Raw genomic sequence first — 57671 nt, 5'->3', positions numbered from 1 at the left:
CACAAAAAGTTGAGCAACAATACTCACAAAAAGGAAACTAATAATGAGACAGTCGTTATTGATAAAAGTACTGCTCGCGCTGAGTGCTATTAGTGCGCTAAGTGCCTGCACGCACCGTGTTGAGGTGTCTGCTAAAGAGCCCATTACTATTAATTTAAATGTAAAGGTCGATCACGAAATTCGCGTAAAAGTAGATAAAGAACTCGACAATTTATTTAGTGACGACAGTGAGTTATTTTAAGGAGCTAGAACATGAATACGAAGAAAAAATTAAACATTATTACGTTAGTTAGTGCCGTATGTATGTCGTTCTCTGCGTGGGCTATTAGCCTTGATGACGCTAAAAACCAAGGTCTAGTAGGTGAAGATAGCTCTGGTTATTTAGGGCTTGTTGTACAAAACGCAGAAGCAAAAGCCGTTGTTGATGATATAAATGCAAAGCGTAAAGCGCAGTACTTAAAGTTGGCTAAAAAGAATAACTTGTCACTTTCACAAGTAGAAGCGCTTGCTGCCGCTAAAACAATTGAAAAAACCCAAAGTGGTCATTACGTTGAAGTAAATGGTAACTGGGTTAAAAAATAAGCGTTTGTTATTGTCTTGTTTTGCACAAACCAAAATAAAACCGAGCATTTAAGCGCTCGGTTTTTTACAGCCTTCAAGTAACTGCTGCCAAAAATCAATCCCCTTACGCCTTGCTAGATTTATATTATGCTCAGGAATAGATTCAGGCTCGTTATAACTATCAAGTGCTTCGCTCATACTTGCTTCGCGGATTAAGTGCAATGTAGGAAAGGGCGCTCTATTTGTGTAGTTTGCGGCATCAGTTTCATCACTGTCAGCAAATACGTAGTCAGGATGAAAATTAGCGATTTGATACTTACCTTCAAAGCCTTGCGCGACTAAAAGTGCATTAGCTAAATCGACCAAGTCTAAAAAGTCTTCAAAGTCACTAAAGCCGTTGTCAAACATGATAAGGGTTGTTTCGCGCTCTGGTTCACGGTCAAGCTCAACACATTGCTCAAGCATATCCATTACAGCATCATCCATACTCGTTGCTGAGCTTACTATGTAATGAATACAGTTATTTTCTACTTCTTTTCGAGCAAACGGGCAAAAGTTATATTTAACAATAACAGATGACACCCATTCACGGGTTTGGCTTATAGCTATGTTGGTCACGGTTTTGGCTCTAAATATTGATTAATAATGGTAAGTGTTTTTTGTATAGCACCTTGGTTTTTAGTTACGCATTGCGCAGCTTTAATACCTAAGGTTTGGCATGCTTTTGTGTTTTGGCTAAACGTTATAAGCTGCTTTGCGAGTTCGTCGTTACTATCAACCACTACAGCACCTTTGAGCTTTGTTAGCTCGGGATAAACATGGTCAAAATTGTATGTGTGTGGACCTGTTATTACACCTACCGAAAACGCAGCGGATTCTAGTGGGTTATGCCCACCTCTGCGAATTAAGCTGCCGCCAATAAAGCTCACATTTGCAGCGCCATATAAACACTGTAACTCACCAAGCGTATCAGCAAGGAGTACTTGCTCATTATTATAGTTATTTTGGCTACGGCGGCTAAAGCTAAGTGGGCTCTGTTTTAAAAGCTCAGCTACTTTATCAAATTGCTCTGGGTGACGTGGAGCTATTATAAGTAATGCATTAGGTTGCTTTTTTAATAACTCTTGGTGAGCTGCCAATACTAATTCATGTTCTACAGGATGTGTTGAGCCTGCCACCCATACAAAGCGTTCGTCATTGATGTGTTCAGTACTGCTATTTTTATTAATACTGTAAAGCTGTTTAAGGTTGAGTACTTTGGCTAATTGCTCATCACTTGGTGTTATATCAAATTTTATAGAGCCTGTTACATGGCTTTTTGAAGTTTCGAGACCAAGCTCTATAAAACGCTCTGCATCTGCCTTGTTATGACTCGCAAGTACTGTAATTGAGCGCATAATAATATGCGTTAACTTAGCGACCTTTTGATAGCCTTGCTGCGACTTTTCAGAGAGTCTTGCATTGATGACAAGTAGCGGTATATTTTTTTTGTGACTTATCGCCATTAAATTTGGCCATAGCTCGGTTTCTAAAATACATAATGCTTGTGGCTTTATACGCTTTAAAAATCGGGCTGTCGCAAACGGAAAATCGATTGGTAAGTAGCTACACGCTACAGTATTTTTAAACTGGTTAAGTATTTGATCTCTGCCTGTTGGAGTATTACAGGTTATAAGTATATTTAAGTTTGGATGCGCTTTTTGCAAAGCTTTAATAAGTGGCGTTGCGGCAAGTACCTCACCAACAGAAGCACAATGAAAAACTAAAGGTTTAGTTTTAAGCGTAAATAAAGACTTACTGACAAACCCAAAGCGCTCTTTAAAGTGTGCACGATAGCCTTGGTTTCTTTTACCTCGTAAAATATAGAGATAAAATACAATCAGTGGGCTAATAATAATTAATGCGAATGAGTAAAAAATGCGTGCCATACTGATCTTTCTTAAAGGGAAGTGGCGTTAGTTTACCGTGAAATAGCCGTTTTCTAAACAGACTCGTTATAAAATATGGTCTGGGTTCAGTTATAACCCGATAAAATGCACACAATTAAATAAAATTATGGAATAATGGATTTAATTTTTCCCTGCTATTTCAGTTCCTAGAGGAATTTTTCATGTCAATTATCGATTCAGTGGCAACTAGCTACGTTGAAACATTAAACCGTCATCAAGCATTATTTGAAACGATGGAAGCTTATCATCAAGAATCTATGCAACTGTTAGAAGCATGCCATAGTGCATTACAAGCTGGTGGCAAGATTGTTTGGTTTGGTAACGGCGGTAGTGCAGCCGATGCGCAGCATTTAGCAGCAGAATTTGTAGTGCGTTATAAGTTAGAACGTGGTCCGCTTGCTTCAATGGCATTGACCACCGACACCTCTATTTTAACAGCGCACAGCAACGATTATCACTTTGATACGGTGTTTGAGCGCCAAGTTCAAGCGTTATGTAAGCCAGAAGATTTAGTGATTGGTTTAACCACATCAGGTACTAGTAACAATATTAATTTAGCATTGGAAGCTGCAAATAAACTAGGCGCTTTTACTGTGGCATTAACTGGACGTGATGGCGGCAAAGTAAAAGATATTGCTAAGTTACCTATTATTATAAAAAATGACGAAACAGCACGTATTCAAGAAGCTCACATGTTTATAGGTCACTGGTTATGTGAAGCCATGGATATGGTTGTTGCGGAGCAGCAGTAATGGATTTATCGTTATTAAAAAACTTATCAGCGGCACGAATATTAGTTGTTGGCGATGTAATGCTAGACCGCTATTGGTATGGTGATACAGGTCGCATTTCGCCAGAAGCGCCAGTACCAGTTGTTAAAGTAAGTAAATTTGAAGACAAAGCGGGCGGTGCAGCTAACGTTGCAAAAAATATAGCGCGGTTAGATGCAAAAGTTGGCTTATTGGGTTTAATTGGTGAGGACGAAAGCGGGCAGATTTTAGAGACCATCCTAAAAGGTGAAAAAATAAGCTCACAATTGGTCAGTGTATGTGATTTACCGACTATTTCAAAAATGCGTGTTATTAGCCGCCATCAACAACTGGTTCGTCTTGATTTAGAAGAAACGTTTACAGAGCAACACAGCCAGCTTTTATTAAACCGCTTAGAGCTTGTACTTGATGAATACGACTTTATTGTGTTCTCTGATTACAGCAAAGGATCTTTGAGTTTAATTAAAGAGATGGTAAGCCTTGCTAAGGGCGCCGGAAAAACGGTTTTAATCGACCCTAAATCGCCAGATTTACATTTATATGAAGGTGCTGATTACATTACGCCTAATTTACATGAGTTTAAGTTAGCGGGTGGTCAAACCGATTCAGAAGCAGCTTTAGCAGCAAGTGCGCGTGATTTAATAAGCAAAAATGGCATTAAAGCCATGTTACTTACGCGTTCTGAGCAAGGTATGTCGCTTATTAGTGCAGATGAAAAGTTTGATTTTGCAGCGCAAGAGCTTGAAGTAAGCGATGTAACCGGGGCCGGTGATACGGTTATAGCTACACTCGCTGTTATGCTTGGTGCTGGCATGGAACCTAAAGATGCTGTCGAAATTGCTAATTTAGCCGCAGGTATCGTTGTGAGTAAGTTTGGGGCTGCAACTGTCTCGCCAGAAGAGCTAAGCCGCAAGCTTGGTCAGTATTTACATACTACGGGTGAGCATTACCAAACACCATTTGATGATGTACTTCAGCATATTGAATTTGCAAAACAAAACGGCGAAACTATTGTATTCACTAATGGCTGTTTTGATATTTTACATGCTGGGCATGTACGTTATTTAGCGCAAGCTAAAGCACGAGGCGATAGGCTCGTTGTTGGATTAAATAATGATGAATCTATTACGCGTTTAAAAGGGCCAGAACGCCCTATTAACCCGCTAGATGAGCGTGCAATGGTACTTAGTGCACTTTCATCAGTTGATTGGGTTATTCCGTTTGGTAGCCTAGATGAAAACGACACTCCAGCTAAATTAATTGAGCAAATAAGCCCTGATATTTTAGTTAAGGGTGGCGACTACACCGTAGAGCAAATAGCCGGTGCTGAACATGTGCTGCGCCATGGCGGAAAAGTTGAAGTGCTGGAGTTCTTAGATGGATGCTCAACATCAAAAGTAATTAGTAAAATTAAACAGTAATTACTGATTTAGTTTGCTTAAAAAATACAAAAAAGGGATGAAAACACTGTTTTCATCCCTTTTTTACATTTAATACGTTACTTTATTAACAGTAACGTATTAAAAGTTATATTCGTACTTGGCAAATGCTGATGTATCGTTTTCAGCGCCGTCATTGTTAGATGCAAAAGCACCTAAAGTGACGCGGCCGCCCATAGAAAGCATTCTGTAACGCATTTCTAGCTGCTTAGAGTCAAACCCTATTTTAGTAATGGTGTTACCTAAGTCAGGATTATTTGGGTAACTATCTCGGTTATCGCTATTGTAATCAACACTGCGCAATTTTACCTGCCAATCGTCTCCATTAGATAACTGACCTAATAGGGTTAAAACAACTGACTGTGCATCGTTATCATAAGTGGAGCCAATAGTGCGACCGTGGTAACGGTAACCCGATTTGTAATCTGAATGCTCATAGTAGCAATTTTCAACTATTGATTCAGCTTGGCATGAAACACCTGTATCTATGTACTCTACATTTATTAATAAGTTTTGATCATATACACGCTGTGTTGTCTGTACACCAAATAAGTAGGCTCTATCAGCGGGTTTAAATTGTGAACTGGCATCTTCTCCAATCGTACTGGCATATACAGCATAAGGTTGGTTGAAAAGTGTATCTGACCAGCGAATATCTATGCCTGCTAATTGATTACCTATTTTTGACTCTAATTGGCTATCACAACTATCGCTTCCATCAATACAGCTTGTTTGCCCTGTAACTACATCAATAAAGTCACCAGCAGATCCTGGTTGTCCGTCTCCTGCCCATTGTGCAGACCAGCTAACGGCAATTTCTAATTGTTGTATTGGGCGTATATTTAATCTACTGCTCCAAAGTAAAGCATCAGGAATTACACGTGTAGACTCAAGTTTAGCCATTTGTGCGGTAAAGCCCCATTGACCAATCCAGCTTAGCCACGGTGTTTCAAAAGCAGTACTTTTTTCTCTGGTTACACTTAGTGCAGGTAAAGGTTTCGCATTACCAGATATAATTAAGCTGTTATCAACACCAGATCCCCAAAATTGTTCAACAGCACCGGCTCTAAAAATCCAATTGCCTAAACGATAAGCTAAGTAACTATCGTCAAGTGAAGTGTCGTTACAATCTGTTAAAGCTTGCTGATCAGTAACTATATCGTCAGCCGTTTTTCCATCGGCTAAACATTTTTTACCGTCTTTTCTATAATTTACAGCGACTTTAGCAGCAAAGTTATCGCCTAAATAAGCGTAAGCTGCTGAAAGCTCTGTTTCTTGTGTATTTGTTGCACCAAAGCTTGTTGCTACAATTGGATCTGTAGCTGCAAAAGCTAATAATTGAAGACTATGCGAGCTACTATTTTCGGATTTATATCGATGTTTAACACGTAACAATGCATCTTGTAGACTTGGTGTTAATTGCTCAAGCGGCATACTATCAACATCGCTTATAAAACTTTTCCACATAAGTGGGTAAGTGGTTACAGGAGCTAAAATAACGCCGGCATCGGCTAATTGTTGAATGTCAGCTCTTAATCCGTAGTCATCTGGTTTTACCCATGGTTCAGCGTTAATCGATACGCTCATTGCGCAAAAAAGAGAAGAAAGAAGAAAAATTCTGTTTCGCAAAGTTCAGATCCTTGTGATTTAGATTGCGGCTAAGTTTATCAACCTCAGGCGTCTATTGCAGCAAATAATAGACAAAATAGGGGGTATTTAATGTATAAAAATGTAACCTGTCTATCGTAATAACGATGTGGTTGATATACTGCGGGTTAAATAGGAAATTGAGAATGCAATGAGCAACAAACGACTTTTATTTATTCCAGTATCATCACCAGAAGGCATTGGTGAGTATATGCGCTCGTTGCTGTTAGCTCAAAGTTTACAGGATGAACTTCACGCTTCTATCGATATTCATTTTATATTAAATAAGCATGCTGCTTATGCAAAAAGCTGCCCATTCGAAACGACACTACTTGATCATTCAGCGACCAAAGAGCTGGATTATGTGTGCGATGTCATTGAAAAATTTAAGCCTAACGTTGTTATTTTTGATTGTGCCGGACGAGCAGGGCATATGAAAGCGGCTAAAAAGGTAGGCGCAAAAGTAGTCTTTATTTCTCAACATGCTAAAAAACGAGCAAAAGGCTTAAAGCTTAATAGAATCAATTTGATTGATGTACATTGGGTTGTCCAGCCAGACTATTGTATAGAGCCATTAACTTGGGCTGAAAATGCTAAGTTAGATATATTTCCTTTAGTGCGTCCACGTAATGTGGGCCCATTTGTTGCTTTTGCATCCAATGAGCAAAAGCAACAGATGTTGAGCCGATATAGTTTAGAACTAAAAAATTATTTTATAGTTAATGCAGGATCTGGCGGTCACACACTAAATGGTCAAAATTGCGCCGATATTTACTTTGAAGCTGCGTTTAAAATTGCTAAACAAACGGGTTTGAGGGGCGTTGTTGTATTTGGCCAAAATTATAGTAAAACGATCCCAAGTTCTGATAGCATTCTTTGTATCAAAAGTTTGCAAAATACTGAGTTTTTAGCATTAATGAGCCAAGCTAGAGTCGCATTGCTAAGTGGTGGTGACACCTTATTACAAGCAATTGCCGTGCACACGCCTGCTGTTGCATGTGCAATATCTAAGGATCAAAATGCACGTTTAGACCACTGTATTAATACGGGGGTTGTATTAAAAGCAAATCTTAATATTGATGACATAGTGACTAAAGTAGAGAAAGTTATAGAGGTGGCTTTTTATAATGAGACAACTAGTAAATATGCTCAGCTTGAAAATATACACAGTTATGATGTTATTACTAATGGTGTGAAAAATATGCTTGATGGATCCTCTTTATGAATATCATTATTGTAATTGATTCACTAGTAGGTGGTGGTGCTGAAAAAGTAATGCTTACTTTGGCTGAAAAAATGGCGAAACTACAGCACAACGTCACTATATTATCTCTTGCGAGCAACGCTGAGTATGACATTCCTGATATAGTTAAAGTTGATAGCCTTTTTCCTGATAGAGCATCTAAAGTAGATAGATTCTGGCAGCGAAAAAACAGTATTTTGCGATTAGAAGCGTGGTTTGAAAAAAAACAAAGCGAGATTGGCAATATTGATCTAGTGCTTTCTAACCTTGATAGAAGTAATAACTTGCTCGCGCTTAGTAATATCAAAAATGTTCACTTTGTTATTCATAACTCCGTCAATGCAGAACTTGCCCGTCAAAAAAAGTTGGGTCCATTTTCATATTTATACCTTAAAAAAAGTAAGCAAAACTTAAATGGTAAATCACTTATTTGCGTATCAAAGGGTGTTGAAAAAGAAATAACACAAGGGGATTTAATTAACCCAAGTGCAATCGCGACTATTTATAACCCGTTCGATTTTGAAAAAATAAACCAACAAGCAAATGAGAAAAATAACGACATCCCAAATGAGCCTTACTTAATTCATGTAGGAAGGCTGGCCAAACAAAAACGCCACGATATATTATTTGCAGCATTTGCAAAGCTTGATAAAAAATACAAGTTAGTCCTTTTATGTAATAAACCTGCAAAAGCGTTAAAGCTTGCACAGCAATATGGCATAGATAAACAGTTAGTAGTGCCTGGATTTCAACAAAACCCGTACAACTGGATTCAGCATGCCAAAGCTTTGGTTTTGAGCTCTGATTTTGAAGGGCTGCCAACGGTATTAATTGAGGCTTTAGCAGTGGCTACTCCGGTAGTTAGTACTAATTGTACATTTGGACCAAGCGAGATATTAACAGGCGAGCTGAGTAAATATTTAGTACCCGTTCAACAAAGTGAAGCATTAGCCAATGCCGTTAAGCAGGTGCTAGCAGATAAGCCAAATGTAGAAAACGCAGATATTTTAAAACAAGTACAGGCAGAGCAGGTTGCTCTGCAGTATTTAGCATTGGCTAATTAACTTATATTAGGTTAACTGATATTGGCGAGCGCTTTGAGGTAGTTGCTGTGCAGAGTTTGCCAGTCACTCGCTTGCCAATTGAATGGCTTGTTTCGACCTTGTTCCTTTAAAAATGAGCGCTCAAGGCGTGCCATATTACTTTGTTGCCACTGTGGGTTAGGCGCTCTTATTTCACCTCTATCAAAGTCGATAATATACACATCACCAGTATCATTAAATAAAATGTTATTAATGTTTAAATCGGCGTGATACACACCTTTTGAATGAAATAGCGCGATTGTTTTAGCAATGCGCTCCAACTCATCTTCAGTCAATGGGCGTTCGATTAATATATCGAGTACACTTTTAGCGCCCTTAACAGCCTCGGTAATAATATCACCACGGTAAATTAATCCGCTGTGGGTTACTTTAGCTGCAACAGGGGTTGGTACGTTTAAACCAAGCTCTATAAGTTTACTCATTAAACTAAACTCTTTATACACACGGGTTTGTTCAAGCCCTGGGTATAAATATTGATCGCTTAGTAATTTACCGACTAAACCGCCACGCCAATAATGCCTCAGCACGGCTGTTAATTCGTCTTGTTTAAAAAACCATGCTGTTGCTCTGCCTTTTTTAGCGCCCACAATTTTATTTTGTTGTTGCCAATAATTTGCATCAAACCAATCGAGGGTAATTTGGCTTGTGTATTTAGGGTGGCTTAATACAGTGTGGTTGCCTTGCACGTGTTGTTTAAACATAGCTCTGTGTAATTGCTAAATAATGTGTCTATATTAGCGCGTTTTAAAGCACAGGATAAGTGCTTGCAATAGCGTGATTATAATTTAAGATCGGCTTTTGTATTTAATACCTAAGGGAATGTGTGACTCAAGCTCCTAATTATTCATCTATTTGTATATTAAGACTCTCTGCCATTGGTGACGTATGTCATGGTGTGAGTGCAGTACAAGCTATTCAAAAGGCACACCCGAATGCAAAAATCACCTGGGTAATTGGCAAAATAGAAGCCATGTTACTTGCTGACTTACCGGGTGTTGAGCTGGTGGTATTTGATAAAAAGCAAGGCAAAGCAGCGCTGAAAAGCTTAAAGCAACGCTTCAAAAACCAAAAATTTGATGTGTTACTTAATATGCAAGTTGCATTAAGGGCTGGGTTTGTAGCGCGTTGTATTCCGGCAAAAGTAAAAATTGGTTTTGACTGGGCACGTTCAAAAGAATTACACAGTTTATTTATTAATAAACGAATAGAGCCACAAGCTCAGGCGCATGTGCTTGAAGGCTTTAAAGGTTTTGCAAAAGCCATTGGTGTAGCTGATTATAAACCGAGTTGGGACATGCCATATACCGAGCAAGACCAAGCGGTTGCAGATGAGTTACTAACACCAGAATACCTAACTAATAAACTATTAGTAATATCGCCCGCAGCTAGTAAAGCACAGCGTAATTGGCTCGCTGATCGTTATGCAGCATTGGCTGATTATGCAAATGAGCAAGGCTTTAAAGTTGTATTGACGGGTGGTCCAACAGAGCTTGAAATTAACCTAGCAAATAGCATTATTGAGCACAGCAACACGCCTATTTTAAACTTGGTGGGTAAAACGAAACTCAAAGAGTTGTTGTGCGTGTTAAAACGTGCCTGCTTAGTGCTTGCGCCCGATACAGGCCCAGCGCATATGGCAGTAACAGTTGGTACGCCGGTTATTGGTTTATATGCACATTCAAACCCAGCACGCACAGGTCCTTACTTATACCAAGACTACGTGGTAGAGGTTTATCATCAAAACTTGTTTAAGCAAACAAGTAAAACGGCTGAGCAAGTCTCGTGGGGGACACGCGTAAAAGGCGATGATTTAATGAGCCAAATTACAGTTGATGATGTAAAAGCGATGTTTGACCATGTTGTACAAAAAGAGTCTTTGTAATGAATGCACAACAAAAAAATAAAGCGCTTTTTTTAGACCGAGATGGCGTGGTAAATGTTGATCATGGTTATGTGTATCAAAGCGATAAATTTGAATTTATTGACGGTGTTTTTAGCACTTGTAAAACATTTTATGATGCAGGCTATAAAATCATAATCGTCACTAATCAATCTGGAATTGGTCGAGGTTATTACACCGAAGCTGATTTTTTAGCACTGACCGAGTGGATGAAAGACCAGTTTAGTGCCCACAGCATTGCAGTTACCGATGTGTATTTTTGCCCTCATCACCCTAAAAAAGCGCACCCTGAATATTTGAAAGAGTGCAGTTGCAGAAAGCCTGCGCCAGGTATGTTATTACAAGGCATACAAGAGCATAACATCGACCCTGCTTGCAGTATTATGGTGGGCGATAAACTCAGTGATATGCAGGCTGCGAAAAAAGCGGGCATCACTACACGCGTTTTAGTGCGTTCAGGGCAAAGCTTTGACGAAAGCGCTAAGCAAGAAGCTGATTTAATTATCGATTCTATAAACAGTTTACCTGCACTTTTAAATACATAAATAAACTAAACAGATTAGCCTGTAAACTGGCAGGAATTCCTTCCAGTTTAGGGCGTTTGCGACGAACTGCAAACCGTGCATTTTCCCCATTAAACTTTTACAATACCCCCCATAATAAACAGTCGCTTAAATGTGGTTGTTTACCCGTTCAAATAGATGGAGAACCTAGATGAGAGCATCTGCTTTTTTTAGCCAGTTACAACAGCAAATTGAAGACGTAAAAACCGAAGGTTTGTATAAAAACGAACGTATTATTAAGTCCCAGCAGCAAGCTCAAATTGAAGTTGCATCAGGTAAAGTAATCAACTTTTGTGCTAATAACTACTTAGGTTTAGCTAATAGCCCAGAGTTAATTGAAGCGGCGCAAAATGGTTTAAATAATCATGGTTTTGGTGTGGCTTCAGTACGTTTTATTTGTGGCACGCAAGATATCCATAAAACACTAGAGCAAAAAATCAGTGCGTTTTTAGAAACAGAGGATACTATTTTATATTCTTCATGTTTTGACGCAAATACAGGTTTGTTTGAAACTATTTTAGGCGCAGAAGACGCTATTATTTCTGATTCATTAAATCATGCATCAATTATCGACGGTGTACGTTTATGTAAAGCTAAGCGTTTTCGTTATGCAAATAACGACATGGCTGATCTTGAGAAGCAACTTATTGCAGCAGATGAAGCCGGTGCTAAAACTAAACTAATTGCTACCGATGGCGTGTTTTCTATGGACGGCGTTATTTGTAATTTAGAAGCTGTGTGCGACTTAGCCGATAAATATGATGCGCTTGTAATGGTAGATGACTCTCACGCAGTTGGCTTTGTTGGCGAAAACGGTAAGGGTACACCTGAGTACTGTAATGTATTAGACCGTGTAGATATTATTACCGGTACATTAGGCAAAGCGCTAGGCGGTGCTTCAGGTGGTTATACATCAGGTAAAAAAGAAATTGTTGAATGGTTACGTCAGCGCTCACGCCCATACTTGTTCTCAAACTCATTAGCGCCTTCAATTGTTACTGCATCAATTAAAGTACTTGAAATGCTTGAAAATGGCGGCGAGCTGCGCGCTAAACTTTGGTCAAATGCTAAATATTTCCGTGAGCAAATGGAAGCTGCTGGTTTTACGTGTGCAGGTAAAGATCATGCAATCATCCCTGTAATGCTAGGAGATGCCAAAGTAGCCTCGTTAATGGCTGATAAATTACTTGCTGAAGGCATTTACGTCACCGGTTTTTCATTCCCAGTAGTACCAAAAGGGCAAGCCCGCATTCGTACACAAATTTCAGCGGCGCATAGCATTGAACAACTCGATACAGCTATCGATGCATTTACCCGTATTGGTAAAGAAATGGGCGTTATTTAATTTTATTTTAAACCGAAGCCTCGCTTCGGTTTTTTAGTTGAGTGTGGATTATGAAAGCATTATCTAAATTAAAAGCAGAACCGGGCATTTGGATGACAGATGCACCAAAGCCAGAAGTAGGTCATAACGACTTACTGATTAAAATTCGCAAAACAGCTATTTGTGGTACCGACGTACATATTTACAAGTGGGACGAATGGGCAAGTAAAACCATTCCAACGCCTATGGTTGTTGGTCATGAATATGTTGGTGAAGTCGTTGATATGGGCCAGGAAGTTCGTGGCTTTAAAGTAGGTGACCGCGTATCGGGTGAAGGTCATATTACGTGTGGGCATTGTCGTAACTGTCGTGCAGGGCGTGTACATTTATGCCGTAATACAACGGGTGTAGGTGTAAACCGTGAAGGTGCGTTTGCCGAATATTTAGTTATTCCTGCATTTAACGCATTTAAAATTCCAGATAATATTTCTGACGAACTCGCTTCTATTTTCGACCCATTTGGTAACGCAGTTCATACCGCACTATCGTTTGACTTAGTTGGCGAAGATGTACTTATCACTGGTGCAGGCCCAATTGGTATTATGGCAGCAGCCGTTGCAAAACATGTTGGTGCTCGCCACGTTGTAATTACCGACGTAAACGAATACCGCCTAGATTTAGCACGTAAAATGGGGGCTTCACGCGCTGTAAACGTTGCCAATGAAAAGCTTGAAGATGTAATGAAAGAGCTAGGTATGACAGAGGGTTTTGATATTGGCCTTGAAATGTCAGGTGTGCCAAGCGCGTTTAATTCAATGCTTAATAATATGAACCACGGCGGTAAAATTGCCATGCTAGGTATTCCACCATCTGATATGGCAGTTGACTGGAACCAAGTTATTTTTAAAGGTTTAGTGATTAAAGGTATTTACGGTCGCGAAATGTTCGAAACGTGGTACAAAATGGCAAGTTTGATTCAATCAGGCCTAGATTTAAACCCAATCATTACACATCAATATTCTGTGGATGACTTCCAAGCTGGCTTTGATATGATGATTTCAGGTCAGTCAGGTAAAGTGATTTTAAACTGGGATTAGTTCCTCACTAAATTACAAGAAGGGCGGCTCTAGGGCCTGTTGACCTTTCAGGATTAAAATTTGTTCAATTTAGGGGCTATTTAATCGCGGCGCGAGGTTTGTGACCTAGTGGGCTAAGTAAAAACCGAGCAACAAAGAGTAAATTGCCCCTAGGCAGAACCCTTCGGGCAGCGTATGTTTGGCATTTGTGCTACGTTATCGCCTATTTATGGGGAATAACCACACTACATAGGCTCAGCCTTGCCTAAATACCAAACATACTGCTGCAAATTTAACCTCGAAAGATAAACAGGCCCTAGCCGCCTTTTTTATACTATTAATTAAAGAGACTTCAATGGCATTTAAACATATTTCTATAGCGCAAACGTTAGAGCTTTTAGATAAAGAAGACGTGGTAATTGCAGATATTCGCGATCCTAATTCGTATCAAGCCGGTCGCATTCCAGGCTCAGAAGCACTTTCTAACGGTAATATCGCACAATTTATGATGGAAAAAGAATTCGATCAGCCAATTATTATTGTCTGCTACCACGGTATGAGCTCACAAGGCGCAGCTAGCTATCTAGTTGAGCAAGGTTTTGAAGACGTTTACAGTATGGATGGCGGCTTTACAGCTTGGGAAGCGGCTTATAGCGAGAAAGTTGAGCGATGATAGAACTTGGCAGTTTAAATAACCCGCGCGCCGCACAGGGCTTTATAGATTATTTAAAAAGCCAAGGCCTAGATGCAAAGATACACTCAGCAGATGGCAGGAATGTCATTATTAGTGTGCTTGAGGAGGACTTTCATCAAGTTCAGCCGCTATGGGCTGAATTTACACAAAACCCTAATCATGAACGCTATCAACAAGCGTCTTGGGATGTAGGTAGCACTCAATCGCCGCTTAAATATCAAGGGCAATCACTTAATTTAATGGCGCGATTTAAAGCGCTAAGCTGGCTTAATCAAACAGTTAGCATATTGAGTATTGTTATTTATGTTGCTTTTTTATTAGGTGGATTTAATGAAATTTATACCGCTCTGCAATTTAACCCATCACAACCACTTAGTTGGCTAACCCCTGCGCTCGTTCACTTTAGCGCGATGCATATAGTGTTTAATTTAATTTGGTGGATGTCGCTTGGTGATAATATCGAAAAGCAATGCGGAAAACTAAGCTTAATAGGTTTGTTTTTAGTGACTGCACTGATTAGTAATTGGGCACAATATTTAATGGTTGGTCCTAATTTTGGTGGGCTAAGCGGCGTGGTGTATGGATTGCTCGGTTTTTGTTGGATTCATAGCTTTTTAAATCCGAACAAACCTGCGCTGGTTAGTACGGCTATTGTTGGTTTTATGTTGATTTGGTTAGTGCTTGGGTTTGCAGATGTATTGTTTGTAGGTATGGCTAATTGGGCGCACTTAGGTGGGTTAGTTAGCGGTATGGCTTTTGCCTACACCGCCAAAATATTTAACGCAAAACGTTAAACACTAATGATATAAATATTTAGTGAACAAGACTTCACGGATGATCTCTTGTCCTGTTTCTTCTTTTAAAAGGCTCTTAAGTTTCTCTACACACTTTGCGCGTATTTCTTCACGACCAGTGAGGGATTTTACTTTTTCTTCTGGCTCTTTAGATAAAATCTCTACTAAAGCGTCACGCAGTAATGGTGTGTGGTGTTCGACTACGGCAATATCTGAAGTATCATTAAGCATTAAATCGACAGTGACACGCACATAGCCCATTTTTTTACTTGATGCACCTATATAATTAGTGATTATATCTGGCTCAAAGCCAAAATAACCGACGGTTGATTCCGCACGTGCCGTAAAGCTTATTACGCTTACCAAGAATGTAAAAAGACCTGCGTATACTATTTTTTTCATATTTTAAGCGTTTCCTAAAACCTGTTGTAAATAGTTTATACTTAATAATAGGTAATAAACAGCGCCAAACAATTATTTATATTAGGGTATGTTGATTTTTGCGGTATGAAAAATAAATAGCGTGAAGGAAAGGCATAATTGAACTCGCTAAAAAACGATACACCGAATCCTCATACCAAGATTAATGTTTATAGGCGTCATGGAATATCTTATCAAAAGTAATGTGCTTAAGCGGTCGAATTTATAATCAGCTTGATCATAGAAAAACGCTTGAAAGCAAATTATATAATATGTGCACAGGTATTCTATGGCGAGATCTGACTTCTTATTTTAGTGCATGGAGTGCCATATGGAGTCGGTTTAGCTTATGGTCTAAAAAAGATATTTTGAACGAATTGTTTCGCATATTATCTCGCGATACTGGTATGGATTAGGTCTTTATTTATGGCAGTATTGCCATGGCTCAGCAGTTTAATTGCGGTGTAAGAATCGCAGAGAATGAATCAATCGGAAAAGTCGAGGTGGGTCTACAAAAATTCACCTTGCAGTAGATAGCAGAGAGTTACCTGTTTACTATGAATTATCCTGTGTAAATACGCAGACACCTTCCATGCAGAGTCACTCGTAGCTAATTTCCCAGTAAACAGTGCAATACCAATCTGCTTATATATGGGGTCTATTTAACGTTAAGAAAATTACGCTAGAACTAGGCAAAAATTTTTGTATCTAGTTGTTCTCGGCAATTGCTCCCTGCATTGCTCTACCTCCTGCATCCATGCAGTCGTAAATAAAAAATTTTTAACGACGTTATAGTGCAATTTAATTCGTTAAATTGATCAAAGATTTATGCAGGTTGGTATAAAGGCTACGATAGTGAAAAACTGAGAGCGTTCGTTTGTAATAACAGCGCTACACCTTTTATTCCACGTAAGTGTAACAGCTTGGTCGGTAATGAAAAGATTGACTGGTGTACGTAAAAATATAGGCACTTGGTTGGCAATGCATTTGATCGAATTAAGCAATATAGAGAAATAGCTACGAAGGTATGCCTTTGCTGTGCTTACTTATATGGGTTGTTATGTATTACAAAGATAAACCGTATGTTGATTTTTAGGTAAAGCTGCATGTGGTTATTCCCCATAAATAGGCGATAAAATAGTATAAATGCCAAATATATGCCGCCTGAAGGGTTTCGTCTGGGTTAAGTAAACCTTAATCCTGAAAGATTAAATGGCTCTAGTCTTTTTACCAGAGTAATTATTTTACAATCATCCAATCTAGAAAGACGTTTATTACTCATTTTACTTCCTCAATATTGCGTCAATGATCCCAATACAAAAATGGCTAGCTAACGCTTCCGTTTTCAAATTCACTGTAAATTACAAAATGATGACTGTGCTTCGCATCGTACAGACCTTTTCACATCTTTATTAGTTCTCAAAAAATTTAGATTTATTCAACAATAATAATAGGTTAAATAAACAGAACAAAAAAAATGAAATTAATCTCTAATTTTATTTGTGAATTTTATGTTAAGTTTTTATTTATTTTATGTTATTCACTTGTTTTAAATTGGTTGCTGGGCTAGGGTTTTATTCTTAACAGCACTTATTCACTCGACTGTTTTAATTATTGAGTCATTGCGTTCAAGTGGAAAGGTATCTTCAAATACTTATGGAGTTAATATGAAAGGATTAAAGTCTCTTTGCGTTTTAGCATTAGCGATAAGTACGCATTGCCATGCAACAGAACGTGTATCTTTATTCAACGACACGCAAAAAATTGCGCCTTCTTTACAAAAAAAACAATCCATATTTAGTAATGCTTCAGATCAAAACTATCTACTCGCGCTAAAAGTATTTGCAGCGCAATACTCAGGTCACACGCTTACATTTCACCAAAGCCAAATTAGTCAAACCAAGCAAAGCCATACAATTACCCAAAAGTACCAAAATATTCCTATTTGGAATCAAGACCTTGTTGTACTGACTGACGAGAGTGGTGTAGTTGAACAAGTTTATGGCGATCTCATTGTTAATGTTGCTAAAGATATATCAACTCTAACTCCCGCGTCAGAAGAACAGCTAAGCGTAGCTCTAGATTCAATAATTTCTCAGTTTAATAATGAACGCCCCAGAGTGTATAGACGTAAATCAGCAGAGGAAGTCATTTATATAGATACTCAAGGAAAAGCAAGGCACGCTGCTAAAATTGCCTTTTTCACCGATTTCGAGTCAGGGCCCTTTAAACCACAAAGAATTATCTCTTTTATAGACTTAACGACAAATGAACTCATCAGCCAATCCGATGTATTACAGCGGATCGTTTATGAGGGAGGAAGCGGCCCATCAGGCAATGACAAGGTTTCACGTCCAGATTATAAGCAAGTAGATTATGTTTCTTATCCACCAAAGACTTTTGTTGTTGCAATGGAAACTGACAATCAGCAAACCACCTGTTTATTCGATGCAAAAAACGTTGAGACTAGAAACTATAATCACGGCACAGCGCAAGTTAATAACCCTTATAGCTACAACTGCTCAGATTCAACTCGTAACAATTATAAAGAATATCACGGTGCTCGCTCTGCCTTGAATGATGCCCATCATCATGGACAAACAGCGAATTTAATGTTTGAAGCTTACCTTGGGCATAAGCCTTACTTTAATAAAAAGATAACTCAAAATGTCCATTATGGTCTTAATATGGATCAGGCATTTTACGAAAACGGCGAGGTATATTTTGGTGATGGTGACTACCTCTTCTATCCTATGGTTTCCTTAGATGTAGTTGCGCATGAAATCGCTCATGGTTTTACTGAGGAATTTGGCTCAAATACGCCAAAGTCAATGCTGACAGGACAGGCTCGTGCTATTAATGAAGCGTTTTCTGATATGGCGGGTGAAGCAGCTAAATATTTTTACTTGGGAACCAATGATTGGAAAAGCAATCACGAAACATTTCGCCTCGATGATGCACTGCGTTATTTCAAAACACCTACACTCGATGGAAATTCAATTGATCATGTTGATGACTATGATGACTCAGTAACTTCTCATCATGGCGCAGGGGTATTTAACAAAGCTTTTTACTACCTCACTACAACTGATTTAGATAATGAATCCTCACCTTGGAATACAAAATATTCCTTTATCCTGTTTGCTAACGCAAATAAAAACTGCTGGACCAGCAATAGTAATTATCTTACTGGCGCAGATTGTGTAATGCGACAAACCCACACGGTACGTGATCAGTTGACTCAAGATGGGATTAAAAAGCAAGATGGTAGCCAATGGCAAACCATTGAATTACAAAACCATGTACGTAAGGCGTTTGCGCAAGTAGGTATTGGCCTGAAAGTTGACCATGGGCTCGAAAGCGAACTTGGTTATGACCGCCAATTTTTGGTCTTTGATTTTAAAAATTTGACCCGTAAAGATGGTCAGCAAGTTACGGCTGCCAACAGCGAGGGCTGGCAATGGCAGTGGAATTTTGGTGATGGCAGTTTGCAAAGTAGCGTCTTTGAGCCTAAACATAACTTTGCTATTGCAGGCGAATACAACATTGAACTTACGGCTATCGACCCTTCTGGTCAATCAGATACTTTCATGTTGCCTATTGACGTTTTTGACGACTATTGTCTAGCGCAAGGCATTAATCATAGTAAGTATTACTTATCGTCAGTTTCGTTAAATAACTACAAAAATGACTCTACTTCAAGCAATTACAGTGACTACTCATATAATATCGTCGACGTGGAGGACGGTAAAGCACTCAATGTAACGCTAACCGCAGCACCACATCCAGATACTCAAGACAAAACAAAGAACTTTTATGTCTGGTTAGACAAAGACAATGATGGTTTATTCCACAAGACTGAAGAGCTCGTGCTCTATGGAAGCACTAAGACGCAATTGACTGGCGAGATATCATTGAGTGGCGAGTTAAACCAAACTTACCGCATTCGTACTATGGTGTCATTTGGTTTAGTGAAATCAGCGTGTGGGGATATGTCTTGGGGTGAAGTTGAAGATTACACCGTTAAACTAATCGAAAACAATGACCCTGCTGATTTGAGAATTACCGCTAACCAAGGCGTTAATCAAATGAGTTTTGATAACAGCACGGTAGATGCGCGTGTTAAGCGTTGGCAGTGGAAATTTGGCGACGGCACCACTAGTAGCGAAAAATCTCCTGTTTATAGATATGCGCAGTCTGGAAACTATGAGGTAGAACTAAAAGCGTATGATAGATTCAGCAAAGAGATAGGAAGTTGGAACAAACAAGTTCAGTTTGATACGACAATCACAGCAAAATTTATACCACGAAGATCTGGTAACACTATTTCTGTAAATACAGATCAAAGTATTATGCCCCAAAACAGTACGATACAGTGGCAATTTGGTGATGGCGATAACTCTTCGGTTAGAGATACTCAGCACACTTACCAAGCCGATGGTGAGTACACTATTACACTCACAATTGAACATGTCGATGGTACGCAATCGGCCAGTGAAACGGTAAAAATTGGCGAGAGCAATTTTACTCCTGAAGTGAGCTATACGGTAAACGAACAAGCAGATGGTACGTTTAAGGTAAGCTTTAATAACACTACCACAAAACCTGAAAATGCAGCTTGGGATCCCGATGTTACTCTAGTTTGGGATTTTGGAGACGGCACAACACTTACACAAAACAGTAATTTTGGCCAAGACACAGAGCATACATATCAAGTCGCTGGAACCTATACCGCTAGCTTAACTATTAGTTACGACAAACCTTTGTTGAAATATTGGAGTAGCCGAGTTACTGGCACCAAAAATATGCTGCTAGAGCTTAAATCAGCACAATCTGTTGAATATTGCACGGCGGTGGATCTCACCGACTATGAACACATTAGTAAAGTGACTTTCAATCAAGATGGTCCGTTTAGCAATGCGCAGCAATCTGGCGTTGTTAACCCGAATAATCCAATCAAACTATATGCCACACAGAGTAATACCTATCGTATTGAAGCCGGTTATGCAGGCAGTGAAACATTCGCTGAGAATTACCATGTCTGGATTGATTTAAATAGTGATGGCCAATTTGGTAATGGTGACTGGAGAAACGACAAATCAGAGCTTTTAATAATGGACTTCGATCAGACTAACCAAGACTACGGTAAAGGTTATGTTGAAGGGGAATTTAGCATTTTAAGCAATAAGTTGTCACAGCCTATCACGACGACTCGTATGAGAATTTTGCAGTATTACGGATTTAGTAGAGTAAATAGTATTAATCCTTGCTCTGACTATAGCAGTGCCGCAACCTCGGGGAGCGGAGAAATTGAAGACTACCTTGTCGAAATCTATAAAAATTAAGGAAAATAACATGAAAAAACTAAATAAAAAGGTGCTCATGCCGCTTGCAATCGCTTTAGCAATCAGTAACGCGGTAGCTGCTAGCAACTATATTAATGAACAACAAGTTACCACCGCGTCAAAACAGAAGTCTGGGCCTGCAGCAACGAAGGGCACAGCGGTAACACAGCCGGATCAATTTGGGATCCGCAAGCTAGATATGTCAAATCCACAGCACTATCAATTGGCAAAGTCACGATTGATAAAAGCAAATCGTATTGAGAGTGATTATCCGCAACTACATAAAACGCTAGATGTAGCTAAAGGACAGCATTTATCAGCAAAAATGAACATGACAACGTCTGAAGTGCCACCGGTTAGTGAAGCTGAAGTCGATATCATCAAAGAAGCGCATTTCTTCTTGGATATGAACTTAGCCATTTCATCAGATACAAATGAGCCATATATTATTGTACGTGCAAAAAGCTCACGTTTTGGCGGTACAAAAGCGACTTACATCGACTTATTATTAGAAGATGCAAACGGCAATCAGCTTGCTCCTTTGGGCTCTACATTTAATGTGTTGTATGGCAAAGACACGCTTGCAACTTCGACTATTTCACTGAAATCATTGAAGGCAAACTTCCCAAATTTAGATACCATTTATGCCAGTTCATATGTGGAACTTGAGCAAGAAGATGGCACCATCAGTACAACGATGAAGTATACTGAATACCCCTTCTCATGGGAGCATTTTGAAGCACTTTATGGCTCTGCTTCACCAGCTGCAAAGGGCGACGCTCCAGTATCTGCACTTAACGTTGGGATCAGTTCATCATTGGACACACGTCCAAAATACAATGCAACTGCACCTATCGATAAAAACAATGATGCTGTTATTAAAATCTGTCTAAACCGTAGTCATGCAGACTGTGACTACGCAGCAGATCAAATTGGAGATCCTAACGAGATTACGGATGTAAACATCCCATTCAACGGTGAATTACGCATTCCTCACGAGATCACTGATATTTATCCAACTATAGGTGATTTACCAAACGGTATAGATGAGCCAACAAATATCTATTTACAAGAAGGTATCTATGGTGGCGCGACAAAGCAAAGCTACAAAGGACTCGAAAATGCAGTTAAACAATTTTCTGACTATTTAGAATTTGAAGTTGATAGTGCAAACCAAGAGTCGATCATCCGCTGGAACATCCCGCGTTCAGAAGGTCGTTTTGGCAATGCCAAACTTTTCTCGAATATCGCCCAAGCAAACTGGTATATGACATTTGCTGTTAAAGGTTATCCGTACTTTAAAAAGGGACGTGGTGGCGCGAATGCATTCCAAGTATCGTTAACGTCAGAGACATCAGCGCGTTTTGGTAACTTTTATAGTGAAGTGTTGCCTATGATGAAGCTTGGTTACAGTTGTTTAGCAACCGGCACAATGATCACTATGGCCGATGGCAAGCAACGCGCTATTGAAGATATTGCGAAAGGCGATTTGGTGTTAGGTGCACTAGCTTCGAATACTCAAGTTAAAGAACCTATGCAAGTTGTTGATGTGTCAGTAGGAATTGAAGCGATTAAGATGTATCGCATAAAAGGCGCTGATGGCTCTGATATCTTAACAACTGAAACCCACCCAATTTCTACCTCTAATAAAGGTCTTATTTGGGCGAAAGAACTGCAAATAGGTGATCGTATTCTTACGGAAACAGGTTCCGTGCTTGTTACTAATGTAACAAAAGAGAAGTACAAAGACAAAATCTACAATTTGAAACTGGCGCCTACAGAAAATTCGAAATTCGCTGAGTCTCGTAATTTTGCAATGTTTGCAAACGGCATGGCGGTAGGGGATTTGGCTACTCAAGACGAATTGAACTACAAAGATCAGAATATTCGCATGTCAGAAGAAGAGATTCTTCAACGCCTTCCTGAAAAGTGGAAAACTGACTATATCAACAGTTTGGATTAATCAGGCCACTAGGCCTTTCTATTCGAAAGGCCATACTTCTCTGTAAGGAATTAAATATGAAATTTACATATTCTCCATTGGCACGTGCCATGGGGGTAGCGGTTTTTTTTGCCTGTAGTTTTTCAACCGCAGCTGAGCAAATAGGCAATTTTAACTTTGCTACTCAAGCAAGTAACTCTGACTTAGATTCAGTCACGCTAGGTACCGCTTACCACAGTGAAAAAGAAGGTTTTTATGCACTGCAAAGTGTACTTGGTCAAGTAGATGAAACCTATGGTAATACTGAAATGGATTTTGTTGTCGGTGTTGACATGAGTTATAGCCAACTATCGAGTATGCTTGATGGTAACTTAGGAGCGGCCCTTGATGTTCCCGTAATAAAAGTGGGGGTTGGCGCAAGCTACGCAAAACAAAATACTGCAGATAACTACACCGGTACTTACACACTATTTCTCTCCTTAAAGCCAAAAAAACGGCTGTTAGTTGCAGATCCTCAAACAGGGTTTAAACCTACACAAGCCGCGCTTGATTTGGCCAATGCTAATCCAGGAGACAAATTCAATAATATTGGTAATGAGTTCGTGTCAGCGATTGAATATGGATCTCAAGTGATGATCAACCTCAAGTTCCAATATAAAAATGACGAAGACAAAGTAAAATGGGGGGGACAGCTTGGTGTCGATTGGGCTGGTAAAGTCAATGTCAGTGGTAAATTGCAAAAAGTAGACGAAGACGTGAAACGTAATATCAAAATTACGGTTTCAGCATTACAGTTTGGTGGCGACCCGATAGAGCTTTTGAAGGTGATCCCAAATCAACTCGTCAACTGTACGATGGAAAACCCGACACCATGCTTTGATGTTTTTAAAAACAGCATCGATTACATCAAAACCAACTACGTTGCTCAGTTTGATACCTTGGATAAATATAACGTCGGTAGAGTATTGACACAAAGTTACACCGATTCAGGGCCAAGTCTATCTCCTTTAGTACCTGATGATGTGTACCCAGCTAAAAGCATCTTGACTAAATTGGCGCTCAAAAACATGAGTGATGATTGGGTGCAGGCAATTCTCGATAATCGTCGTGCGGATAACGTACTCAATTACTACGCCAGTGAGTTGAATAACTCACATCGAACTGCATTAGAAACCATTCGCGATAATTCACTCTTTAACTCTTTTATTTTGGCGGACGCCGTTGATTTTTGTAAGCGTAATCCAATAGGTAATTATTGCCGTGATAGAGAGCTACAGACTCGTGGCCGCGTTCATCAATATGACCGTAAATGGCTAGAATTATAAGGAATAAGACTATGTTAAAAGTCATGCTAACCAGCACATTAATTACCTCGTTTGCTGCCATAATAGTGCCATCAGTACAAGCGAATACGACTTTATTTGAATCTCGAGATTTACTCACACCACAGCAAGCGTTAGGTCGCTTTCAATGGTTGGAAAAGTGCTATTCAGGATTATTGGTTGAGGTCTCTGATAATATTTTCGACCCCACAACCCCCATTCCAAACGATGAGAAAATAGCGGATCTTAAAAAAGTGATGTTATACGAAAATAATACCCTTAGGGGAGATGCTAAATACCTCACCTTTGGTGACGAAGATAATGCGAATCCTAAGAACTGGTTTGCGGGTAAATTACCAACTACCTCTTGTTTTCAGATCCCGTCTGACTATCGGATCAGTGCTGTTATGGTCACCCCTACAATGCCAAACTATTGTACGACAAAGTCTCGTGAGCGAACCTACGAATTCATCCAATCGGTGAAGTTTTCCAATATTGAGAACACCAGCAGCAACACCTTTTACAGTAACTATGTTGGCGATACCGCGAAAATATATGCAGATAAAAGCTACCAGTTAACATTAACCCCAGGATTTAGTAGTGCAGAAGCATACCCTGAAACTTGGCATGTGTTTATTGATTGGAACCAAGACGGTGATTTCAACGATACAAAAGAAACCTTGTTTGCTGGTGTTTCTGAGCAAGCAACTCAGGTCGAAATTACCCCACCAACAGGTGCAAAAAAGGGCATGACGAAAATGCGCGTTACCATGGATTACTTGGGTGGCAGCAATGATGCATGTAAAGAAGTAGATTCCGGAGAGGTAGAAGATTACCTCCTTTACGTGAAGTAATAGGTGGCAACATGAACTTATACAAACAGACTATCGCGGCACTTATTGCCTGCACTACACCTTTCGCATTCGCAGATTCAAATTTTGTGAATGAAGCACAGCTAATGCAAAAAGCACTCAATGTGAATACCTTCCAAAGTGAAATACCTGGATTGGTGAACGATCACATTGTGTTGGGTACAGCCTATAACAGCGATCAAAAACGCTTTTTGAATGTTCAAACTGTCGCAGGTGAAACCATTGAAACCCTTGGTAATACTCGTGTGCAATTTGAGTTAGTAAATAATGGCAGCTACGACGCAGTTCTTCGTCAGCTAAATGGTAATGTTGATGTAGATGTTGGCTTTCCTGTTATTCGTATTAAAGCGGGTGGTCATTTAGCCAAGGAAATGTCCTCTACTGAGTTTTCGAATACTTATACCTTCCAAGCATCGTTGACACCCAAAAAACGTGTTCTTATGCCAACAGATGCCAATATTGGTTATACATTGACACCTTCAGGTAATACGCTAGCAAATGAGTATCAAAGTAAACTAATGAGCATGGCTGGTGATGCCTTTATTAGTGAGATTGAATACGGTGCTCAGTTACTTATTAACATGAAAATTGAGTACTTAAGTGAGCAGCACAAAAGTGAAATTGGCGGTTATTTAGGCGTTAGCTATGGCGCAGGAAATATTGGTATTAGCGTCGATGGTAAGCTTAATTATATTGACGAAGATCTTAAGAAAAGTGTGCGTATCACCGTCAGAGCATTGCAAAAAGGGGGGGATCCTAAGCAGCTGCTAAGTATAATTCCTAACAATATTATCACTTGTTCACTTGATAACTATGAGCCTTGCTTTACCTTATTTGAGCAAGCGGTGAACTATGCGAAGAACGACTTTGGCAATCAGTTTAATGCACTCTCTGATTATAATGTTGTGCGTTACAAAGCAACTCCTTACGAGATCAGTTCACAGGATTTACGTCGCTTAGACTCCGGTAATAAAGATATTCGCTTTGAAACTACCTACCGTACTTTATGGCTTGAAGATCAATTCAAAAAGTCGGTTAATCATGAGCACCGTGCTCGTGGTGTGCTTGCACAATACGCTAGCTGGATGACTGATGTACAGCGTCAAAAAGCAGAAAGTGTGCAGGAAGCCGCTTACAATAACGCTTGGATTTATGAGCAATATGCCCGAGTTTGTCGCGATAACCCTTACGGGGCAGCATGTTCAGATGCATGGAATGATTACCTCAACACCTGTGGTGGTAGCGGTGTCGGCTGCATACAAAGCTACACGCTTGCTGATCTGAATATACCAGCGGATAACATGAGCCAATATTTCAAATGCGAAAATGCTCGAGAGGCAACCGCGAACTTTGGTATTGAAGAAAACCATGTATCGCTTGGGTTTAGGCAATTAGGTTGGGCACCATCATTCGTTGATGCTAATGACCCCGCTGTGGGTGTGATGGCATGGCTACCATGTAAATCAGCCCTTCCAACCTATGGAGCTGCTTTTGAAAATTAGCGAGTAATAAAAAATGCTAAGATTCAATTAGTAAAATTGGGACGTGGTAAGTAATAAACAATCGAATATTGAGTTATTGCTTCCTCGCCCTTTGCCTCTGCAAACCATTTACAGGAATTTATGTATGCACTTAATAACCATATTAATAGTGCTCTGTGGCCTGTTAAGCTTTTACGCAAATGGACATACCTATTACTCTTTAAATACCGAACAAGAACAGCTTGGACACGGGTTTGAGCAGAAATTAGGCATACCGCTTGAACCATGCCTCGATGGTCAGTGGCAATTTCAAGGCGGTAGTATGGGCGATTTGGCTTATCGTGGCGACTTTGACTCAGATACCATGATCAATACCATCACAGGCAGCGTAAAGGCTGGTATCAACTTGGTTATTTTTGGAGGTTCAGCCAAATTTTCCATGCGCAGGAAAGTAACAAAAAATAGAAATTCTGCCGCCTCGGCAGTAGAATTAACCTATGAAAAAGGAAGTTATAACTTTGAAAATAGAACGACTAAAATGGCTATTCAAGGGCTACTAAATACAGATCCAAATCAAGTAAGAAGCCGCTGTGGTGACAGCTTTATCCACAATATCAAACTCGGCTCGCGTATCTATGTAACAGCCAAACTCCATTTTAAAGATCGCGCTAAATACGAATGGTTTCAGACTAAAATCAAAGTGAAGTTTCTTTTTTTTAGTAAGACTTTTACTAAAACTAAAGTATTTCAAGAAGCTACCAAAGATGCTGTATATACTATTCAGGTGAACACCGATGGTGGTATGACGCCAGAACTAGCAGGGCTAAGTAAAAATGGCACTATGCATTGTAAAACCGATAATCTAACTCCTTGTATAACGTATGCCGATAATTTGTTTAGCTATTTATTTGATGGTGGTAACTATGTTGATGATCTTAAAGACGAACATTTAAATATTTTAAAGTATGAAGTCGAAAGTTACGAGGATTCTGGCCATTATGACTTAGCCTATGCTGGTCAAGCTGCAATATCTGAGCGCTATATTGCGCTGTCCGCAAGGCTCAGAAGCTATCAAGATTTAGTTTATGACGAGATAGAGAGGTTGAGTGCGTTTAAAGCGGTATCTGAAGAGCCGCTTGAAATCGAGCAACTAGCAGCGCGTATTACTGCACGTAATACTCAACGTATCGGACTTGAGCAAGCTGGCGAGTATTGTGCAATTTTGCCCGGAACAACTCTTTGCGAAAGCCGTATTGAATCTGCGATAGCGAACGTTGACTAGTTGAACAAATATTTGGAAGAATATCTGCGATACTGCACGCTCTTAACTCGATGTCTAGCCACATTAGTTAGATTGTTCTTTAACTAATGGGGTTATTTAACTAATGGGGTTATTTAACCTGAACTTTGGATGAAAAACAGGCTAATTGAAACCTCAAGTTACTTACACACTACAGTCTATAATTTAGCCTAATAAATTGAAAAAATAGCGTATTTGTTCTAGAGTGTAAACTTAATGATAAAAAGCTAAAGTCAACTCATATTTCATTGATTTATAATGTCTTTTTATATGCCCATCGACTAAGGATAGCCAATGACTTTTTTTAAATCACTTTTATTGCCGACAAATCTCATCCAATTAAATCTTATTCGATTTAAACAATTCACCTCTATATTTATTACTTTATTCCTCGTTTCGTGTGGGGGCGGCAGCTCTGGCTCTCCTGAGATAAAACTACCGCCAATTGAAGAACCGCTAAACTCTGTTACTGAAGTACCAACAAATCAAATATTACATGCGTTTTTTCGTGATCAAGATAGTTCTATTGGCAAACTATCTGGCAGCGTAACTATTGTCGCGCCTGAAGTTATTGATAGTGACCCCGCTAGAGTTGAGTCTGTATGGGCTTATTGGGTAGATGAGCAAGGAAATAAACAGGGTGATGCTTGGTTAAAAACTATGAAAAAATCGGTTTACGATCTTAATATTCCAGAGGATACAAGTATACCTGAAAATACCAATGCGTTACTTCTTTTGCCGGTAAACACCATTGGACAGGCCACGAAAGGTACCCTTATTCCCTTTCATGATTTCATCGGTAATGCTGAATTATCGGGGCCTGGTGGAAATAAAGTTCACACTTGGGATTATGGCGTTGGTCGCAAGAAAATTTCAATTCAACGCACAGAAGAGCAAGGTGGATTATGTATTTTTGATAATGGTTTAGTTAGTATTACGCATATGAATAATACTAAGGATGAAGTTGGGGAGAGTTATAATCGTAACGAACTCCCTAACGATATTAATGAGAATGCCTTCCCTCCTTATTCCTTTTTATGTGGTACGCAGCCAACACATTCCGAAGATATGATTTCTGATGAGACTGGGGTTTGGACGTATTCAACGCTAAATGACGCCATGTTTTACGGCACACTAGTTTACAATAGCTTTGTTAAATACCTAGGGGAGCCGCCACTGGAGGACAAAATTAGAATCCGTGTCCACTATGGTCAACAATATGAACAAAGCGCCTTTTGGGATGGCGCATATGCCAACTTTGGTGATGCGTATCCATTATTTTACTCTATGGCTTCACTTGACATCATTGCGCACGAAGTAGGCCATGGAGTTTTAAATAGAATATCTGATTTAAATCGATTCGATCATGAAATTAGTACTGATGCTCGTACCTTGCATGAAGCCTTTGGCGATATCTCAGGTGTAATGGCAAAATACGAGTTTACGGGACATTCAGATAATTGGATTCACGGCCAAGAGAATGGCGGCTTTATTCGTCATCTCGATCAGATAAAAACTGAAAATGGTGCAATTGATAGCTTTCTTGATTATGAAGAGGCTGGTGATAATTTCTATTTACGCATTGGTATGATCACCTACCCATTTTATTTACTATCAAATCAATGGGGAATAGAGGCTACCTATAAAGTGTATTTAAATTCAGCGAAGGTCTGTTGGAGTGCGTTGACCACACTAACTGAAGCTGCTGAATGTATTAAACAGCAAGCAGGTGTAGCTGGCTTATCTGAAGAAGATGTTGTTGAAGCTTTTAAGGTGGTAAAAATAAAACTTTTTGACCAAGGCGTGCTTAGCTATTTTAATGCAGAGAAAATTAAATTACGCACTCAGTTTACCGATGATAGCCGCTCAACGAGTCAAGTAGTTCAATGGTTATGGGATTTTGGAGACGGCCAAACTTCAACAGAAGCAAGCCCCGAGCATATCTTCGCAGAATCTGGAAGCTACCCAGTTAAGTTGACAGTAACTGATCAATCCGATGATCAGGATACCTTTGAACGGCTTATTCAGGTAACAGATGAGTATTGTTCAATAAACTCAGCTCGCGTCGATAAGCATATCACTCATGTTTTAATTGGTGATAACAACATTAATTATAGTTCAACAGCATGGGACTATACCCAAATGCCTATAGAGCTAATAGATCCCAGCAATACTATCATTAATATTCAAGGAGATACTGAAGTAACAGAGCGATCTACCTCATGGAAAGTCTGGATTGACCTCAACGATAATGGAATTTATGGCGATGAGGTTAATGAGCTTGTCGTAGATGAATTTGTCGAAGAGGGGCAACCTTATGGCCTTAATACTATACTCGATTTATCAACGCTGCCAAGGAGCCGTCAGGCTAAATTTATGAGAATTATTGGCGACTATGCCGTTTTTGGTCCTTGTTCTTCGAGTATAGGGGAAGCACTAGATTTACGTGTGAGTTGGCAGTAAATTCGGTTAATACACCCTATTGAGTCGAGCTATTTATACTAGAGCGCGCTGAACTTTGAGGTATGAAAATAAATAGCATGAAAGAAAGGCATAATTGAACTCGCTAGAAAACGATACACCTAATCTTAATACCAAGATTAATGTTCACAGGCGTCATGGATATCTTATCAAAAGTAATGTGCTTAAGTGGTCTAATTTATAATCAGTTTGATCATAGAAAAACGCTTGAAAGCATTATAATCTGTGCACAGATATTCCATGGCGAGATCTGACTTCTTACTTTGGTGCATGGAGTGCCATATGGAGGCGGTTTAACTTATGGACTAAAAAAGATATTTTGAACGAATTGTTTCGCTTATTATCTCGCGCTGCGATTAAATCCTCCCTAAGTCGAACCATTTTCCATCTTGCAAGGTCAACACGCCCTCGTTATTTACGATAATGAATGATCACTTTTTCAAATGCTTTGGCAATGTTATTATCGCGTTGGATTTTATTTAATAGAGTTATCGTGATTACTTTCCCTATTTCGTTATTAGTCAATTGGCAATGCACATCACAAGTAAGTGATTTATCATCCTCTGAACGTGAGTGGCTTTTTGAGCCACATTCCTTAACAGTTAAATTAAAAAGCAGGGCGCAAGTATTTAGCGTAAAAGTGCTCAGTGAAAAAATTTTTGATTTAACACTTGAGCAAAAAGCATTGCTTGGCTGCGAAGCCTCAACGGCATTAAACCGAGAAGTACTTTTATTGTGCGATAATATTCCCATGGTATATGCACAAAGCTGGCTGCCAGATAATCAATTATCAAATCAACCAAAAAACCCTCTGCATAATATGGGGGATCGCCCATTAGGCGATGTTATTTTTCAAAATCCAGAGCTCGTGCGCAAAGAGATAGAAGTCGCTCGTTTTGATACAGAGCACCCGATACAGCAATTAGCATTACAACTAAACTTACCAATACAAAAGTTGTTAGGCCGACGTAGCGTATTTTCGCTTAAAGATTACAATTTTTTGGTCTGTGAAGTGTTTTTACCTGGAGCGTACCTTTACTCATGAAGCTAGCAACCTTAAAGTCACAGCATCTCCCTTACTACATACAACTTATGCGTGTAGATAAACCAATTGGTACACTATTGTTACTTTGGCCAACCTATTGGGCTTTATGGCTTGCTAATGATGGAATGCCTAGCTTAGTCAACTTTGTTGTATTTACGCTTGGTGTTATTGTCATGCGAAGTGCAGGTTGCGTAATAAATGATTTTGCTGATAGAGAGATAGATGGCTCAGTAAAGCGGACCGCCCAGCGTCCATTGGCTTCGGGGCTGGTTAGCAGTGGTGAAGCACTTAGTTTGTTTTTACTATTAATAGTCATAGCATTTATTTTAGTGTTGATACTCAGTTTTAATACTATTTTACTTTCTTTTGGGGCGTTAGCATTAGCCTTTTGTTATCCGTTTATGAAGCGCTACACACAGTTACCTCAAGTTGTACTCGGGGCAGCATTTGGCTGGGCAATACCGATGGCTTATATGGCCTCGATAAATGCACTTCCTTTACAGGCTTGGTTATTATTTATTGCTAATATTTGCTGGACGGTAGCCTACGACACAATGTATGCAATGGTAGACAGAGATGATGATTTAAAAATAGGCGTTAAATCGACGGCTATTTTGTTTGGTGAATACGATCGTCACATCATTTTTTTCCTTAATATGATCTTTGTAGTTATAGTGGCTTTTATAGGTTTTATTAATGAACTATCAACTGCATTTGGAGTTGGATTAAGTGTCGCTGCTGGTTTGTTGTTTTATCAGCAAACACTTATCCACAAACGTGAGCGCGGGGCATGTTTTAAAGCATTTTTAAATAATCACTATGTTGGATTAGCTATTTTTATAGGTTTATTGTTTTCGTATCCAATGGCTATTTAGTTTGAGTCATTTTTAGCGAGGCGGATCAATAATGCCGCTGATAGATGCGTTTTTTCTAAACCACCCAGCAATTGAATAACGATTATCTATGGCTGGCAATACCTCATGTACAAAACGCTCACTTTCAAATAAAACCAATGTACCGGCTTGAGGTTTTATTATTATTTCAATTTCTTTGCTTTTGGTTTTGTAGACAACAAGCTCACCACCTTGTGCTGGAGTATTTAGGTAAAGCACACTGGTAAAAACTCTGTTTGAGCGGCCTTTAAAAGCATCAACGTGTTTTTTATAAAAATCACCTTCAGTATATTTTGCATAGTGGCATTCATAGTCAAATAAGCCCATGAAAAAAGTACGGTTAAGCGTTGTACGAATACTTTCCATAGTCGCTTGATAAGTTAATTGCGCTTGTGAGGTACCATCAAACCAAAAGGTCTTATCTTTGCGGATAGTATCGTCAATTTGTAAATTATTTAAACGGCCAATACCAGCGAGGCTAAATTGAGGATTTATACGATAACAGTCAGCCATTAAATCAATAATAAGCTCTTCATTTATAGCATTAGGTATAACAGTGTAGCCAAGCTCTTCGATATCATTTAAATAAGTATCGTCGGCTGAAAAGTTAATCATTCAAGTGGGTCATTTTTTGAAGGTGCGACAGTGTAGCTCAAAAGAAGTTAAAAGCTATCACTTTGTGTCGCACTTATCTCAAGACAAAACGAGGTTAGTTGATTGTCGTTGCGGCTTTTTTAATGAGAGATAACAGTTGATCTATATGTTCATTAACAGCTGTCTGTTTGTTTGTTTGTACGACTAACTGTTCGTGGCTTAAACTCTTATTTGTTTTTAGCTGAATTAACTCAGAGTGCTCTGCTACAGCATTCGTATGCTCTATGCTAGCAATAGCAAAGTGGTCTGACTTTTCTAAACCAGCTATGACCTGTTCAATACTACCCACTTTAATGCTTGATGACTTATTTAAAGAGTCAATTGCTTCATTTAGCATTGTTTGAACTTGTTTTGATTGCGAAAAGCAACCATACATCGGGAAGCTATCAAGGTCGTGCTTACTAATGTCATTTTTTTGAGCTAATGGGTGATTTTTAGATACGAATAAAATGAGTTGATCTGGTAAATGTATATCACTGCCAATACTATTAATCGCTTGTGAATATACGCTAATATCAATTTCACCTAGTTGAAGCTTTCGGCTCAGTTCGTGTTCTTCTTGCAGTTGCATTTCTATTTTTACATGTGGGTACTGTGCTAAAAATTGCCCGCAAGAAATAGGTACAACATTACTTGCTTTATTGGTGTAACCAATAATTAATTTCTCACCTGTTTTTCCACTTACGGATTGAAAAATAAGCTTTTTAGTAAGCTCTAGCTCAGATAAAGTGTTTTTTGCGTAATCAAGGAATAGCTCACCTTGCTGAGTTAGCTTTACAGAACGAGTTGAACGTTTAACTAGTTCGTATCCCATTTCATCCTCAAGTGTTTGAATACTTCGCGTAAGTGCGGAGGTGCTGATTTGGGTTTGTTCTGCTGCTTGTCTGAAATGGCGTAGTATGCCGAGTGCTACAAATTGTTCTAATTGTTCAAATCTCACTTTATAGTCCCTTTTTATAAGTAAGTCGCGGATGCCGCGAACATCAATTATATTAATTTTTAGCTAAACAAAATAGTAAAATTTAATATCTAAATGCGTTTGCAAATTTATGACAAATTTTGGTCAGGATATCCCCCTTTTAATATTTATCAAAGAGGTAAATTGTTAAAAAGTATTATCCTTTAGCCTTGAAACTCATGATTTATTACTTACCTAGTATCCTTTTTAGGGATAAGTAAATCATAAAAAAGGCTTTGTAATCAATTTTTTATATATTCTAGTAAAGACGAACATTCTAAATTAAGAAAAAAGTATGCCACATAATAGGGTATTGATTAAGCACAATTTACGAATAGTTGAATGAACATTGACACATATCAGCTTTTTATTTAACAAAGTTACGATTAACACGGTTGCTTAATGGTTTGTTTTCTATGCTTTGGAGTTCTATTTCAATAGCATCACATGATATGTGGATTTCAAATAAAGAGGTTAATAACGATAAACTTAAGCAAGTTAAGCTAACACCAAATAAAATAATGCCCGCTGTATTAAATTCAATAAATAGTGCAAACATGGATAAAGTGCATAATAAAAATGATGCCACACCATATACTTGCATAGTTCTAATTAGCTTAATACGCTTTCTCAAGTTTGTTATTTGCGCGACGACAACGGGGCGAATTGACTCTCCTTCTCGTGCATTTAGTTCCCGAATTAATTGTGCTAATACTAAAAATCGGTTTGTGTAGGCAAGTAATAACAATGATATTGCAGGAAAAAGTAAACCTGGAGTGGTGAGTGTCATAATGTATCCTTAAGTGGTATTACTAGCTTTAATTTGTACAGCGTAACGCAAGATATTGTATACATAAAATAAACGAGGTGGAAATTGCAAAATACTAATAATACAAACGAAACTGTAGGCTCTTTTCAATGGGTAACAATTTATAATGCCGAAAATACCCTTGAAGCTAATATTCTTAAAGGTTTAATACAAACAAGTGGTATTGAATGCCAAATTAAAGGAGAGATGTTGCAAGGCGCAATGGGAGAAATCCCATTTGATCAAACCCAAGTTAGCGTGCAGGTTTATGCGATAAAAGAGCGCCATGCGCGACAAATATTGGTAAACTATCAACAAGTAAAACAATCCGCTCCAGATTGGGTATGCCCTAACTGTAATGAGCATAATGGATCAACATTTGATTTTTGTTGGTCATGTGAGACATCAAAGAATGACTAAAGCAAATAATTTTCAGCGTATTAGAGAGCTAAACTATTTACAAAAAGCCGTTTTAGCGAGTGCTTTAATTGAGCGAATGCTGCCAAATTACGGTTTATTTAGCGAAGCAACAGGGTTTGGTGACGAAACCTTATTACGAAATTCGCTTAATGTTTGTTGGGAAAAAATATTACTACCTAAAAGTAAAATAGATCTCGAGAAACAAGTTGAAAAAATAGAGCCAAATGTTCCTGAACTTGCTGATTTTGATATGTTTGGTACGTATCCAGCTATTGATGCAGCAACGTCGTTACTTAGCTTAATGCACGGTTTAATGGCGCAAGACGAGCAAGAGTTCATTAGTGTAAGCAAAATATCGCAAGCGACCGTTGCGCGTTTTATTGAATACCAAATGACAGTTGAAGGTGAAATCGCAGATAATACCGCCGTTAGAGAGCATCCATTAATGCAATACGAGATTGAAGTATTGGGTGAGCTAATTGATTTTGTAGAGAATATGGGGCGTATTACCTCCGATAGCGTAAAGGCACTTAAAAAGTTTGCCCTTGAAGATGGCCAAACAAATATTGGTCTTTCGTTATAAAAATAGTTTAGTAATAATTTAAAAAGGCTGGAGAAATACTGTGCGAATTTTAGGCATTGAATCGTCGTGTGATGAAACGGGTATAGCAATATACGATGATGAAAAAGGCTTGTTAGCTCATCAATTATATAGCCAAGTAAAAGTACACGCTGATTATGGCGGTGTAGTGCCGGAGCTTGCATCACGCGATCATGTTCGTAAAACGCTACCGCTTATAGATGCTGCTTTTGCGCAAGCTGGTTGTGGCCCCGAAGATTTAGATGGTATTGCTTATACTGCAGGACCTGGCTTGGTTGGCGCACTACTTGTAGGTACCTCCATTGGCCGCTCTCTAGCATACGGGTGGGATATTCCTGCGGTAGCGGTTCATCACATGGAAGGGCATTTACTTGCCCCTATGCTTGAGGAAAATATCCCTGAGTTTCCGTTTATTGCTTTATTAGTATCTGGCGGTCATACCATGATGGTTAAAGTAGCAGGTATTGGACAATACGAAGTACTAGGTGAGTCGGTTGATGATGCTGCAGGTGAGGCTTTTGATAAAACGGCTAAGTTGCTTGGTCTTGATTACCCCGGTGGTCCGCGCTTAGCTAAAATGGCTGAACAAGGTGTTGCTAAACGCTTTGTATTTCCTCGTCCGATGACTGATAAGCCAGGCCTTGATTTTAGTTTTAGTGGTTTAAAAACAGCTGCATCAATCACTATTCGTGAAAATGATGATGACGAACAAACTAAAGCCGATATAGCGCATGCATTTCAAACTGCAGTTATTGATACGCTTGTTATTAAATGTAAGCGAGCACTTAAACAAACCGGTATTAAACGTTTAGTCATTGCAGGCGGAGTAAGTGCAAATACACAGCTTCGTTTACAGCTTGAGCGCGTTATGAAGGGCATGAAAGGCGAGGTTTTTTATCCTCGTACTGAGTTTTGTACCGACAATGGAGCAATGATTGCTTATGCGGGTATGCAGCGTTTAAAAGCAGGGCAATTTGCCACGCTTGATATGAAAACAAAACCGCGTTGGCCAATAGATAGCTTGGAAGCTATTTGATACTCGATATATTAAATGTTTTAATTTTCATCTGTGGGTGTTTTTTTAGTGCCCACTTTTGGTTCATCGCCACTAAATAATCTAATAATATTAGTGCGATGACGAAAAATAATTAAGATCGTAATAAAAGCGACTGGTAATGTATAAAGTGGTTTTATTAGCCAAGTATACAAAGGTGCTAAAGAGACAGTAACCAATGCTGCAAGTGATGAATAACGTGTAACTGCAATAATAACTAACCACGTAAAAATAAGTAAACCCGCCAGCGATAAACCAATAGGTAACAATGACCCAAATGCTGTAGCGACTGCTTTACCGCCTCTGAAACTAAAAAACAGTGGATACATATGTCCTAAACACGCAGCAACTGCAATCAAACCTAACTCAAATGGCTCAAACTTTAAAAAATAAGCGCCCCAGACCGGAATCGTCCCTTTTAAAATATCAAAAATTAACACTAAGCAAGCAGGTAATGCACCTCCCAATCTATAAACATTAGTTGCGCCAGGGTTGTTAGAACCATGGCTTCGAGGATCTGGAAGGGAGAATAGTCGTGACACCAATATGGCCGATGAAATTGACCCGAGTAAATAAGCTAAAACAAATATCAAAATGGCTAACACACGCTTCCTTACTTTTTTATTGTTATACCAACCACATTTAATGCAATTGGTATTGCTTTTGGGCTATTATTGGCGGCAAAATTTATCGTAAAAATTATTATGCTTCTTTCATTACTAGCTAACCTAGCTATTTTGTTATTGTAGAAGGATTTTTTACATATTTAAACACTGATTAAAGCATATACAGCATTAATTTTTTTGATGCTTTATATAACAAGTTCAGTCGTTTTGGTTATTTGGAGTATCAATGGACAAGGTATTTATATCTCAATTGCACGTCGACACCATTATTGGAGTGTACGACTTTGAAAAAGAAAGTAAACAGAGCCTTTATTTTGATATTGAAATGCTGAGTGATATTAAACCCGCAGCTGCGAATGACGATATTAATTTAGCACTTGATTACTCAAAAGTAAGTGAGCGAGTTATTGAGCACTGCACTGCTAAACCAGTTGAATTACTCGAAACATTAGTAGAACAATTAGCGCAAATTATTTTGACTGAATTTAATACTCCACAAGTAACAATTAAAGTAAGTAAACCCGCAGCAGTGGCGCAAGCGCAAACTGTAGGTGTTGAAATTACACGCGCTAAGGTAAGTAAGTAAATGGCGCAGATTTATATCAGCCTTGGGTCAAATATAAATAAAGTACATTACATGCAATCTGCATTAATCGCACTTGAGCGCCACTTTAAAAAAATTATTCACTCGTCTGTTTTTGAGAGTGAAGCGGTGGGGTTTGCTGGTAATAATTTTTATAACTCGGTGGTTGCAGCGACAACAAGCATGGCATTGGCTGATGTATGCGCTCTATTAAAGCAAATAGAACGTGATAATGGCCGTACTGCCAGTGACAAAAAATTTAGCCCTCGGACACTGGATTTAGATTTACTGTTTTACGACGATGTAATTTGCCAAAGCCCTGCACAACTGCCCCGTGACGAAATAACTAAAAATGCATTTGTATTACAGCCTCTGAGCGAGGTTGCTCCTGATTTTTATCACCCTGTAGCTAAACAAACAATTGCCCAGTTATGGAGTGCGTATAATAACCCTCAACAAAAATTATGGAAGGTGGAGTTTTCTAACCCATGAGTATTATTGAAATAATTATTTTAGCCCTCATTCAGGGGTTTACTGAGTTTCTACCTATATCGAGTTCAGCGCATTTAATTCTACCATCGCAAGTTTTAGGCTGGGAAGATCAGGGACTTGCATTTGATGTCGCTGTTCACGTTGGGACTTTAATTGCGGTCGTTATTTATTTTCGTAAAGAGGTGGCCGATATACTTACTGGGTGGTTTAAATCATTTGGCGCACAAGGTACTACAGATGATAGTAAGTTAGGCTGGTGGATTATTTTAGGCACTGTTCCAGCGGCTATTTTAGGCTTACTGCTAAAAGACTTAGTTGAATTGTATTTACGCAGTGCATGGGTTATTGCCACAACGACCATTGTATTTGGTTTACTCCTTTGGTACGCCGATGCAAAAGGTAAGCAAATTAAAACTATTTACCAACTTAATTGGAAAACAGCGCTTCTCATCGGTTTTGCACAAGCTGTTGCAATGATCCCGGGAACTTCTCGCTCAGGTATTACCATGACTGCTGGTTTAATGCTTGGAATGAATAAGCAAAGCGCAGCGCGTTTTTCGTTTTTACTGGCAATTCCTATTATTTCTATGATGGGGCTATATTACACAGTAGAGCTTGCGCTAGGCGATCATGTTGTAGATTGGAACACGTTATTACTAGGTGTGGGGTTATCGTTCCTATCAGCTTATGCATGTATATTTATGTTTTTGAAAGTGATAGAGCGAATGGGTATGCTGCCGTTTGTAATATACCGCTTATTACTAGGTGTTGGCTTGATTGTATTTTTGACAATGTAGTTAACCACCGACGAACAAAAAAGCCTTCTAACTTAAGAAGGCTTTTTTGTTATTAAAGTGTTGTTTTTTGGCATGAGTGAAATGCTTACTCGCAATGGTAACTCAGCACTAATTTTGGCATTATAGCGCCATTAAACTTTACATTACTGTAAAGTGGTCACGCGATTTAAGGAAAGTATATGCATATACATATTTTGGGCATTTGTGGCACGTTTATGGGTGGTATTGCAGCCATAGCTAAATCGTTGGGTCATAAAGTAACCGGCTCTGATCAAAACGTTTACCCGCCAATGAGTACGCAACTTGAAGATCTTGGTATTGAATTAACCCAAGGCTATGACGTATCTCAATTAGATCCAAAGCCTGATATGGTGGTTATTGGTAATGCAATGAGCCGTGGTAACCCGTGTGTTGAATATGTCCTTGATAAAGGTCTGCCTTATACTTCAGGTCCTGAATGGCTTAAACATAATTTATTGCAAAACTCATGGGTGCTTGCTGTAGCAGGGACCCATGGAAAAACAACCACAGCGAGTATGTTGGCATGGGTATTAGAATACGCTGGCTTAAAGCCTGGGTTTTTAATTGGCGGCATAGTACAAAACTTTGGTATATCAGCGAAAGTGGGCGAAACGCCATTTTTTGTTATTGAAGCCGATGAATACGACACTGCTTTTTTTGATAAGCGCAGTAAGTTTGTGCATTACCTCCCACGTACGCTTATTTTAAATAACCTTGAATTTGATCATGCTGATATTTTTGAAGATTTAAACGCAATAAAAAAACAATTTCATCACTTAATGCGTACATTACCCCAAAGCGGCAAGGTAATTTGGCCAAAGCAAGACGTAGCGCTTAATGACGTAATAGCACAAGGGCTTTGGAGCGAAAGCGAAACGCTCGGTGTTGATTGGAATTATGAGCTAATAAAAGCCGATGGTAGTGAGTTTAATGTATTACTTAATGGCGAAAAGCAGGGAGTTGTTCGCTGGCAAGCAATAGGCGAGCATAATGTTAAAAATGCGATAATGGCTATAGCTGCTGCGCGCCATGTGGGTATAGCCATTGATCATAGTATTGATGCGTTAGGAGAATTTATTAGCCCTAAAAGGCGTATGGAGCTTAAGGCTGATATAAATAATATTAAAGTGTATGACGACTTTGCGCATCACCCAACGGCAATTAAAACAACGCTTGCGGGCTTGCGCGCAAAAGTAGGCGATGAAAAAATTATCGCTATTTTAGAGCCGCGCTCAAACACCATGAAAATGGGCGTACACCAACATACATTATTAGATTCACTGCGTGATGCTGACGAGGTACTACTTTTTGAACCAGAGAATCTAAATTGGTCGCTAAAAGAACAAGCAGATAAAGCGGGTATGCAGTGCTTTAACAGTACACAAACAATTATTGATGCAGTGCTTGAAAATATTGAGCCTAATCAACACATTTTAATTATGAGCAATGGCGGTTTTAATGGCCTTCATCAACACCTTGTTAATGGTTTAGCAGCTAAATACAGCGGAGAATAACGTGCAATTTAAAGATAAAATTACGCTCGCTTTTAGTGGTGCATCGGGTGCGCCTTATGGGCTTAGGTTACTTGAAGTATTGCTTGAGCAGCAATTTCAAGTTTACGTACTTATCTCAAGTGCTGCGCGAGTGGTGCTTGATACAGAATCAAACATCAAGCTCTCTGGTAATGAAGATAAAGCCACTGAGCAGTTAAGTACGCTGTTTAATGCCAAACCTGAGCAGCTAAAAGTATACGGTAAAGATAACTGGTTTAGCCCTGTGGCTTCGGGCTCAGCTGCACCTAAAAAAATGGTGGTATGTCCGTGTAGTGCTGGGTCGGTTTCTGCAATTGCAGTGGGGGCGTCAGATAATTTATTAGAACGCGCCGCTGATGTGGTAATTAAAGAACGCGGACAGCTCATTTTAGTGCCTCGCGAAACACCATTCAACGAAATTCATTTAGAAAACATGCTTAAGTTATCTCGTTTAGGGGTGACAATTATGCCAGCAGCGCCTGGTTTTTATCATAAGCCACAAAGTATTGAAGACTTAGTTGATTTTATGGTGGCGAGAATTTTAGATCATTTAAACATTGAACATAACCTAACAAAACGTTGGGGTTATGGTGAGGGTAAATAATGAATAAGCAAAATATTGCTTTAAATATAAAAGGCCTTACCAAGGTTTATAAAAATGGTGTTGAGGCTATTAAAGGCGTTGATTTACAAGTTGAAGAGGGCGATTTTTTCGCTTTACTTGGTCCAAACGGAGCAGGTAAATCAACTACTATTGGTGTTATTTCGTCACTTGTTAATAAAACAAAAGGCAAAGTAGAGGTATTCGGTTGTGATATTGATACCGAGCTAGAAGCTGCAAAAGCGCATTTAGGACTCGTGCCGCAAGAGTTTAACTTCAGCCAGTTTGAAACTCTTAGCCAAATACTGGTTAACCAAGCCGGTTATTATGGTGTGCCACGCGGCGAAGCCCACAAGCGCGCCGATAAATACCTAGCGCAGCTTGGTTTGTTAGAGAAAAAAGACAAACAAGCGCGTACGCTTTCAGGCGGTATGAAACGCCGTTTAATGATTGCCCGCGCACTTATGCACGAGCCAAAACTGCTTATACTTGATGAACCAACAGCAGGTGTAGACATAGAACTTCGCCGTTCAATGTGGGATTTTTTACGCCAAATAAATGAGCAAGGCGTAACGATTATTTTAACCACACACTACCTTGAAGAAGCTGAGTTACTGTGTAAAAACATCGCCATAATCGATAATGGCCGAATTGTTGAAAACACCACAATTAAAGCGTTGCTTGCAAAGCTTGATAAAGAAACCTTTATTTTAGATTTAAAAATGCCTGCAAACCCTGTCACGCTTGAAGGCTATAAATTTACCATGACGGACGATCACACTGTTGAAGTTGAAGTCGCTAAATCTCAGGGGTTAAATGCGGTATTTAGTGCATTAACAACTCAAGGTAATACTGTTTTGAGTATGCGAAATAAAGCGAACAGACTAGAAGAATTATTTGTAGGATTATTAGAGCAAGGGCGGGGCGAATAAATGTTTAAATATGGCGTAGCCTTAAAGAGTTTATGGATTAAAGAGTGCATTCGTTTTTTACGTATTTGGGTGCAAACCTTAGTACCACCGGCAATTACGATGAGCTTATATTTTGTTATTTTTGGTAACTTGATTGGTTCACGGATTGGCGATATGGGTGGCTTTAGCTACATGGAGTTTATTGTACCTGGTCTTATAATGATGTCGGTTATTACTAATTCCTATTCCAATGTAGCCTCTAGTTTTTATTCAACAAAGTTTCAAAAAAGCATTGAAGAGCTTTTAGTTGCACCTGTGCCTAACTACATTATCGTGCTTGGTTATATGGGCGGTGGTATGACGCGCGGTATTATGGTGGGCTTTATAGTTACCTGTGTGTCGTTGTTATTTGTTGATATTCAAATTCATAATATTTTTGTAATTATGGCGACCGTTATTTTAACCTCGGCTGTATTTGCTTTAGGTGGTTTAATTAATGCAATTTATGCAAATAGCTTTGACGATATAAGCATTATCCCCACCTTCATACTAACGCCATTAACCTACTTAGGAGGGGTGTTTTATTCTATATCGTTATTGCCTGAATTTTGGCAAAATGTATCACAAATCAATCCTATAATTTACATGGTTAACGCATTTCGTTATGGCTTTTTAGGCGTGTCGGATGTCGATTTAAGCGTGGCGCTTGGGGTTATTTTAGTATTTATAACAGCGTTATTTACATTAGCGCTTACATTAATTAAAAAAGGTGTGGGGCTAAGACACTAATGAGTGATGCAAATTCACGTAGTATTGTATCTAATCAAGCGGGTATTCACGAAAAGCTTGATGAAATAGTAAATAAGCACTTAGAGGCTGAGTTTAAAAAACCGATTGCAGCGCATACTCAGGCCGCATTTGATGAAGTAAACGCTAAAGTACAGGCCTTTAATGGCCCGCTTATTTTAGACTCGTGCTGTGGCGTGGGTGAAAGCTCAGCTAACTTAGCTAAGCGCCATCCTGATGCACTTGTCATTGGTATTGATAAGTCATCACACAGATTAGATAAGCACGATGTTGAGTACAAGCAAACCGACAGCGGGCAATATATTTTAGTTCAAGCTGATTTAAATGATTTTTGGCGTTTAGCGGTTGCTGCTAATTGGCAACCTACGCACCATTACTTGTTGTATCCAAATCCATGGCCTAAGTCTAAGCATATTCGTAGACGCTGGCATGGCGCGGCTATTTTTCCATTTATTGTTAAGTTAGGTGGTCAATTAGAAGTGCGCAGCAATTGGGATATTTACGTTAAGGAGTTTGCTAGGGCACTTGAATTAACAGGTAACCCTTGCGATGTAACGCTTTATGAGTCAGACGATGCAATTACGCCTTTTGAACGCAAATATTGGGCCAGTGGCCAGCAAAGCCACCGACTCATTATTAATTTAACCTAATGTGATGACCAATTTAGCTCATTAATTCTTCATTACTTTGAGAATTAACATGTGGCGCTGGGGGAGCAAAATAAATACCTTGCATCAGCGTCACATTCGCTTTTTTCAGTGCGGTCACTATGGTTGCATTTTCTACTGAACCGGCTGTGAGTTGTAAGCCAAGTTGGTTTGCAAAGCTTGCTATGTGTTCAATAAACAAATAGATATCTTTATCGTTAACAATTTGTTTTATTAAGGCCCCATCTAGCTTAATACCATCGACTTCAAGTTTTAGTACGTTAGAAATATTTGAATAACCACTGCCAAAATCATCAATGATTACTTTTACACCCTTTGTTTTAACCATTCCTATGAATGCTTTTACCTCTGAAAAATTAGCTATAGCTTGTGTTTCTAATAATTCTAAGGTGATGTTACTCGGGTGTGGATAACGTTTTAATTCGTCGGCTATAAATTCGCTCAAACTAGGATCAAGCATATCTTGCGCGGTTATATTTAAGCTCCAGCAAATATCTGTTTTTCTAAAGCGGCTAATACATTGTGAGAATATAGTACGAGTTAACAAGCCATCCATTCTTGAACGAGTAACTACATTTAAAAAAGCCTCTGGCTTGAGTATTTCACCACTTGCTGTAACCATGCGCGCTAAACATTCATACTGCACTACGCGTTTAGTGTTTATATCAATAATAGGTTGAAAGTAAGGGACAATACGGTTGTTATCAAATGCTTCACGAACCTCTTTAGCCATTTCTACATTGTATTGATATTGCACTTTTACATCGTGAAGTGCTTTTGAGTAATTAACAACGGTATGGCGACCTTGTTTGGCTTGCAGTGCCGCAATATGGGCATTTTCTAATAACAAAGATTTGTTACCGCTGGCTATACCGGCACACAACGTAATATAAATAAACGGGTCGGTTAATAGTGGGGTATTAAAGTTGTAGGTTTCGATTAAGTCGTTAAACTCATCGTACGGAATTTCTTTTGGTGCAAGTAATACCAGTTTATTGGTCGCTAAGCGATAAATATGACAACGAGCAGAGCAGCGACTTTTAAAATGCATGAGCAAGTTCTTCATTACTTTATCGCCCACTTCAGTGCCATAAAAGCTATTTATGTCTTCAATTTCGTTAATCCAAATAACAGCTAATTGCATATGGTGCGCATTACTTTGCTTTAGGAAGTATTCAAGTGCTATATGATTTGCAAAGCCCGTACTGGAGTCTGTTGCTAAAGATCGTTTGAGTAAGTAAATATAAATAGTTGCAACAAGTATCGCGATAAAGAAAAAGAAGCTCGCCATAGCGGCCGCTTTTGATACACTTTCTTTAAGTTTTTGGTTTAAATCATAAATGGTGATATCAGCACCTGTTATGTAGGTTTTACCATTAGTGCTATCAACATAAGGGATAAAAATAGTTTTAAAATGTCCCCATTGATCTGCTGATATTTCAAATACAGGCTCTGTCGAATAAAAAGCACTAATGTTCGCCTTAGTGGCTTCAGGGTAAAGATCTAAAAACTGGGTTACTTTGCCATTGCTTTGGTCTTCTTTTGTATAACTCGATGCACTAAAGTAGACTTTGTTATCTTGAAGTACCATCGCGTATACATAAGCAATGTTGAGTGCTTGGGCAAAGTCAGAAAGTTGCTTACTCTTTTTTTGATAATCAGAAAAACTAATCGTTTTTCCCTGATTAACTTTATTTAGGTATGTATCGCCGAGTATATGCTTAACACTGGTGGCTGCGTTAAGTAAGCGCGTATCAACAGAGTGCATTATATCTGCGCGTGTTGTTTGGTAAGTATAATAAACGTAGGTAAGTAAACTGATTAAAAATAGGCTAAAACCCGCCATTAACCAACTTACCCTTACTCTTCCTTTTAGCATGTGCGTCCCTTTTTTGTTATTTTTTTATTATACGCAAAATATATAAATGCCCAATAATTAATTCTTATTTATTGGCAAGGCTTAAATATTAATTAAATTATCACTTTTTTGTCATGTCTTTGTCTGCTTTTATGGCTTTAAGCGAGACATTTTAGTTATATTGCAGTAAAGTTAGCGCAATTAATTAAAAACACTGTTACTTAAAATAACGCCTTAATTTGGCGTGTTTCATAGACAAACACGTGTTTTAGCTACACACACACTAGGTATTGAGATGGATCAAAAGCGTTGTGCCGTCGCCTCTAAAGAAAGCCTTAAGCGTATATTTACTGTACCTGAAGCGCCAGACTCAACTTTAAGCAAAATCGAGCTTGAAATTTCGAGTAATTTAGCAGGTTTCTTAAACGAAAATATTGCGGCAATTGAAAAACCATTACATGAAATAGAAAAAGACTTTCAATCGGCAGTGATCCCAGAAGATCCAACGTTTGTATCTGCTTATGCCCAAGACATTATGGAGCAACTTGTTGCGCATTCTGTGCATACAGCTGCGCCTAGCTTTATTGGTCACATGACCTCTGCTTTGCCGCATTTTTTATTACCGCTGTCAAAACTGATGGTAGGGCTAAATCAAAATCTAGTAAAAATAGAAACATCTAAAGCGTTTACGCCTCTTGAACGTCAAGTACTTGGGATGATGCATCATCTAGCTTATGGGCAAGAAGATTTATTTTATTCTAAATGGATGCACAGTGCTAAAACCTCATTAGGTGCATTTTGCTCTGGTGGTACGGTTGCTAATATTACTGCGCTTTGGATTGCGCGAAACCGTTTATTAAAACCGGATGGCGATTTTAGAGGTATAGGCGCACAAGGCTTAATTGCCGGTATGCTGCATTATGGCTATAAAGGTTTAGCGGTATTAATATCAGAACGTGGACATTATTCATTAGGTAAATCGGTTGATTTACTCGGTATTGGTCGCGATAACCTAATTGGTATTAAAACTTGCGAAAATAATAAAGTCGATGTAATAGCGATGCGCGAAAAAGCACGTGAGCTTGAAGCGCAAGGCATTAAAGTAATGGCCATTATTGGGGTGGCGGGTACAACCGAAACCGGGAATATTGACCCACTGGACGAAATGGCCGATTTGGCACAAGATATTAACTGCCATTTTCATGTAGATGCTGCATGGGGAGGAGCGACGCTTTTATCAAACACGCATCGTCCTTTACTAAAAGGAATTGAGCGAGCAGATTCAATTACCATTGATGCACATAAACAAATGTATGTACCCATGGGCGCTGGTTTAGTTTTATTTAAAGACCCCGCTGCAACTGATGCAATAGAGCACCATGCTGAGTATATATTACGTAAAGGTTCAAAAGACTTAGGTAGTCACACGCTTGAAGGTAGTCGCCCAGGTATGGCGATGTTAGTACATGCTTGCTTACGTGTTATTGGTCGTAAAGGCTACGAGATGTTAATCGATCGTAGTATAAAAAAAGCACATTATTTTGCTGGTTTAATTAAAGCAGATGAAGATTTCGAACTTATTTCAGAGCCTGAGCTGTGTTTACTAACGTATCGTTATGTACCTAAACAGATTAAGCAGGCAATAAAAGATGCTGATGCAACAACACGTTTAGACATTTTTGCATCACTTAATCGTTTTACTGCGAGTATGCAAAAGCGTCAGCGGGAGTCTGGTCGCTCGTTTGTATCACGTACACGCCTAACGCCATCTAAATACGATAATCAACCTACTGTTGTATTTAGAGTGGTCCTTGCAAACCCACTTACATCAGGCGCTATTTTAAAAGATATTTTAGCCGAGCAAAAAGAACTAGCTAAAACAGATCCTGTATTTAAAAAGTACCTCAGTAAGTATATGTAGCTAATAGGGTGTAATTTAAAACAAGAAGACGCTTAATTGCGTCTTTTTTTTACTTGGTTACTTAATAAACTTGAGGGATTAAACCTAACGCTAATTTCTTATTTACAACTGTATGAACACAGGAGTAATACCAATCTGCTTAAATATAGGGTCTATTTAACGTTAAGGAAATTACGCTAGAACTAGGCAAAAAATTTTGTATCTAGTTGCTCTAAATAATTATTTTCTGTTGTCATCGATAAGATTTTTTTATCTCAAAATAGGGCACTTAATTAAGTTAATTGATATTAAAACAGCTGGCTTTAATAATGTTACTGATAATTTTTTGTGACGGTTTTATTTTTTCCATTGCTAAAAACTCATCAGGCTGATGGGCTTGATTTATTGAGCCCGGCCCCATAACGATTGTTTCACACCCTAATTGCTGAATAAAAGGTGCTTCAGTACAGTAATTAACAGCTATTGCTTTTTGCCCTGCTATTTTTTCAGCTAATATCACTAAAGCACTGTCGGTGTTGCCAGTAAAGGCTGGTATTGGCTCGTGTAAATCAATTACGCTGACCGCATTGGGGTATTGTTGATTTATCTCTTTCGTTGCATCAAGTATTAATGCTTGTAACTCTTTTACACTCAAACCTGGTAATGGGCGCATATCTATATGCATTTCGCAGCAAGCACAAATTCGGTTAGCGTTGTCGCCGCCATGAATATTACCAAAATTTAATGTTGGGTAAGGTATTTCAAAGTGGCTTAATGAATACTTATGCTTTAACTGCTCTTTTAAGAACAATAATTTTGAAGTCACTTTATGCATGATTTCTATGGCGTTGAGACCACGTTCGGGATCAGAGCTATGACCTGAGCGTCCAATTACTCTAATCGCTGTACTCATATGTCCTTTATGTGTAAATACCGGTGTCATATCAGTAGGTTCACCAATTATACATCGCGCAGGTTTTAAATTTGGGTGCTTACATATTTGCTGTGCACCTGCCATTGTGGTTTCTTCGTCGGCAGTGGCGAGTATTAAGATAGGCTGGGTTTGCTGCTTTTCATCAAGTTCACTAATCGCTTGTAATACAAACGCAAAAAAACCTTTCATATCAATGCTACCGAGCCCATATAATTTATTGTCGAGTTCGGTAAGTTTAAACGGATTATGATTCCAGCGACTATCATCAAACGGGACAGTATCGGTGTGGCCCGCGAGCATTAATCCACCATCTCCTTTGCCACGTTTAGCTAATAAGTTATAGCGACCTTTACCTCCTTCTAATTCAATGATTTCACATGTAAAGCCAAGTGTTTCGCACCACCTCGCAAGTAGTTCAATTACGCTTTTATTACTCATACACTGACTATCTTCAATTGCACTGATAGACGGAGCTGCAATCAATTGTTGATACATAGAAATAAACGATGGCAAAGGCATAAAAAAATCCAAAATAAGTATTCAATTTAATTGCATAACAATATAAAAGTATTTATGATGAATATCAATTCACTTTTTAAGCATAAATATATTAAAGTAACGTTATGAAAACAATGCGACGATAATCAAAATTCATTAATAAAAGGCTAAATTAGCGCCAAGGCTAGTTTAAGCGAACAAGATAGACAAGTAACAACTAATTTTAAGATAACGAGTAACAAATGAATGTAGTGATTATTGGCGCAAGCGGTTACAGCGGCGCAGAGTTAGCAAGTTTAGTTGCTAAACACCCAAACTTAACTTTAGCGGGTTGTTATGTATCAGAAGGCAGCTTAGATAAAAATAAATTGCTAAGTGATTTATATCCTGAACATCTAGGCTTGCTCGACTTACCATTACTCCCTCTTGGTGAATCAGCTTTTGATTACATTCAAACTAGTGCTGACTATGTGTGCTTATGTACAGACCATAAAGTGAGTGTTGATTTAGCACCGCGTTTTTTAGCAATGGGTAAAAAGGTATTTGATTTATCTGGTGGCTATCGCCTTGCAAGCAATGATGATTACGTTACATATTATGGTTTTGAGCACCAACATCCTGAGCTATTAAATAAAGCTGCTTATGGTTTAGCTGAGTGGAATGGCGAAGCTATTGCCAATGCACGGTTAGTCGCTGTTGCTGGATGCTACCCAACGGCCGCACTAAATGCATTAAAGCCTTTGCAACAAGCCGGTTTATTAAGCGAACAGAGTATTATTATTAATGCGGTATCGGGAGTTACCGGCGCAGGGCGTAAAGCCAGTGTAGGAACGCATTTTTGTGAAGTGTCGCTTGCACCTTATGGTTTGTTTAATCATCGCCACGGTCCTGAAATTGAGCAACATCTTGGTCACCAAGTCTTATTTACGCCGCACTTAGGCAATTTTCCTCGTGGTATTTTAGAAACTATTTATGTGCAGTTAAAGCCTGAGGTAACAAGTGAGCAAGTAACACAAGCGTATCAGGTACTTGCCGATGAGCCACTTATTCGTTTATTAGGCGATAAAATCCCATCAATAAAAGGTGTAGCTAAGCAACCTTATGTTGATATTGGTTGGCAGCAGCAAGGATCGCAATTAATTGTTATTGCAGCAATAGATAATTTATTAAAAGGCGCTGCAGGTCAAGCTTTACAGTGTATTAATCTATCAATGAATTTAGAGCATACCACGGGCTTAAAAGGAGCGTTTTAAATGAGTAAAAAAACGTGGGTTATTAAACTAGGTGGTGCTGTACTTAATACAGAAAACGCGGCTAAAGCATTGTTTGATGTACTTAATGAGCAACAAAATGCTCAGTTTGTAATTGTACACGGTGGCGGTGCACTTGTTGATACTTGGCTAAAAGAAGCTGGTTTTGCCAGTGCTAAGCACCAAGGTTTGCGTATCAGCCCTGCAGAGCAAATGCCTTACATCGTAGGTGCACTAGCAGGTTGTGCCAATAAACAATTAATGACTCAGGCTATTAGTGCAGGGCATAAACCGGTTGGGTTAAGTTTGTATGAAGCGGGTGTTACTGCTACTCAAAAGTTAAAAGCACTTTGTTTAGTAGGTAAATGTACAAGTAACGATGATTCTATTATTAACGATTTACTTAAAATTGGCAGGCTACCGATCGTTAGCTCTATCGGTTTTGATGAGCAAGGCCTTTGGTATAACGTAAATGCTGATGAAGCTGCAGCGGCTATTGCTAGTAATTTAAACGCAGAACTTATTTTTATGACTGATGTAGAAGCGGTGCTTGACGCAAATAAGCAGCCCTTACATCAACTTGACACAAAACACATTGATACTTTAATAGATGAAGGAGTAATTGTGGGCGGGATGGAGGTCAAAGTTAAGACCAGCCTTCACGCTGCCCAACATTTACGACGCGGTGTGTATATTTCCAGCTGGCAAAAGCCAGAAAATTTAACTGACTTGCTTGAAGGCAAGCATGTCGGAACTAAAATTACACCATAGGTTTATTATGTTTAAGAATTTTTTAACCGGTTTAGAATTAGACCAAGAAGGCGCACTTAATTTACTAAAGTTAGCGCAAGACATTAAAGTAAAACCAGAGAAATACAGCCAAGTATTAGCTGGTAAATCGGTTGTAACGTTATTTGAAAAACAAAGTTTACGTACGCGTTTATCATTTGATATAGGTATTAATCGTCTTGGTGGTCACGCGGTTTATTTAGATCAGCAAAATGGCGCTATGGGTGCACGCGAATCAATTAAAGATTTCGCTCTTAATATTTCAACATGGGCTGACGGGATTGTAGCGCGTGTTAATCAACACAGTACGCTAACTACATTAGGTGAATATTCATCGGTACCGGTGGTTAATAGTTTGTGTGATTTGTATCACCCGTGCCAAGCACTCGCTGATTTTTTAACGCTTCAAGAAGTACATGGAGATGTAAGTGAGCTTAAAGTTGCTTACTTAGGTGAAGGTAATAACGTAACTCATTCATTGATGTTGTTAGCAGCTACACTAGGTACAGATTTTGTAGCTGTAACACCAAAAGGGTGCTCACCAGATTCACAAATACTTAAAAAAGCAGAGCAGATTGCAGCAATGAACGGTGCATCAGTTATGGTGAGCGACAGAGTTGAAGCTGCTGTTGGCGCAAATGTTGTTTACGCAGATACTTGGGTATCAATGGGTAATACAACACCAATTGAGCAAGTTAAAGCCAAGTATATGCCATATCAGCTAAATCAGGCATTGCTAGATCAAACCGGTGCTACGACGGTATTACACTGCCAACCGGCGCACCGTGAATTTGAAATTACCTCAGAGGTAATGGATGGTCCAGCATCTAAAATTATTCAACAAGCAGAGAATCGTATGCACGCGCAAAATGCTCTGCTAGTTACATTATTAAATCCAAATTTTGTTAAGGAACACCTATGAGTTCAATTAAAAAAGTCGTTTTAGCCTATTCAGGTGGTCTTGATACATCGGCTATTGTGCCATGGTTAAAAGAAAACTATGGTTGTGAAGTTGTTGCGTTTGTAGCAGATGTAGGTCAAGGGGCAGAAGAACTTGAAGGCGTAGAAGCTAAAGCAATTGCCTCTGGTGCATCTGAATGTTATGTAGTTGACTTAAAAGATGAAATGGTAAGTGATTACATTTACCCAACACTTAAAACGGGCTCAATTTATGAAGGCACTTATTTATTAGGTACCTCTATGGCGCGCCCAATTATAGCTAAAGCGCAAGTTGAAATAGCGCGTAAAGTAGGCGCTGATGCACTTTCTCATGGTTGTACTGGTAAAGGTAATGACCAAGTTCGTTTTGAATCATGCTTTGCAGCACTCGCACCTGATTTAAAAGTAATTGCGCCATGGCGTGAGTGGGACTTATCGAGCCGTGAGTCATTACTTGATTACTTGGCGGATCGTGACATTCCGTGCTCAGCATCAGCGACAAAAATTTACAGCCGTGATGCTAACGCATGGCATATTTCACACGAAGGTGGCGAGCTTGAAGACCCATGGTGTCAACCAACTGAGCAAGTATGGACATGGACTAATTCTCCAGAGCAAGCACCAGATAAATCAGAACTCGTAACTTTAAAAGTTGTTGAAGGCGAAGTGGTTGCTGTAAATGGCGAAGAACTTAAACCATATGACTGTTTAGTTAAATTAAACGATATTGCATCACCTCATGGTGTTGGTCGTGTTGATATTGTAGAAAACCGTTTGGTAGGCATGAAGTCACGCGGTTGCTACGAAACGCCCGGCGGTACAGTTATCATGGCAGCACTTCAAGCAATTGACGAGCTAGTGCTTGATAAAGCAAGCCGTAAATGGAAAGAAGTGCTGGGTGGTGAATTTTCGCATTTAGTATATGACGGCCGCTGGTTTACACCACTTAAAGATTCTATTTTAGCCGGTGCAGAAGCGCTTTCTAAAGTGGCAACAGGTGAAGTCGTACTTAAATTATATAAAGGTCAAGTAACTGCGGTTCAAAAGCAGTCGCCAAATAGTTTATATAGCGAAGCATTTGCCACATTTGGTGAAGATGATGTGTATGACCAATCACACGCTGAAGGCTTTATTCGTTTATTCTCGCTTTCAAGCAGAATTTCAGCACTCGCTAAAAAGTAAATTATTACGCCCCTGTAAAAGGGGCAATACAGGGTTTGGAGATATTTCATGGCATTATGGGGCGGACGTTTTTCTACGGGTCCAGATGAGGCGTTTAAGCAATTTAACGACTCTCTTCCCTTCGATTATCAGTTAGCAGAGCAAGATATTATCGGCTCTGTGGCATGGGCTGGCGCACTTGAGCAAGTTAATGTGTTATCGAGTGATGAGCACAAAGAACTCGTTGCAGCATTGTATGAGTTACTTGAAGAAGTAAAAGCTGATCCACTCGCTGTAGCTACATCGGGCGCAGAGGATATTCACTCGCATGTTGAAGCTGCATTAATCGAAAAAGTAGGTGATTTAGCTAAAAAATTACATACAGGCCGAAGCCGTAATGATCAAGTCGCAACAGACTTTAGATTATGGTGCCGTGATACCGCTGAGCATATTTTAAAAGCAATTGAGCAACTTAAAGGCGAGTTTGTATCTTTAGCTGAGCGTGAACTTGGTACTATATTGCCCGGTTATACTCATTTACAGCGAGCACAGCCAGTATTATTTAGCCACTGGTGTATGGCTTACGTAGAAATGCTAGAGCGTGATGAAAGTCGCTTGCAAGACGCGAAAGCGCGCATGAATTTTTGCCCACTAGGAAGTGGTGCATTAGCCGGTACTGCTTACCCAATTGATCGTCAAGCACTTGCGCAAGGTTTGGGTTTTACTGGTGCGACTAAAAATAGTCTTGATGGCGTCTCTGATCGCGATTTTGTTGTAGAGTTATTAAGCTGTGCATCGATTTCGATGATTCACTTATCGCGTATGTCAGAAGATTTAATATTTTATAACTCGGGTGAAGCTGGTTTTATAGAGCTTGCAGATAACGTGACATCGGGCTCATCGCTTATGCCACAGAAAAAGAACCCTGATGCATTAGAACTTATCCGTGGTAAAACGGGTCGTGTATTTGGCGCGTTTAGTGCGATGATGATGACCTTAAAAGCACTCCCTCTTGCTTACAACAAAGACATGCAAGAAGATAAAGAAGGTATATTTGACGCTATGCCAACATGGCTTGCGTGTATTCATATGGCACAAGCTTGTATTAAGGACGTTAAGGTCAGAGGAGATCGTACACTTGCTGCTGCTAAAGGCGGTCATGCTAATGCAACAGAGCTTGCTGATTATCTCGTCGCAAGAGGCGTACCTTTTAGAGAGGGGCACCACATTGTAGGCGTCCTTGTTCAGCTTGCTATTAGCGAAAATAAAACGCTAGAAGAGCTTTCGCTTGAGCAATACAAATCAGTTAATGATGTTTTTGAAGACGATGTATACCCGGTATTAGAAATTGATGCGTGTATAAAAGCGCGCCAAGCTCTTGGCGGCACATCGATTGAGCAAGTAACTGGTGCAATTAAAGAAGCCAAAAAAAAACAGCAAATAACGGTTCGTGATGCAAATCTAGATGACGTTGAATCTATAGCTAAGCTCATTCAGCATTGGGCTACAGTTGGCGAAAATCTACCTAGAGCTAAAAGTGACATGGTGCATTCTATAAATGAATTTGCGGTCACTGAAATTAACGGTAAGGTATCGGGCTGTGCCTCGCTGTATATATATGATACAGGTCTTGCTGAAATTCGCTCTTTAGGTATTGATCCTCAAAGCGTTGTTACTGGGCAGGGGCGGCAACTCGTTGAGCATTTGTTAATTAAAGCTAAAAAACTGGCGTTGAATAGAGTTATTGTACTAACGCGTGTGCCTGACTTTTTCGAAAAGCAGCGCTTTACCTTTTGCACTAAAGACAGTTTGCCAGAAAAAGTAATGAAAGATTGTGAGCTTTGTCTTCGTAAAGAAAATTGCGATGAAGTTGCTATGGAATTTATTTTAAAGCCAAGTAAAAGTGTGGAGATCCCGTGTAAATACGTGGCTTAAACTCCCTGGATACAAAAAACGTACGGTTATCCCTGTGCGTTTTTTTATATCTAAAACAAACTGGTTTGATCTGTTGCATTTTTTAAAGTGTCAAATAAAGTTGGCATACAGGTTGCTTTATTATAGGTGGGTGGCAAAAATGGCTACCTAGATTAAAACAGGTAACATGTTTACCTATATAATAGCGTGATAAAAGTTGCGCAAACTATAATTTTATAAGGATTAATAACATGCAAATTTCAGCGAATAACCAAGTACAAATGCAAGCATATAATAAAACACAACAATTAAAGCCTGCAATGGAACAAACTGCTAGCCCTAAAACCCTGCAATCTGATACAGTAAGCATTTCTCAAGAGGCTATTGCTGCAGCAAGTAGTGATAGCTTACAACGTGGCGGGGGCAGTGTAATGCCTGTCAGACCAAAGTAATAATTTAAGGTTTTAAATGATTCTAACTGAGCTTTTTGGGTTGTTCTCACTGTCTGCTTTTACGATGTGGGGATTTCTGATGACTTTCTTTTTTAATGTGTTTGTATACTCATTAGATTTAAAAAGAGGTACAACTCTTCTGCTCAGTTCATTTATTATGATGATATCTTATACCTTATCTGACTACTTCTATACATGGCTTTCTATTAAAAACTCAATATACTTGGATTGGGCTTTGTATGATATTTCTACTATTTTAGCGTTAATATGCATATATAAAATAACCGAAAAAACAACACCTTCTTTTTTGTATTTAATTGTTGGATTGTCTATAAATTCGATTTTCTTTTTTTGTATGTATTTAGATATGTATATATTCGGAAATATGGAACGATGGTTTTTTTGGGATGTTTATACATACGCAGTTAATTTAATGGACTTAATTATGATAGTCGCATTAATTGTTGATAGAGACTTCCTAGGTCTTCATAAGTTAAAGAACAAAACCCTCAGTTACTTCAAATCAAACGATACCCACAAATTAACCTAGTTTAATATGTACGTTACTGAAGCCTTAACGGATTATGTAGGAGCTTTCTCCCAAAGGGGTCTTTTTAATGGCTTTCTTATGCTGTTTAGCTATTAATATAAATAAGGAAAGTAAGTCTCCTGTTTATTTATCTGCGCTTATGCTCTGCTCATATATTTTTAGTGGCTACATAGATTTATTAGAAAATTTATATTTAAGCTGGGCACTCTACGATTTCATTACAATTTTAGCTTTGTTAACTTTACAGTGCTTCAAAGTACTCCAACGTTCTGTAGCTTTTCACTTAATCATAATTTCGTTAACAATAAATGCTGTACTCACCCTCGTAATATATTATGACCTATACGTTTTATATAACTATGAGCCTTGGTGGTATTGGAGTGTTTATTCTATTGGCGGAAATATGTTCGATGTTTTAATGATTCTTTCACTAGTATTCAATAAAAATACCATTTTTAAAAGGGGGTGCTGCATTGAACTTTAAAAAGTTGAAAAATATTGAATGAACTTTTAATTAGCCCAACAGTTTCTTTGTACATAGGTGCATTTGTACAATGGGGATTCCTTATGGCCTTTTTGTATTCCCTTGCTCATTCGATTAATAAGCCTAATAAAGAAAAAGTGTATTTGTCTTTGGTTATGAGTGTTTCATATTCATTTAGTATATTTACAAATATGAATACGGTAACTTATCTTGATTTTTTATGTTTTGATATTTTAACTATTATAGCTCTTACACTTCTAAGGCGATTTCTAAAAAGGGATGTTGCCTATATATATCTTCTAACTGGTTTGACTATAAATTCAACCCTGCACCTTTTTATGCACTATGATATTTATGTACTAGATAATGTTGATTATTGGTGGCTTTGGAATTTTTATTTAATAGTTATCAATTTAGTCGATCTCACAATGGTAACTATTCTCTTTTTTAACAAAGATTTTTTAGGTTTAGTTAAGTTTACTAAATTTTTAACTGAAAAATTTAACAGGTCACGCCATGCCTGACTTTCTATGGAGGCTGGCTGGTTTATACGACTATATAATTATTTTTATTACATGGTCTTTTGTTATTGCTTTTTTATATAATTTGTCTATTAGCATTAACAAGTATGACAAAAGCTGCACACAGCTTGCATTCACTATGGTGGTATCTTACACCTCAAGTATTTTTATGGATCCCTTTAGCAACACACCTCATTTGACCCTTTTCATATTTGATATCGTAACTATATTTTTTCTGATTATATGGCGGAGCTATTTTAGTAAAAGCCTCCCTATAGCCTTTTATTATCTTTTAGTTGGACTTAGCTTTAACGCATTTGTTTTTTTTGGAATGCACTACGACAGTATTGTTTTAGGAAATTTAGACTACTGGTGGTTTTGGGCCTTGTATGTAATCGGGCAAATAATTTCTGATTTAACAATGCTTTTAGCTCTCCTAATTAATAAAGACTTTTTAGGTTTGGTTGCATTAAAACGTTATTTATTTGGCAGTACAAAAAGCATTCATAAAAAGGTTGAATAGAATGGAGGGTCTATTTTGGCAATTAAATTCAATTAATGAATATTTTGGAATACTTATTACATGGCTTTTTGTTTTTGCTTTTTTGTTCACTCTATCAATTGCTATTAATAAGCAAGATAAAAGCCCAGGGCAAGATCACGAACTTTACCTTGACTTAAAAGTATGATCTTATACTCCTTTTTTAAGGAGCATCCCCATGTC

The 57671-nt window shown here is 38.8% G+C and carries 56 protein-coding genes (1 of these 56 running past the window's edge); 45 read left to right on the top strand and 11 right to left on the bottom strand.

Translation table 11 applies throughout. The annotated features are described in order from the left end of the window. The 3 genes in view from NRL14_RS17590 to NRL14_RS17580 are tightly spaced (at most 11 nt apart) and all read left to right on the top strand, a layout consistent with a single transcriptional unit that may run on beyond the window. A protein-coding gene (locus NRL14_RS17590) for a YdbH domain-containing protein (RefSeq protein WP_306725243.1) crosses the window boundary here: on the top strand, positions 1-41 show its final stretch. It extends 2410 nt beyond the left edge of the window; 41 of the gene's 2451 nt are visible here — the last part of the coding sequence; its start codon lies beyond the left edge, outside the window; its stop codon occupies positions 39-41. Positions 42-43: 2 nt separating this feature from the next. Beyond that, positions 44-241 (top strand): YnbE family lipoprotein, encoded by a 198-nt coding sequence (locus NRL14_RS17585; protein ID WP_007378800.1) that lies wholly within the window; start codon positions 44-46, stop codon positions 239-241. A gap of 11 nt (positions 242-252) precedes the next feature. After that, complete coding sequence (locus NRL14_RS17580; protein WP_002961068.1) at positions 253-582, top strand: YdbL family protein; 330 nt, start codon at positions 253-255, stop codon at positions 580-582. Between the two features lie 48 nt (positions 583-630). Here NRL14_RS17580 and NRL14_RS17575 read toward each other — a convergent pair whose 3' ends face one another. Continuing rightward, positions 631-1179: a DUF1415 domain-containing protein gene (locus tag NRL14_RS17575; protein WP_002961067.1), complete on the bottom strand. Its 549-nt coding sequence runs from the start codon at positions 1177-1179 to the stop codon at positions 631-633. Further along, positions 1176-2489 (bottom strand): lipid IV(A) 3-deoxy-D-manno-octulosonic acid transferase, encoded by a 1314-nt coding sequence (gene waaA, locus NRL14_RS17570; protein ID WP_306725242.1) that lies wholly within the window; start codon positions 2487-2489, stop codon positions 1176-1178. The genes NRL14_RS17575 and waaA overlap by 4 nt, the downstream gene beginning before the upstream one ends. Before the next feature lie 182 nt (positions 2490-2671). Between waaA and NRL14_RS17565 the strand changes: the two genes are divergently transcribed. Both NRL14_RS17565 and hldE read left to right on the top strand, forming a co-directional pair. Continuing rightward, positions 2672-3262 carry an SIS domain-containing protein gene (locus NRL14_RS17565; RefSeq protein WP_002961065.1) on the top strand — a complete coding sequence of 197 codons (591 nt, stop codon included), beginning with the start codon at positions 2672-2674 and terminating at the stop codon, positions 3260-3262. After that, complete coding sequence (gene hldE, locus NRL14_RS17560) at positions 3262-4701, top strand: bifunctional D-glycero-beta-D-manno-heptose-7-phosphate kinase/D-glycero-beta-D-manno-heptose 1-phosphate adenylyltransferase HldE (RefSeq protein ID WP_007378802.1); 1440 nt, start codon at positions 3262-3264, stop codon at positions 4699-4701. The genes NRL14_RS17565 and hldE overlap by 1 nt, the downstream gene beginning before the upstream one ends. A 99-nt stretch (positions 4702-4800) precedes the next feature. On the opposite strand, the gene NRL14_RS17555 is transcribed toward hldE, so the two are convergent. Next, on the bottom strand, positions 4801-6306 hold the full coding sequence (locus tag NRL14_RS17555; protein ID WP_306725246.1) for a capsule assembly Wzi family protein: 1506 nt from the start codon (positions 6304-6306) through the stop codon (positions 4801-4803). A 211-nt stretch (positions 6307-6517) separates the two neighbouring features. Here NRL14_RS17555 and NRL14_RS17550 point away from each other — a divergent pair, with 211 nt between their 5' ends. Beyond that, positions 6518-7591, top strand: coding sequence for a glycosyltransferase family 1 protein (locus NRL14_RS17550; protein WP_306725241.1), 1074 nt, complete (start codon positions 6518-6520; stop codon positions 7589-7591). Beyond that, complete coding sequence (locus NRL14_RS17545; protein WP_008134928.1) at positions 7588-8673, top strand: glycosyltransferase; 1086 nt, start codon at positions 7588-7590, stop codon at positions 8671-8673. The genes NRL14_RS17550 and NRL14_RS17545 overlap by 4 nt, the downstream gene beginning before the upstream one ends. Before the next feature lie 11 nt (positions 8674-8684). Here NRL14_RS17545 and NRL14_RS17540 read toward each other — a convergent pair whose 3' ends face one another. Further along, positions 8685-9413, bottom strand: coding sequence for a 3-deoxy-D-manno-octulosonic acid kinase (locus NRL14_RS17540; RefSeq protein WP_149613459.1), 729 nt, complete (start codon positions 9411-9413; stop codon positions 8685-8687). Between the two features lie 122 nt (positions 9414-9535). Between NRL14_RS17540 and NRL14_RS17535 the strand changes: the two genes are divergently transcribed. From NRL14_RS17535 to glpG, 6 genes are all read left to right on the top strand, one after another. After that, positions 9536-10594, top strand: a complete 1059-nt coding sequence (locus NRL14_RS17535; protein WP_306725240.1) for a glycosyltransferase family 9 protein — start codon at positions 9536-9538, stop codon at positions 10592-10594. Further along, positions 10594-11157: a D-glycero-beta-D-manno-heptose 1,7-bisphosphate 7-phosphatase gene (gene gmhB, locus NRL14_RS17530; protein ID WP_306725239.1), complete on the top strand. Its 564-nt coding sequence runs from the start codon at positions 10594-10596 to the stop codon at positions 11155-11157. The genes NRL14_RS17535 and gmhB overlap by 1 nt, the downstream gene beginning before the upstream one ends. A 169-nt stretch (positions 11158-11326) precedes the next feature. After that, entirely contained in the window at positions 11327-12520 is a 1194-nt protein-coding gene (locus NRL14_RS17525; RefSeq protein ID WP_002961055.1) for a glycine C-acetyltransferase, read from the top strand. 50 nt (positions 12521-12570) lie between these two features. Further along, the gene (gene tdh / locus NRL14_RS17520) at positions 12571-13596 is read left to right on the top strand and encodes an L-threonine 3-dehydrogenase (protein WP_002961053.1); all 1026 of its coding nucleotides are present in this window, start codon (positions 12571-12573) and stop codon (positions 13594-13596) included. Positions 13597-13930: 334 nt separating this feature from the next. Continuing rightward, complete coding sequence (gene glpE / locus NRL14_RS17515) at positions 13931-14248, top strand: thiosulfate sulfurtransferase GlpE (protein ID WP_010554397.1); 318 nt, start codon at positions 13931-13933, stop codon at positions 14246-14248. Further along, a complete protein-coding gene (glpG, locus tag NRL14_RS17510; protein WP_306725238.1) occupies positions 14245-15063 on the top strand; it encodes a rhomboid family intramembrane serine protease GlpG in 819 nt (272 codons plus the stop codon). Before glpE ends, glpG begins: the two co-directional genes overlap by 4 nt. A 3-nt stretch (positions 15064-15066) precedes the next feature. On the opposite strand, the gene NRL14_RS17505 is transcribed toward glpG, so the two are convergent. After that, the gene (locus tag NRL14_RS17505; RefSeq protein ID WP_007378947.1) at positions 15067-15465 is read right to left on the bottom strand and encodes a flagellar basal body-associated protein FliL; all 399 of its coding nucleotides are present in this window, start codon (positions 15463-15465) and stop codon (positions 15067-15069) included. Positions 15466-15686: 221 nt separating this feature from the next. On the opposite strand from NRL14_RS17505, the gene NRL14_RS21100 reads away from it, so the two are divergent. From NRL14_RS21100 to ubiA, 11 genes are all read left to right on the top strand, one after another. Continuing rightward, positions 15687-15899 (top strand): transposase, encoded by a 213-nt coding sequence (locus tag NRL14_RS21100; protein ID WP_373462541.1) that lies wholly within the window; start codon positions 15687-15689, stop codon positions 15897-15899. Between the two features lie 1251 nt (positions 15900-17150). Then, positions 17151-20828 (top strand): PKD domain-containing protein, encoded by a 3678-nt coding sequence (locus NRL14_RS17500; RefSeq protein WP_306725237.1) that lies wholly within the window; start codon positions 17151-17153, stop codon positions 20826-20828. 10 nt (positions 20829-20838) lie between these two features. Further along, positions 20839-22791, top strand: a complete 1953-nt coding sequence (locus tag NRL14_RS17495; protein ID WP_306725236.1) for a Hint domain-containing protein — start codon at positions 20839-20841, stop codon at positions 22789-22791. Between the two features lie 56 nt (positions 22792-22847). Continuing rightward, the gene (locus tag NRL14_RS17490) at positions 22848-24095 is read left to right on the top strand and encodes a hypothetical protein (RefSeq protein ID WP_033030905.1); all 1248 of its coding nucleotides are present in this window, start codon (positions 22848-22850) and stop codon (positions 24093-24095) included. A gap of 11 nt (positions 24096-24106) precedes the next feature. Beyond that, positions 24107-24946, top strand: a complete 840-nt coding sequence (locus NRL14_RS17485; protein ID WP_033040099.1) for a GEVED domain-containing protein — start codon at positions 24107-24109, stop codon at positions 24944-24946. Between the two features lie 11 nt (positions 24947-24957). Continuing rightward, on the top strand, positions 24958-26466 hold the full coding sequence (locus NRL14_RS17480; protein WP_008134907.1) for a hypothetical protein: 1509 nt from the start codon (positions 24958-24960) through the stop codon (positions 26464-26466). Positions 26467-26590: 124 nt separating this feature from the next. Then, complete coding sequence (locus tag NRL14_RS17475) at positions 26591-27727, top strand: hypothetical protein (protein ID WP_306725235.1); 1137 nt, start codon at positions 26591-26593, stop codon at positions 27725-27727. 312 nt (positions 27728-28039) lie between these two features. Beyond that, positions 28040-30208, top strand: coding sequence for a PKD domain-containing protein (locus NRL14_RS17470; protein WP_306725234.1), 2169 nt, complete (start codon positions 28040-28042; stop codon positions 30206-30208). Positions 30209-30449: 241 nt separating this feature from the next. Beyond that, positions 30450-30650, top strand: coding sequence for a transposase (locus tag NRL14_RS21095; protein WP_083829645.1), 201 nt, complete (start codon positions 30450-30452; stop codon positions 30648-30650). 69 nt (positions 30651-30719) lie between these two features. Beyond that, positions 30720-31271: a chorismate lyase gene (locus NRL14_RS17465; RefSeq protein ID WP_033030935.1), complete on the top strand. Its 552-nt coding sequence runs from the start codon at positions 30720-30722 to the stop codon at positions 31269-31271. After that, positions 31268-32146 carry a 4-hydroxybenzoate octaprenyltransferase gene (gene ubiA, locus NRL14_RS17460; RefSeq protein WP_306725233.1) on the top strand — a complete coding sequence of 293 codons (879 nt, stop codon included), beginning with the start codon at positions 31268-31270 and terminating at the stop codon, positions 32144-32146. Before NRL14_RS17465 ends, ubiA begins: the two co-directional genes overlap by 4 nt. 12 nt (positions 32147-32158) lie before the next feature. Here the strand turns inward: ubiA and NRL14_RS17455 are convergent, their stop codons facing one another. The 3 genes from NRL14_RS17455 to NRL14_RS17445 all read right to left on the bottom strand — a co-directional run bounded on the left by NRL14_RS17455 (position 32159) and on the right by NRL14_RS17445 (position 34566). Further along, positions 32159-32779 carry a 2OG-Fe(II) oxygenase gene (locus tag NRL14_RS17455; RefSeq protein WP_007377865.1) on the bottom strand — a complete coding sequence of 207 codons (621 nt, stop codon included), beginning with the start codon at positions 32777-32779 and terminating at the stop codon, positions 32159-32161. Positions 32780-32873: 94 nt separating this feature from the next. Next, positions 32874-33758 (bottom strand): LysR family transcriptional regulator, encoded by an 885-nt coding sequence (locus NRL14_RS17450; protein WP_033030912.1) that lies wholly within the window; start codon positions 33756-33758, stop codon positions 32874-32876. Positions 33759-34143: 385 nt separating this feature from the next. Then, on the bottom strand, positions 34144-34566 hold the full coding sequence (locus NRL14_RS17445) for a DUF2721 domain-containing protein (protein ID WP_007377863.1): 423 nt from the start codon (positions 34564-34566) through the stop codon (positions 34144-34146). A gap of 84 nt (positions 34567-34650) precedes the next feature. Between NRL14_RS17445 and NRL14_RS17440 the strand changes: the two genes are divergently transcribed. The 3 genes from NRL14_RS17440 to tsaD are packed head-to-tail and all read left to right on the top strand — an operon-like array spanning position 34651 to position 36641. Further along, on the top strand, positions 34651-35004 hold the full coding sequence (locus NRL14_RS17440; protein WP_306725232.1) for a DUF2007 domain-containing protein: 354 nt from the start codon (positions 34651-34653) through the stop codon (positions 35002-35004). After that, positions 34997-35587 (top strand): YjaG family protein, encoded by a 591-nt coding sequence (locus tag NRL14_RS17435; RefSeq protein ID WP_008134889.1) that lies wholly within the window; start codon positions 34997-34999, stop codon positions 35585-35587. The genes NRL14_RS17440 and NRL14_RS17435 overlap by 8 nt, the downstream gene beginning before the upstream one ends. Before the next feature lie 40 nt (positions 35588-35627). Then, positions 35628-36641, top strand: coding sequence for a tRNA (adenosine(37)-N6)-threonylcarbamoyltransferase complex transferase subunit TsaD (tsaD, locus tag NRL14_RS17430; protein WP_007377860.1), 1014 nt, complete (start codon positions 35628-35630; stop codon positions 36639-36641). A 20-nt stretch (positions 36642-36661) separates the two neighbouring features. On the opposite strand, the gene plsY is transcribed toward tsaD, so the two are convergent. Continuing rightward, the gene (plsY, locus tag NRL14_RS17425) at positions 36662-37264 is read right to left on the bottom strand and encodes a glycerol-3-phosphate 1-O-acyltransferase PlsY (protein ID WP_008134886.1); all 603 of its coding nucleotides are present in this window, start codon (positions 37262-37264) and stop codon (positions 36662-36664) included. Between the two features lie 247 nt (positions 37265-37511). Here plsY and folB point away from each other — a divergent pair, with 247 nt between their 5' ends. The 8 genes from folB (at position 37512) to NRL14_RS17385 (ending at position 43679) form a co-directional block, all read left to right on the top strand. Further along, a complete protein-coding gene (gene folB / locus NRL14_RS17420) occupies positions 37512-37871 on the top strand; it encodes a dihydroneopterin aldolase (protein ID WP_008134884.1) in 360 nt (119 codons plus the stop codon). Then, positions 37872-38360, top strand: coding sequence for a 2-amino-4-hydroxy-6-hydroxymethyldihydropteridine diphosphokinase (gene folK / locus NRL14_RS17415; protein WP_306725231.1), 489 nt, complete (start codon positions 37872-37874; stop codon positions 38358-38360). It abuts the gene before it with no gap. After that, on the top strand, positions 38357-39157 hold the full coding sequence (locus NRL14_RS17410; RefSeq protein ID WP_007377856.1) for an undecaprenyl-diphosphate phosphatase: 801 nt from the start codon (positions 38357-38359) through the stop codon (positions 39155-39157). Before folK ends, NRL14_RS17410 begins: the two co-directional genes overlap by 4 nt. A 179-nt stretch (positions 39158-39336) precedes the next feature. Continuing rightward, on the top strand, positions 39337-40692 hold the full coding sequence (gene mpl / locus NRL14_RS17405; protein ID WP_008134879.1) for a UDP-N-acetylmuramate:L-alanyl-gamma-D-glutamyl-meso-diaminopimelate ligase: 1356 nt from the start codon (positions 39337-39339) through the stop codon (positions 40690-40692). Position 40693: 1 nt separating this feature from the next. Beyond that, a complete protein-coding gene (locus tag NRL14_RS17400) occupies positions 40694-41314 on the top strand; it encodes a flavin prenyltransferase UbiX (RefSeq protein WP_033030926.1) in 621 nt (206 codons plus the stop codon). Continuing rightward, a complete protein-coding gene (locus NRL14_RS17395) occupies positions 41314-42243 on the top strand; it encodes an ABC transporter ATP-binding protein (RefSeq protein WP_033030928.1) in 930 nt (309 codons plus the stop codon). Before NRL14_RS17400 ends, NRL14_RS17395 begins: the two co-directional genes overlap by 1 nt. Then, complete coding sequence (locus NRL14_RS17390) at positions 42244-43011, top strand: ABC transporter permease (protein WP_007377852.1); 768 nt, start codon at positions 42244-42246, stop codon at positions 43009-43011. After that, positions 43011-43679, top strand: coding sequence for a tRNA (guanosine(46)-N(7))-methyltransferase TrmB (locus tag NRL14_RS17385; RefSeq protein WP_149606123.1), 669 nt, complete (start codon positions 43011-43013; stop codon positions 43677-43679). The genes NRL14_RS17390 and NRL14_RS17385 overlap by 1 nt, the downstream gene beginning before the upstream one ends. Before the next feature lie 13 nt (positions 43680-43692). Here the strand turns inward: NRL14_RS17385 and NRL14_RS17380 are convergent, their stop codons facing one another. Beyond that, positions 43693-45576: a GGDEF domain-containing protein gene (locus tag NRL14_RS17380; RefSeq protein WP_306725230.1), complete on the bottom strand. Its 1884-nt coding sequence runs from the start codon at positions 45574-45576 to the stop codon at positions 43693-43695. A gap of 274 nt (positions 45577-45850) precedes the next feature. Here NRL14_RS17380 and panP point away from each other — a divergent pair, with 274 nt between their 5' ends. Then, positions 45851-47476, top strand: a complete 1626-nt coding sequence (panP, locus tag NRL14_RS17375; protein WP_306725229.1) for a pyridoxal-dependent aspartate 1-decarboxylase PanP — start codon at positions 45851-45853, stop codon at positions 47474-47476. Positions 47477-47753: 277 nt separating this feature from the next. On the opposite strand, the gene argE is transcribed toward panP, so the two are convergent. Then, complete coding sequence (gene argE / locus NRL14_RS17370) at positions 47754-48908, bottom strand: acetylornithine deacetylase (protein WP_096792597.1); 1155 nt, start codon at positions 48906-48908, stop codon at positions 47754-47756. Between the two features lie 221 nt (positions 48909-49129). On the opposite strand from argE, the gene argC reads away from it, so the two are divergent. The 9 genes from argC (at position 49130) to NRL14_RS17325 (ending at position 57470) form a co-directional block, all read left to right on the top strand. Continuing rightward, positions 49130-50140: an N-acetyl-gamma-glutamyl-phosphate reductase gene (gene argC, locus NRL14_RS17365; RefSeq protein ID WP_007377847.1), complete on the top strand. Its 1011-nt coding sequence runs from the start codon at positions 49130-49132 to the stop codon at positions 50138-50140. Further along, a complete protein-coding gene (argB, locus tag NRL14_RS17360) occupies positions 50141-50908 on the top strand; it encodes an acetylglutamate kinase (RefSeq protein WP_007377846.1) in 768 nt (255 codons plus the stop codon). A 7-nt stretch (positions 50909-50915) separates the two neighbouring features. Continuing rightward, complete coding sequence (locus NRL14_RS17355) at positions 50916-51848, top strand: ornithine carbamoyltransferase (RefSeq protein ID WP_007377845.1); 933 nt, start codon at positions 50916-50918, stop codon at positions 51846-51848. Continuing rightward, entirely contained in the window at positions 51845-53047 is a 1203-nt protein-coding gene (locus NRL14_RS17350; RefSeq protein WP_033030930.1) for an argininosuccinate synthase, read from the top strand. The genes NRL14_RS17355 and NRL14_RS17350 overlap by 4 nt, the downstream gene beginning before the upstream one ends. A 48-nt stretch (positions 53048-53095) precedes the next feature. After that, positions 53096-54961, top strand: coding sequence for an argininosuccinate lyase (gene argH, locus NRL14_RS17345; RefSeq protein WP_306725228.1), 1866 nt, complete (start codon positions 53096-53098; stop codon positions 54959-54961). 230 nt (positions 54962-55191) lie between these two features. Continuing rightward, positions 55192-55392 (top strand): hypothetical protein, encoded by a 201-nt coding sequence (locus NRL14_RS17340; protein WP_007377842.1) that lies wholly within the window; start codon positions 55192-55194, stop codon positions 55390-55392. A gap of 16 nt (positions 55393-55408) precedes the next feature. Next, positions 55409-55942 (top strand): hypothetical protein, encoded by a 534-nt coding sequence (locus NRL14_RS17335; protein ID WP_033015339.1) that lies wholly within the window; start codon positions 55409-55411, stop codon positions 55940-55942. A 498-nt stretch (positions 55943-56440) separates the two neighbouring features. Next, positions 56441-56950, top strand: coding sequence for a hypothetical protein (locus NRL14_RS17330; RefSeq protein ID WP_050484154.1), 510 nt, complete (start codon positions 56441-56443; stop codon positions 56948-56950). Continuing rightward, positions 56943-57470, top strand: coding sequence for a hypothetical protein (locus tag NRL14_RS17325; RefSeq protein WP_306725227.1), 528 nt, complete (start codon positions 56943-56945; stop codon positions 57468-57470). Before NRL14_RS17330 ends, NRL14_RS17325 begins: the two co-directional genes overlap by 8 nt. The last annotated feature ends 201 nt before the right edge of the window (positions 57471-57671 follow it).

Origin of the sequence: Pseudoalteromonas sp. 20-92 (assembly GCF_030847595.1) — a bacterium.
In the GTDB taxonomy this organism is placed as follows: domain Bacteria; phylum Pseudomonadota; class Gammaproteobacteria; order Enterobacterales; family Alteromonadaceae; genus Pseudoalteromonas; species Pseudoalteromonas fuliginea.
The sequence above is the reverse complement of the archived record's forward strand: the minus strand, read 5'-3'. Positions and strand labels throughout refer to the sequence as shown.

Bases quoted from the DNA above. Each gene is read 5' to 3' on its own strand.
- NRL14_RS17555 (WP_306725246.1), bottom strand. From the start codon at position 6,306: ATGAGCGTATCGATTAACGCTGAACCATGGGTAAAACCAGATGACTAC.
- NRL14_RS17335 (WP_033015339.1), top strand. From the start codon at position 55,409: ATGATTCTAACTGAGCTTTTTGGGTTGTTCTCACTGTCTGCTTTTACG.
- NRL14_RS17495 (WP_306725236.1), top strand. From the start codon at position 20,839: ATGAAAAAACTAAATAAAAAGGTGCTCATGCCGCTTGCAATCGCTTTA.
- NRL14_RS17455 (WP_007377865.1), bottom strand. From the start codon at position 32,779: ATGATTAACTTTTCAGCCGACGATACTTATTTAAATGATATCGAAGAG.
- NRL14_RS17540 (WP_149613459.1), bottom strand. From the start codon at position 9,413: ATGTTTAAACAACACGTGCAAGGCAACCACACTGTATTAAGCCACCCT.
- NRL14_RS17500 (WP_306725237.1), top strand. From the start codon at position 17,151: ATGAAAGGATTAAAGTCTCTTTGCGTTTTAGCATTAGCGATAAGTACG.
- NRL14_RS17480 (WP_008134907.1), top strand. From the start codon at position 24,958: ATGAACTTATACAAACAGACTATCGCGGCACTTATTGCCTGCACTACA.
- gmhB (WP_306725239.1), top strand. From the start codon at position 10,594: ATGAATGCACAACAAAAAAATAAAGCGCTTTTTTTAGACCGAGATGGC.
- tdh (WP_002961053.1), top strand. From the start codon at position 12,571: ATGAAAGCATTATCTAAATTAAAAGCAGAACCGGGCATTTGGATGACA.
- NRL14_RS17445 (WP_007377863.1), bottom strand. From the start codon at position 34,566: ATGACACTCACCACTCCAGGTTTACTTTTTCCTGCAATATCATTGTTA.
- NRL14_RS17525 (WP_002961055.1), top strand. From the start codon at position 11,327: ATGAGAGCATCTGCTTTTTTTAGCCAGTTACAACAGCAAATTGAAGAC.
- argH (WP_306725228.1), top strand. From the start codon at position 53,096: ATGGCATTATGGGGCGGACGTTTTTCTACGGGTCCAGATGAGGCGTTT.
- NRL14_RS17435 (WP_008134889.1), top strand. From the start codon at position 34,997: ATGACTAAAGCAAATAATTTTCAGCGTATTAGAGAGCTAAACTATTTA.
- NRL14_RS17470 (WP_306725234.1), top strand. From the start codon at position 28,040: ATGACTTTTTTTAAATCACTTTTATTGCCGACAAATCTCATCCAATTA.
- NRL14_RS17325 (WP_306725227.1), top strand. From the start codon at position 56,943: ATGCCTGACTTTCTATGGAGGCTGGCTGGTTTATACGACTATATAATT.
- argC (WP_007377847.1), top strand. From the start codon at position 49,130: ATGAATGTAGTGATTATTGGCGCAAGCGGTTACAGCGGCGCAGAGTTA.
- glpE (WP_010554397.1), top strand. From the start codon at position 13,931: ATGGCATTTAAACATATTTCTATAGCGCAAACGTTAGAGCTTTTAGAT.
- folB (WP_008134884.1), top strand. From the start codon at position 37,512: ATGGACAAGGTATTTATATCTCAATTGCACGTCGACACCATTATTGGA.
- waaA (WP_306725242.1), bottom strand. From the start codon at position 2,489: ATGGCACGCATTTTTTACTCATTCGCATTAATTATTATTAGCCCACTG.
- NRL14_RS21100 (WP_373462541.1), top strand. From the start codon at position 15,687: ATGTGCTTAAGCGGTCGAATTTATAATCAGCTTGATCATAGAAAAACG.
- NRL14_RS17380 (WP_306725230.1), bottom strand. From the start codon at position 45,576: ATGCTAAAAGGAAGAGTAAGGGTAAGTTGGTTAATGGCGGGTTTTAGC.
- NRL14_RS17395 (WP_033030928.1), top strand. From the start codon at position 41,314: ATGAATAAGCAAAATATTGCTTTAAATATAAAAGGCCTTACCAAGGTT.
- NRL14_RS17565 (WP_002961065.1), top strand. From the start codon at position 2,672: ATGTCAATTATCGATTCAGTGGCAACTAGCTACGTTGAAACATTAAAC.
- NRL14_RS17505 (WP_007378947.1), bottom strand. From the start codon at position 15,465: ATGAAAAAAATAGTATACGCAGGTCTTTTTACATTCTTGGTAAGCGTA.
- NRL14_RS17545 (WP_008134928.1), top strand. From the start codon at position 7,588: ATGAATATCATTATTGTAATTGATTCACTAGTAGGTGGTGGTGCTGAA.
- NRL14_RS17355 (WP_007377845.1), top strand. From the start codon at position 50,916: ATGTTTAAGAATTTTTTAACCGGTTTAGAATTAGACCAAGAAGGCGCA.
- NRL14_RS17580 (WP_002961068.1), top strand. From the start codon at position 253: ATGAATACGAAGAAAAAATTAAACATTATTACGTTAGTTAGTGCCGTA.
- panP (WP_306725229.1), top strand. From the start codon at position 45,851: ATGGATCAAAAGCGTTGTGCCGTCGCCTCTAAAGAAAGCCTTAAGCGT.
- NRL14_RS17350 (WP_033030930.1), top strand. From the start codon at position 51,845: ATGAGTTCAATTAAAAAAGTCGTTTTAGCCTATTCAGGTGGTCTTGAT.
- NRL14_RS17385 (WP_149606123.1), top strand. From the start codon at position 43,011: ATGAGTGATGCAAATTCACGTAGTATTGTATCTAATCAAGCGGGTATT.
- glpG (WP_306725238.1), top strand. From the start codon at position 14,245: ATGATAGAACTTGGCAGTTTAAATAACCCGCGCGCCGCACAGGGCTTT.
- NRL14_RS17340 (WP_007377842.1), top strand. From the start codon at position 55,192: ATGCAAATTTCAGCGAATAACCAAGTACAAATGCAAGCATATAATAAA.
- NRL14_RS17485 (WP_033040099.1), top strand. From the start codon at position 24,107: ATGTTAAAAGTCATGCTAACCAGCACATTAATTACCTCGTTTGCTGCC.
- hldE (WP_007378802.1), top strand. From the start codon at position 3,262: ATGGATTTATCGTTATTAAAAAACTTATCAGCGGCACGAATATTAGTT.
- argE (WP_096792597.1), bottom strand. From the start codon at position 48,908: ATGCCTTTGCCATCGTTTATTTCTATGTATCAACAATTGATTGCAGCT.
- NRL14_RS17490 (WP_033030905.1), top strand. From the start codon at position 22,848: ATGAAATTTACATATTCTCCATTGGCACGTGCCATGGGGGTAGCGGTT.
- mpl (WP_008134879.1), top strand. From the start codon at position 39,337: ATGCATATACATATTTTGGGCATTTGTGGCACGTTTATGGGTGGTATT.
- folK (WP_306725231.1), top strand. From the start codon at position 37,872: ATGGCGCAGATTTATATCAGCCTTGGGTCAAATATAAATAAAGTACAT.
- NRL14_RS17410 (WP_007377856.1), top strand. From the start codon at position 38,357: ATGAGTATTATTGAAATAATTATTTTAGCCCTCATTCAGGGGTTTACT.
- ubiA (WP_306725233.1), top strand. From the start codon at position 31,268: ATGAAGCTAGCAACCTTAAAGTCACAGCATCTCCCTTACTACATACAA.
- argB (WP_007377846.1), top strand. From the start codon at position 50,141: ATGAGTAAAAAAACGTGGGTTATTAAACTAGGTGGTGCTGTACTTAAT.
- NRL14_RS17475 (WP_306725235.1), top strand. From the start codon at position 26,591: ATGCACTTAATAACCATATTAATAGTGCTCTGTGGCCTGTTAAGCTTT.
- NRL14_RS17390 (WP_007377852.1), top strand. From the start codon at position 42,244: ATGTTTAAATATGGCGTAGCCTTAAAGAGTTTATGGATTAAAGAGTGC.
- NRL14_RS17585 (WP_007378800.1), top strand. From the start codon at position 44: ATGAGACAGTCGTTATTGATAAAAGTACTGCTCGCGCTGAGTGCTATT.
- NRL14_RS17550 (WP_306725241.1), top strand. From the start codon at position 6,518: ATGAGCAACAAACGACTTTTATTTATTCCAGTATCATCACCAGAAGGC.